This is a genomic window from [Bacillus] enclensis (assembly GCF_001456935.1).
GTDB lineage: Bacteria > Bacillota > Bacilli > Bacillales > Bacillaceae_B > Rossellomorea > Rossellomorea enclensis.
Map to the genome: position 1 here is coordinate 865,072 of NZ_KQ758483.1, position 57,424 is coordinate 922,495.

The following is a 57,424-nucleotide window of genomic DNA, read 5'->3' on the forward strand; positions in this document are numbered from 1 at the left end:
ACTTCACTTACAATCGATCCGAGATCGGATTTGAATTTTTGAAGCTGCTCTTTTTGTGTGTCAGAAGCAACTTCGAGTGCATTTTCGATTTGCTGATACGCTTCGTTCACTTCATTTCGAAGATGTGAAAGCTGGGAACCATAGCTTCCACCGTCCAGAACCAGTTCATTCACGGTATTCTGTACGTCAGTGAACCCCTGCTGGGCAGCTTGAAACGCTTGTTGTTTATCTTTATGATAAGGCATTTTCATTCTCTCCTTCAAATGTAAAATAGCCTTTATATTATAGGCATTTCAATGCCTTTTTATACATATGCATAAACCGGGGGACGTGTATCCATCCTAATTAAGAGGAGGGATGGACATGAACAAAAATGACAGCAAAGACATGAGAAAAAATGCACCTAAACAATCCGGCCAGCCAGAACCGTTGAGCGGATCCCATAAAGTAAAAAACCAAAACCATACGCGCCAAAAGCATAATAGCAACCACGATATGTAAGCAGTAAAAAAACTCTGCAAGGAATTTGCAGAGTTTTTTGTTTATTTATGTTAAGAACGGGTAATAAGGGAGGGAGTCCGGATGGAGTTCCCTGAGCCTGAATACATAGATTCAGTCCCGGAATTTATTGATTTGTTTTTCGCTTTTTATTGTTCTGCCGCTGCGCTTCCGTCAATGGCTCGTTAGAGTACTCTTCGTTGTAACCTGTACCTTTACCCTGTGCTTTAGCCGCGTTCATTCCATTAATAATGTGGTTTGCTTTGCGTTTGGCCAATCTAAACACCTCCTACAGTTAGGGTGCCACTAGAAAAGGGCAGCTATTAGAGGAAAACCCTAACATGTCCCAATGTTTTTTTGAAATAATTATTTTCTGCAGCCGACATCTTTTGACAATGACAATAAAGCTGTTACATCAGTCATTTGTTAGAAAATGAAAGGCGTTTAGTTTTTCAGATAAGTAAAACTTATCAAAAACAATAACTTTATTGTTATTTACTTATGTAATCGCTTGTATTAAGATTATTAATGTGAGAAAAGTTCGTTAGTTAAGAACGAAGACTTTTCGACTTAATGCGCATTTGTAGTTAGAGGGGGAATTAAAATGGCAAAGAACGATGTATTTAATGCACGATCTTCCTTCGAACTTGAAGGGAAACGTTATCATTATTATCGTTTAAAAGCACTTGAAGAAGCAGGCGTTTCAAACATTAACCGTTTACCATACAGTGTAAAGGTATTACTTGAATCGGTACTGCGCCAATTTGATGGACGTGTAATTAATAAAGATCATGTGGAAAACTTAGCAAACTGGGGAGCAGCAAGCAAGGATGCGGAGGTTCCATTCAAACCTTCCCGTGTTATCCTTCAAGACTTTACAGGAGTTCCTGCTGTCGTTGACTTGGCTTCATTGCGTAAAGCAATGGCTGACATTGGGGGAGATCCTCAGAAAATCAACCCTGAAATTCCGGTTGACCTTGTAATCGACCACTCTGTACAAGTTGATAAATACGGTACAGCAGACGCTTTGAAAGCAAACATGGATCTTGAATTCGAACGTAATGCCGAGCGTTACCAGTTCCTGAGCTGGGCTCAAAAAGCATTTGAAAATTATCGTGCCGTTCCACCGGCTACAGGTATCGTTCACCAGGTGAACTTAGAATTTCTTGCAAACGTAGTCCACGCTGTGGAAACAACAGAAGGCGACTTTGAAGCTTTCCCGGATACACTTGTCGGAACTGACTCCCATACAACCATGATCAACGGTATCGGTGTTCTTGGATGGGGTGTAGGCGGAATCGAAGCAGAAGCAGGCATGCTTGGACAGCCTTCATACTTCCCAATCCCTGAAGTAATCGGTGTTAAGTTCACCGGTGAGCTTCCAAACGGAGCAACGGCTACTGACTTGGCACTTAAAGTGACTCAAGTCCTTCGCCAAAAAGGTGTTGTAGGTAAGTTTGTTGAATACTTCGGTCCTGGGGTTGCCACTCTGCCACTGGCAGACCGTGCAACCATTGCCAACATGGCTCCTGAATATGGTGCAACTTGCGGATTCTTCCCGGTTGATGCAGAATCCCTCGATTACCTGCGCCTGACAGGCCGTGATGAAGAGCATATCAAAATGGTAGAAGAGTACCTTAAGAAAAACGAAATGTTCTTCACACCTGAAAAAGAAGAACCAACATACACTGACGTAGTCGAAATCGATCTTTCTGCTGTGGAAGCAAACTTGTCCGGACCAAAACGTCCACAGGATTTAATTCCACTTTCAGAAATGAAAGAAACTTTCCACAAATCAATCACAGCTAAAGAAGGCGTTCAAGGCTTTGGTCTGGATGCATCTGAAATCAACAAAACAGCTAAATACACAACGGAAGACGGTAAGGATGTAACGATGCCTACAGGAGCGATTGGAATTGCTGCAATCACTTCTTGTACCAATACATCAAATCCTTATGTCATGCTTGGAGCAGGTCTTGTAGCAAAGAAGGCTGTGGAACTTGGAATGAATGTTCCTGACTTTGTAAAGACATCATTGGCTCCTGGTTCAAAGGTTGTTACAGGTTATCTAAGAGATTCCGGATTGTTATCTTATATGGAACAAATCGGATTCAACCTTGTAGGTTACGGCTGTACGACATGTATCGGTAACTCCGGACCGCTGCGTCCTGAAATTGAAAAGGCAGTTTCTGATGCAGATCTTCTATTAACATCTGTGCTTTCAGGTAACCGTAACTTCGAAGGACGTATCCATCCATTAGTGAAAGCAAACTACCTTGCTTCACCGCCGCTTGTGGTTGCTTACGCGCTCGCAGGCACAGTCGATATCGACCTTCAAAATGATTCAATCGGTAAAGATAAAGACGGCAATGATGTTTTCTTCAAGGATATCTGGCCATCTCAGGATGAAGTGAAGGATGTCGTGAAAGCTACAGTGACACCTGAACTATTCCGCAGGGAATATGAGCATGTGTTCACTGAAAACGAACGCTGGAATGAAATCAAAACAAGCAATGAACCATTGTACAGCTTTGATGATAAATCTACGTACATCCAAAATCCTTCATTCTTCACAGGTCTTGCACCAACACCTGAAGACATCCAGGGCTTGAACGGTCTACGTGTTGTAGGAAAATTCGGTGACTCAGTAACAACTGACCACATTTCTCCTGCAGGTGCGATTGGTAAAGATACACCAGCCGGTAAATACCTGCGCGCGAATGGTGTTGAACCACGCGACTTCAACTCATACGGTTCCCGCCGCGGTAACCACGAAGTCATGATGCGCGGAACGTTTGCGAACATCCGTATCCGAAATCAAATCGCTCCTGGTACAGAAGGCGGATTCACTACGTACTGGCCAGAAGATGAAGTGATGCCGATTTATGATGCATGCATGAAGTATCAAGAAGACGGAACTGGACTGGTTGTCCTTGCAGGTAAAGATTACGGTATGGGATCTTCACGTGACTGGGCAGCAAAAGGTACGAACCTTCTTGGAATCAAGACTGTCATCGCTGAAAGCTATGAGCGTATTCACCGTTCAAACCTTGTGATGATGGGTGTCCTTCCACTTCAGTTCAAGAAAGGCGAAAGCGCTGAAACTCTAGGCCTGACTGGAAGAGAAACCATTTCTGTTAACATTACGAATGATGTTAAACCACGCGACATCTTAACTGTCACTGCTGTGGCCGAAGATGGAACGAAGACAGAATTCGAAGTTCTTGCACGCTTCGACTCAGAAGTAGAGGTTGACTACTACCGTCACGGTGGTATCCTTCAAATGGTTCTGCGCGGCAAGTTCCAATCATAATAAACAGATAGATGAGGCTGGGACGAAAGATGTTTTAGCCCAAATAAAACCCGAACTGATTTGCTGAGATTTCGTAAATTAGTTCGGGTTTTTAGATTATACATTTAGATATAAACTCATTCCAGCGGTTGATTGGAGTGAAAGACGAAGACTCCTGCGGGAAGAGTAGCTGATTAGAAAAGCGGAAGGGCTTTGGTCAGAGGCGGGTGGCATAAGCCGAATCGTCCACGAAGGCGTTCTTTGCCTTCTTGGCCGGTTTGGCTTATGACATGTGCCTCTAAGCCCTGTAGCTGGACAAGTCAGACCCCACAGGAGCGAAGTGACGAGGAGGCTCACGTGCTACCCGCGGAAAGCGAAGTCTTGCACGGAAATCAATAGCGTTGTTTGAAGCTCATTCTAAAATGTTCGTCTTAAGTTATTGGCTTTATAGTTTGAATAACCGAGTTCTAATCTAAAACCATTTAACACAAAGTTTCCTTCATAATTTACCCACTATTCACGACTAAACTGAGACAAGTCATCATATGCTAATATAAGCAACTAATCGGAAGAGGAGAGACGGACTTTTGAAATCTTTTTTTGGAGTATTGCTTATCGCATTATTGGTCTACACTTTTTATGTTGAAAATAAGTCCAGCCCTAATGTTATTTCCGAAGACCAGTTTGAACAGGCATCTGTCAATCAATCCTTCGACCAGCTGATTGATGTTGAAGAAAGTGAAGCAGCTGACAGCTCAGAACCAGCTGAACATTTTCCGGGACCTAATGCAGGGGATAAAGCCATTGACTTCAAACTAAAAAACTTATCGGGTGAAGAAGTGACACTGTCACAATTCAAAGGTAAAAAAGTGATCATCAACTTCTGGGCAACCTGGTGTCCCCCTTGTAAAGAAGAAATGCCGGTCATGGAGGACTTCTACCAGAAGAATCGTGATGAAATCGAGATCCTCGCCATCAATATTGATCCTCAGTATAACGTTAAGGAATATCAAAAATCATTGGGACTTTCCTTTCCTATCCTTCTTGATGAAGATGATAAGATCAATAAGGCCTATGATATTCTAACGGTTCCGACAACTTACGTAATCAATGAACAGGGTAATATCACCCATAAGCAAATCGGTGCAATCACAAGCCTGGAAGCCTTCAAGGCACTAATAAAATAAGGGAAGGGCTCTCTTTATGACCTTTGTTTAAAATATCTGAAATTTGGATATACTATTTGTACAAGTCGATAAAGAGAGTGAGGTTTTCCTTTATATGCGCAGACCAAGAAAGAAATCTTTTGCCGACCTGGTAAAAGAGAACAAAAAACAGCTGCTTCTAGATCAGGAAGCCATGAATGCAATTGAAGAAAGAATTGACGCACGATTTGAAATCAAGCGACCCCTGAATAAAGCCGAGTAATCATTTACGAGGCTTTATTTTTTATTTATACGGATAATAATATACTCCTGCCAATTATTACGCCTAACATTCCTCTCTAAAATGGAAATGATACTAGTAAGGGGGGAAGTACAATGAGCAATCCTAAAAGAAACAACAAGCATTTCAATCCAAATCATATCGGAACCCAATCGAGAGAAGCTGGTGGAAATAAAGGAAAGCAGATGCAAGATAAATCCGGAAAGCATGCACAGGTAATCCAGACAAAAGGTGAATAACATCACTTAGTTTGAAGAAAAATAATGAAGGGACCGACCCAGTTTGTGGTTTGTCTTCAAACAACTAAGGGGGAATTCAAGATGGCATGGAACAGTAAACCGAATCCGGATGATCGCAGTGACAACGTCGAGAAGCTTCAGGGAATGGTTCAGCATACGATTGAAAACATGGAAAAAGCAGAAGAATCCATGGCTTTCACTGACAGTGAAGAACAGCTTCAGTCTATCAAGGCCAAGAATGAACGCCGCCGCGAAAGTCTTGAGGCATTCCGAAGCGAAATCAAAGATGAAGCCGGTCAAAATAATAACCAGTAAACAATTCCCTGGTACAACGAGCGAATATGTTCCTATAAAAGGGCATATTCGCGTTTTTTCCATGCGGGTCAGCAGCAAGCGTATTTATACAATGACGGGCGCTACTGTGTTACTATTAGTAACATGATTGAAATAATTACAGAGGTGAGCACAGAGTGCATATTTCAGAAAACACAGTTCAAGTAAGGTATGCTGAAACTGATCAAATGGGTGTCGTTTACCATGCGAACTATCTCATCTGGATGGAACTAGGGAGAACCAAACTTATTGAAGATCTCGGATTTAATTATGCAGAGGTAGAAAAAGACGGGATCCTGTCTCCTGTCGTGGATCTTACTATAAGTTATAAGACACCGGTGAGATATGGTGAGAAAGCGCTTGTGAAAACATGGGTTGAAGAATATGACGGAATCAGAATTACATATGCATACGAAATCTATAATGAGGAAAATAAGCTGGCAGTCAGCGGGCAGTCAAAACATGTTTGCGTCAAGAAGGAAAGTTTCAGACCAATATCAATCCGCAGAATGTTTCCGGATTGGCATGAAGCTTATGAAAAGGCAAAAAAGCAGGCTGATCAGCAATAGAAGAAGAGAGGAAGTCAAATGGCGTTTGGGGTAAACAGGAGAGAACTGGACAAATGGAAAGAACAGGTCAGAAAGGGTGAAGTGGCATTCATCACACATTTCTGGGTGGACGAACGTTTCCCTGCAGTCAAATCCATTACGAAAGCAGGATGTGCGGATCTTGAGAAACTCTCTGAATGGGGTAAAAAGTATGGATTGAAAAAAGAATGGATCCATATACGGGGAGACGGCTTTCCACATTTTGATCTTATGGGCGATACTCAGCTCCATATCTTGAAAGAGGAAGGCCTGCATGATCAAATTAAACGTTTCATTGAAAAAAAAGAGGACTGATCCATTGATCAGTCCTCAGCACCAGTTTATTTTTTATATTCATAAAGTGGTTCTTCGAGTTCTTTATTGAAACCAACATGTAGATCGTGTCCATCAAAGTACCACAGATCCCTTTCTTCCACAAAAAACATGCGGTCTTCAACCTCGATGAGTTCACCAGCTTCTATAGGTTCTTCCTTCATGACGCCTAATGAGAAACTGTCATGCAAAGGGCTGGAACCTCCATAGCGTACATAAAAACGGACATATTCGCCTTCATTTACGAGCATTTCGTCCTTGAACCATTGGAGGGCATCTTGTGATATATGTATGTTCATAAGCAAAGGACTCCTTTCGCTACAATGATTTTCCAACGCGGCTCTCCTGGACAAACCGGAGACCGTCTTAATATTATGTACATAACAACACAGTAACATCAACTATTTCGCACAGAAGGAGTGAGGTTATTGAAAACTCAGGGAATTTTATATTATATCGGGGCCCTGATATTCGGGGGGCTTGGTGTATTGACCTTCTTACAGCTGGAAAAAGCGAGCTATAAGATAGAAGCAGGCACATTTATTATCATATCTGCGCTTCTTTATTATGGTATGGTCACACTTTATTATCGAAGCAGGAAAAACACATTCCTGACCGTTAATCTAGTCTTGGCCATCCTTGCATTAGGTGGAATCTTCTTCAATCATGTACTATTTGGAACACATTAAACGGATGGAGAAAAGAAGTTGGAACAAAACGAAAATCCAATGTCAAAAGACGAACATTTTAGAGTGAATTTTAAACAACGCTAATGATTTCCGTGCAAGACTACGCTTCCCGCAGGAGTCTTCTTCTTGCACTCCAATCAACCGCTGAATGAGCAAAACCCTTAAAAGTACAATGAACAATTGAAAACCCGAACTAATTTGCCTCATGTCAGGCAAATTAGTTCGGGTTTTACTTAGTAAAAAAACTTTTGACCCCGCTTAGTATAAACGGGGCATTTATACAGCTCTGCACAGATGCGATGATATTCAGATAATGATCCATCGCATTTCTTATTGCGCAACCCCATTCATCATATGAGATACCATCTCTTCTTCTGAGTATGTGATGAATCCATTTTTTTGAGCAAAATCAAGCGGATAAATACGATAATTATTATAATTGTTCTCAGCTACAAACGTAGGATGGAACTCGATTGATGGATAAGTAATAACTGTACCCGCTGGACTCTGTTGTTTTTCCACCTGTATCTCTGCCATGCCGCCGATGTCCTTGAAATCATCTTTTTGACCTGACAGGAAATTCCCGAGGGAGTAGATGACAACAGCGTCACGACCATCACTGGTCTTATATGTCTGAATAGGCTGCAGTACGTGTGGGTGATGACCGAAAATAATATCTGCACCGTTATCAGTCAAAACCTTTGCAAGTCTTTGTTGCTCGTCAGTAGGAAAACGTTGGTATTCATTTCCCCAGTGAAGGCTCATTACAACAAGATCCACGTCCATTTCCCTGGCTTTCTTGATTTCGGCAACCATTTTCTGTTCATCCAGAAGATTGACCAGGTAATCCTTTCCTTCGGGTACCGGGATTCCGTTCGTGCCATACGTATAGGAAAGCAGGGCAAACTTGATGCCATTCACATTGAATGTACGGATTCTTTTTTTATCTTCCGGGCTTTTAAAAGCTCCCACATACGGCATTGAAATCTTTTCGTAGTAATCGATTGCACTCAGAAGTCCTTTTTCCCCTTGATCCAGCGAGTGGTTATTTGCTGTGGTGACTGCGTCCACACCTGTATCCTGAAGCGATTTAACAATCTCTTTGGGACTGTTGAATAGAGGGTAGCTTGATAGGCCGATCTCACTTCCGCCCGGCGTGGATTCCTGATTGGCTATCAGGAAGTCGGGTTCTGCCAGCATCTCCTTAACGGGTGCAAACATCGGGGAAAAGTTATATCCGGACCCTGATTTTGCATCATTATATACTGTATTGTGGAGAAGGATGTCACCGATGGCAGCTATGCTGGCGGTGGATTTCATGGTCTTTCCTTCTGCCTGCACTTCCCGCGTCGCATGAAGAAGGGAAGTCTTGGCGGACTGCTTATCCGAATTCCAGCTTTTATATTGGTCAGTAATCAAGTATCCTATCACCATTACCAATGGAATCACGAGATATAAACCCATATAGTACATCTTTTTGTTCATGTTCTAACCCCTTTGTCCTTTTTCACATACACAACATTATTTTACAGGAAAAATATGAAAAGCGGAATCACTATTTATACCATTATTGCCTGATCAATAGCGGAGTAACCGTATTCTATTTATGTGCTTCGCCTGATGGCCATGCACGTCAAAACGATGATGAGAAGGTAAATAAAAAAGCGGCTGAAAGCCATTCATATTTTGAATGATTTTCAGCCGCTTGTTCCTTTTAAAGCCATTTGATTTTAGGTTCGGTTTTATTTTTGATGCGTACAATATTTGCCCGATGCCTGTAGATGACAAAGAAGGCAAGCACACCTACAACAATCATCAAGGGTATATCCCCGGTAAATAACGTATAAGTAAAAGCAATGATGGCAGCAATCATCGAAGATAAGGAAACGTATTTAGATACATATAATCCGAGAAAGAAGACAGCCAGTAAAATCAAGAACAACAGGGGATCGTACCCCAATAGGACGCCTCCGGACGTAGCGACGGCTTTTCCGCCCCGAAAGTTTGCGAAAAGCGGGTACATATGTCCGATTACCGCAAATATACCGGCCACCAGCATGAACATCTTTGGTTCAACACTGAAAAACAGCGGCAATAATGCTGCGACTGTCCCTTTCAGGATGTCCATGATGGTGACGATAAGCCCTGCTTTCACACCAAGTGTTCTGAAAGTGTTCGTACCGCCGAGATTTCCACTTCCATGTTCCCGTATATCTATTCCGTAGAACCTCTTTCCGATGATCAACCCTGAGGGGATGGAACCAAGCAGATAAGCTATAACAAGGATAAGGGCATAAAACATGATCACTGCTCCTTTTTTATGTATTGCGTTCTTTATTTTACCATGAAAACGGGAGAAAATCAGGCTTTTTTTTAGTACCTGTTCATAAAACTAGATAATATCATTAAAATCAGGTTGAATTTCCGGGAATTCCCTCTTGCGTGTGGTAAAATGAATACGCCATATGATAAAAGTTGGCGATTGAGCGAAACATTCAGTTGATGATGCATCAAGCTGACACTAGATGAACAGAAGGTGAATATTCAATGCATTTATTTTTATCAGCATTGCAATGGGTGGCTTTTATGATTGCAGGGTCAATTGCCGCTCCCATTGCAATAGCGGATTTATTTCAGCTGCCGCCGGCGGAGACAGCCGGCTTCATACAGCGCACTATTTTTGTGCTGGGTGCAGCAAGCCTCATCCAGGCTTTGATCGGGCATAAACTGCCAATCAATGAAGGGCCTGCTGGATTGTGGTGGGGTGTGTTTGCTATTTATGCAGGGTTCTCAGGAACCCTTTACAACAGCCAGCTGGAAGTACTGACTGTCCTGCAGGGCGGGATGATCGTCAGTGGAATCATTTTCTTCATTCTGAGTGCGTCCGGCCTGCTAAAAAAACTGACCACACTATTTACTCCGACCATCACATTCGTCTATTTGATGCTGCTGATTTTACAGCTGAGCGGGTCGTTTGTGAAAGGGATGTTCGGAATCAGCGGGGAATCGGAAACACTGCAGCCGGTCGTGCTGCTTGGAAGTGTGCTGACAATCCTGATTGCACTTTATTTTTCAAGCCATAAGATTAATTGGATTCAACAGTATTCCATCATCCTCGCCCTTATTGCGGGCTGGATCATTTTTGCTGCGATGGGGCTTGGCGGTCATGTAACGGTTTCGGATTCTTGGTTCTCCCTGCCTCAGATTTTCGCTTTTGGCGCACCAGCCTTTGATACTGGTGTTATTGTCACGGCTGTTTTCATCACCTTCCTGCTTACGACAAATATGATTGCCTCTATCAGGGTCATGGAGGAAGTGATGAGATCAAAAGACGAACCTGTATATGAACGCTATACTGCAAGCGGGTTTGCATCCGGTATCAATCAGATTATGGGGGGGTTATTTTCTGCAATCGGTTCTGTTCCGATATCCGGATCGGCAGGCTTCGTGACTGCCACCAAAATGTACCGCATATTACCGTTCATAGCGGGAAGTGCCCTGATCGTCATCATCTCTCTCGTTCCAAAAGTGATGAATGTGTTTGCGAGTCTGCCTGCTCCCGTAGGATATGCTGTCACGACTGTCATCTTTATCAAGATGGTGGGGCTTGCGCTCGGTGAATATCAAAAAGAAACAAATATGGAGCGTACGCATTTTGTTGCAGGTATTTCCCTGATTGTGGGTGTCGGAGCGATGTTCGTGCCCGCCGATGCTTTCACGGATGTACCAGTCGCAGCAGCTTCACTGCTCAATAACGGATTGATTCTTGGTACCGTAACTGGAATCATAGTAGAGCAGACGGTTAAGACAAAATCTGATAAATCCATGAAAAGCGAGTAAACTATTTGTTTACTTGCTTTTTTTCGTATAGCATGGTTGTGTGGAAGAATTTTCTTATAAGGATTCCGACATGTTTACCCAGTTAATATTGGGGGTATTCTTAATATGTTTAGACTAGATTCAGGCAGGTGGTTACATGATTGAGTTCAAGAATGTCAGGAAAGTGTATGAAGACGGGACAGAAGCGATAAAGGGAATTGACTTGCTTATCCCCGAAGGAAAACTTGTCGCGTTGATTGGGCCAAGCGGATGCGGTAAAACGACCACGATGAAAATGATCAATAAGCTGATTGGACTGACAAGCGGTACGATTACAATCAACGGACGGGACATATCGGAAGAGGATGAAGTGGAACTGAGAAGGAATATAGGTTATGTCATTCAGCGCATCGGCCTCCTCCCGCATATGACGATCGAAGAGAATATCAGCCTGATTCCCCGATTGAAGGGCTGGAAGAAGGAAAAGTATGAAAACCGGGTGGACGAGTTGATGAATCTGGTTGGGCTCGAACCCGAAACCTACCGGAAGAGATATCCCCTGGAGTTGAGCGGCGGCCAGCAGCAGCGTGTCGGTGTCATACGCGCACTTGCGGCAGAACCTCCTATTATCCTGATGGATGAACCTTTCAGTGCACTCGATCCGATCAGCAGGGAGCAGCTGCAGGACGAACTGAAGCATATCCAAAATTCTATACATAAGACCATTGTATTTGTCACGCATGATATCGATGAAGCGCTTAAAATCGCTGATGACATCGCCGTCATGAGAGACGGGAGAATCGAACAGATTGCTTCACCCGGCGAATTGGTTTCTTCCCCCGCAAATGAATTCGTACGTTCCTTTATCGGGGAACACCGGCTGGATGAAGGCAAAAAAGAAATGTCCGTTTTGGATATCATGAGTGAAGATCCGATTATTCTGGAATATGATGAATCTGAATTCGAAAGCATCCCGCATGATGCCACGGTAGCTGAAGCTGCGGCTCTCTATGTTTCAAAGGAACCTCCTATTCTGGTCGTAACAAAAGAGGGGCGGCGCATCGGAAGTGTATCCAGAAGCAATATCCTGGAAGCGGTCGCTTCAAAACAAAGAAGGGAGGCACAGTCACAATGATTCATGCCCTTTCGCTATCATTCATCACTACGATTACAAACCGCTCTGATGCCATCATGACGGGGTTGGTAGAGCATCTATATCTTTCATTCGTATCGATTTTCATCGCGATTGTCATCTCATTGCCGCTTGGGATTTATATTTCACGAAAAAAGAATATTGCAGAATTCTATATTGGGATCACCGCTGTCTTTCAAACCATACCGAGTCTTGCTTTATTCGGGTTCCTGATCCCGCTTCTCGGTACAGGGAGCACAACGGCTATCATCGCCCTCACTGTATACGCCCTGCTTCCGATATTAAGGAACACATTCACCGGCATTGCAGGAGTGGATGAAGGGGTCATAGAAGCAGGAAAAGGAATGGGAATGACGAACTCTCAGCTTTTATTCAAGGTTGAACTGCCTCTTGCCCTGCCTTTTATCATGGCCGGTATCAGGACCGCAACCGTGTTGACAGTAGGTGTCGCAACGCTTGCAACATTTGTCGGGGCAGGAGGACTGGGTGACCTGATTTACCGAGGGCTTTCCACCTGGAATAATTCCCTTGTACTTGCAGGAGCGGTCCCGGCTGCATTATTGGCATTATTTTTTGATTTTCTGTTAAGACTCTTAGAAAAGGCAACGACACCAAAAGGCTTGAAAGCCCGTAAATAAAAAAATGAAAAGGAGCATACATATGAAAAAAATATTTTCGCCTATCATCATTCTGCTGGCTGCATCCTTATTGATTGCAGGCTGTGGAAACAACGGCGGCAAAGACACGATTACTGTTTCGGGGAAAATGTGGACTGAACAATTTATTCTTACCCAGATCATGGCTGAGTTACTTAAGGAAAAAACAGACCTTGATGTTAAGGTTGACGAAGGGTTGGGAGAGGTTTCGATCCTCACACCCGCTTTGGAGAAAGGCGATATTGATGTGTATGTTGAATACACAGGAACGGGACTGGAAGCTGTGCTCAAAGAACAGGCAGCTGAAGGAGCTTCAGGAGACGAGATTCTCGAACAAGTAAGAAAAGGGTATGAGAAGAAATTTGATGTGACCTGGTTAAAACCCCTTGGATTTGAAAATACCTATACACTTGCTTACACAGAAGATCAGGATTTTGATGCCAAGACATTCTCTGACCTTGTTCCTCTTTCCAAAGATCTCAGCTTTGGAGCACCGCATCAATTCTATGAACGCGAAGGAGATGGGTATGACGCTTTCTCTAAAGCATACGGCTTTGAATTCAAAGCGAAAGAAAGCTACGATCCAAACATCATGTATGAAGCCGTTAAAAATGGTGATGTCGATATCATTCCTGCATTTACCACCGATGGAAGAATCGAAAGGTACAATCTGAAGTCAACAGAAGATGATAAAGGATTCTTCCCTCCATATGATGCTGCTCCGATCATCAGACAGGAAGTACTGAAAGAGCACCCTGAAGTGGAAGATGTCCTGAATGAACTGGCAGGCAAGATATCTGAAAAAGATATGAGCGAGATGAATGCCAAGGTGGACATCGATAAGAAAGAACCAAAAGATGTCGCCAGGGAATTCCTCATTTCGAAAGGCTTAATAAAAGAATAATCAAAGATAAAGTGAATCCAATCCAGGATTCACTTTATCTTTGAAAGACTTATTCGTAAAATTTTGAAAAAATAAAGGATATTATGCTATAAAAAGAGAATAGGACTTTAGAACGCTTACAAGGATATTCAAAAGGACGGTGCATTTTCATGATCGAAAATCCAACACGTGAAGAAATCGGACAGATTCTAAAACGATCCAAGCGGATAGCAGTCGTGGGACTGAGCGACAATCCCGAACGAACTTCTCACTCGGTATCAAAAGCCATGCAGGATCAGGGCTACGAGATCATACCGGTCAACCCGGTCATCAACTCGGCTCTTGGAGTTAAAGCAGTCGCTTCGTTAGAGGAAATTGAAGGCCCTGTTGATATTGTCAATATTTTCAGGCGATCGGAATTTCTGCCTGACCTCGCACGTGAATTTGATAAGATAGATGCAAAAATATTCTGGGCACAGCTGGGTGTCATGAACGAAGAAGCTTACTCTTTCCTTAAAGAACGAGGCTACACGGTCATTATGGACCGATGCATAAAGGTTGAACATGCTTTAACCAAATAGTTCTATCCGGGTGCAAGCGGCGTCTACCGCTTGCTTTTTTTCGGACCGCATTGATGTCTTGAATTCACACTCTTTTTTAAGTGAATAGCGGGGAAAAAGTATACTTTGACTCAGGGCCTATTCATAAAATTAATTTGCGAAAATGAAATAAAGCGCTACAATATAGCATAGTGGTTTACTTGAAATGATGAAAAACAGGTAAACGAACAAGTGTTCTTGTGTTATGATAATAAGAGAACATAAAATCCCGTATACGTTTTTATATACGGGCAGAGAAGTTTGAAAGGGGAATGTTCGTGGCCAACAAGACACAGCCCATGGCTTATAATGATGATGCAATTCAGGTTTTAGAAGGCTTGGAAGCCGTTCGCAAAAGACCTGGGATGTACATTGGCTCTACTGATACAAGAGGGCTGCATCATTTAGTATATGAAATTGTAGATAATGCAGTAGATGAAGCTTTAGCGGGCTTCGGAAATGAAATCATCGTCACCATACATAAAGATAACAGTATTTCCGTACAGGACAGGGGACGGGGGATGCCAACCGGCATGCACAAAATGGGTAAGCCCACACCTGAAATCATCCTTACGGTCCTTCATGCCGGCGGTAAGTTCGGTCAGGGAGGATATAAGACAAGCGGCGGTCTGCACGGGGTAGGTGCCTCAGTTGTTAATGCGCTTTCCGAGTGGCTTGTCGTTACGATTGAAAGAGACGGGATTAAGTATGAACAGCGTTTTGAAAACGGAGGGAAACCGGCAACGACTCTTGAAAGGATCGGCAATACAAAAAAAGCGGGTACACTTATCCACTTTAAACCAGATCCCCGTATATTCAGCACCACTACTTATAATTACGACACTTTGTGTGAACGTTTAAGAGAATCAGCTTTCCTGCTGAAAGGCTTGAAAATTGAAATCAAAGATGAGCGTCATGACCAAAAAGAAGTGTTTCATTATGAGAGCGGCATACAGGCATTCGTACAATACTTAAATGAAGAAAAGGACTCCCTTCACAAAGTTGCTTTTTTTGAAGGCTCTAACCATAACATAGAAGTAGAATTTTCTTTTCAGTTCAACGACGGTTTTTCTGAGAATATCCTCTCATTTGTTAATAATGTACGAACTAAAGACGGCGGTACCCATGAAGCCGGAGCCAAGACAGCAATGACCAGGGTGTTCAATGAATATGCACGTAAGACGGGCATCCTTAAAGATCGTGATAAAAACCTTGAAGGGACAGATATCAGAGAAGGTCTCGCAGCCATCGTATCGGTGCGGATACCGGAAGAACTGCTTCAATTCGAGGGTCAGACAAAAGGAAAGCTTGGTACCAGTGAAGCCCGTTCAGCGGTGGACTCCGTCGTTTCAGAACATCTGCTTTATTTTCTTGAAGAAAACCCGGATACAAGCTCGCTTCTGATCAAGAAATCGATCAAAGCAGCCCAGGCACGGGAAGCAGCGAGAAAAGCACGGGAAGATGCACGGAACGGTAAGAAACGAAAAAGGTCGGAAACCGTTCTATCTGGCAAGCTGACCCCTGCCCAATCGAGAAACCCTCAGCGAAATGAATTGTACCTTGTCGAAGGTGATTCTGCAGGGGGATCTGCCAAACAGGGACGTGACCGTAAGTTCCAGGCTATTCTGCCTCTCCGCGGTAAAGTCATCAATACTGAAAAGGCGAAATTGCAGGATATCTTCAAGAATGAAGAGATCAATACCATCATCCATGCCATCGGAGGCGGAGTCGGACCTGAGTTCAACGTGGATGACATTAATTATGATAAAATTGTCATCATGACTGATGCGGATACCGACGGAGCACATATCCAAGTCCTGCTTCTGACATTCTTCTACCGTTATATGAAGCCGCTTGTTGAAGCAGGTAAAATCTATATTGCCCTGCCGCCGCTTTATAAGGTAAGCAAAGGAACAGGGAAGAAAGAGAAAATAGAATATGCCTGGACAGATGAAGAGCTTCAAGGTGCCATGAAGAAAATCGGGAAAGGGTATATGATCCAAAGATACAAAGGTCTTGGTGAAATGAATGCAGATCAATTATGGGAGACGACCATGGATCCCGAGACGCGCGCTTTGATCAGAGTACGGATCGATGATGCTGCACGTGCTGAACGCCGTGTGACCACATTGATGGGGGACAAAGTGGAGCCGCGCCGTAAGTGGATTGAAAGCAATGTGGCTTTCGGATTGGAAGAAGACGGCAGCATTCTGGAAAATGAGAACATTACAGTCCAGGAGGAGGGGTAATATATGACAACAGTGGAAAGATATCAAGATTTGCCTCTCGAAGAGGTGCTGGGCGACCGATTCGGACGATACAGTAAATACATCATTCAAGAACGTGCGCTGCCTGACGCAAGGGACGGACTTAAGCCGGTACAGCGAAGAATTCTTTATGCCATGTATGTGGACGGAAACACGCAGGAAAAAGGGTTCCGTAAATCTGCCAAAACTGTCGGTAATGTAATCGGTAACTACCATCCCCACGGTGATACATCCGTATACGACGCGATGGTAAGGATGAGTCAGGATTGGAAAGTACGTAACTTCCTTGTAGAAATGCACGGCAACAATGGGAGTATAGATGGAGACCCCCCTGCTGCGATGCGTTACACAGAAGCCCGGCTTTCAGCAATCTCGATGGAACTGCTCCGGGATATCGATAAGGATACGGTTGAATTCATCCCTAACTTCGATGATACGTCAAGTGAACCGACAGTCCTGCCATCCCGGTTCCCTAATCTCCTGGTTAATGGTTCGACGGGGATATCTGCAGGTTATGCAACGGATATCCCGCCCCATCATTTAGGTGAAGTGATCGATGCAGCGATTATGAGAATCGAGAAGCCTCAATGTACGGTCGATGATTTAATGACCGTCATGAAAGGACCTGATTTCCCTACCGGGGGAATCATCCAGGGTGTGGATGGTATCAAAAAGGCATACGAAACAGGAAAAGGGAAAATCGTTGTCCGAGGGAAAGCTGAAGTGGAAAATATCCGCGGAAGCAAGCAGCAGATCGTCATCACAGAAATCCCTTATGAAATCAATAAAGCGAACCTTGTCAAAAAGATGGATGAATTCAGAGTAGACCGGAAAGTCGAAGGGATCGCAGAGGTACGCGATGAGACAGACAGGGAAGGATTGCGGATTGTCATCGAATTGAAGAAGGATGCGGATTCGAGCGGCGTACTGAATTATCTTTATAAAAACAGCGACCTTCAAATTTCTTACAACTTCAATATGGTGGCCATCCATAACCGCCGTCCGAAGCTCATGGGGATCGAAGGGATGCTGGATGCCTATATCACCCACCAAAAAGAAGTGGTTACAAATCGCACCAAGTATGACTTGAAGAAAGCCAGCGACCGTCAGCACATTGTAGAAGGCTTGATGAAGGCATTATCGATCCTTGATGAAGTGATCGCGACCATTCGTGCTTCCAAGGATAAAAAAGATGCAAAAAACAATTTGATAGACAAGTACGGTTTCACAGAAGCCCAATCTGAAGCAATCGTCAGCCTGCAATTATACCGCCTGACAAACACCGATATCACTGCTCTTCGCAGTGAAGCGGAAGAATTGGATAAATTGATTGCTGAATTGACGTCTATCCTCGAAAGCGAAAACAAGTTATTGAGTGTCATTAAAAAAGAGTTAAAAGCGATCAAGAAACAATTTGCAGATGCAAGAAGGACTAAGATCGAAGATAAAATCGAAGAACTTAAGATCAATCTTGAAGTATTGATTGCAAGTGAAGACGTCATGGTGACGGTTACTCAGGATGGTTACATTAAACGCACGAGTCTTCGTTCTTACAGTGCTTCAAACGGGCAGGACCTCGCCATGAAGGAAACGGACAGGCTGCTCGCCCAATATGAAATGAACACGACCGATGTCCTCCTTGTGTTTACCAACAAGGGGAATTATATTTACTGCCCTGTACATGAACTGCCTGATATACGCTGGAAAGACCTTGGGCAGCATGTAGGCAACATCGTGCCGATCGACCGCGATGAACAGGTATTAAAGGCCATTCCGGTCAAGGATTTCACAGAAGAACAATATCTTCTTTTCATCACCAAGAACGGAATGACGAAGAAGACCGAGCTTGCACAATATAAAGCGCAGAGATATTCACGACCTCTTGTGGCCATCAACCTGAAAAGTGGCGATACACTGGTTGATGTTCATCTCACAGACGGCAAGCATGACCTCTTCCTTGCCACCAGTCAGAGCTACGGATTGTGGTTCACCGAAGAAGAGGTAAGTGTCGTCGGTCCGAGAGCTGCAGGAGTCAAAGGGATCAACCTTAAAGAAGGGGACTTTGTAGTCTCAGGCAAGATTGTGACCGCTCGGGATAAGGAGTTTGTCTTCCTTGTCACACACCGAGGGGCAGTGAAAAAGATGAAACTGTCGGAATTCGAAAGAACTAGCCGTGCTAAACGCGGCGTCATCATGCTCCGTGAGCTTAAATCAAACCCTCATAGAGTGGCTTCGATTGAGATTGTAAATGATACACATGAAGTAGAACTCATCAGCTCAAAAGGCAGGACGGAATATGTCAGGATAAGAGACCTCCGTGCAAACGACCGTTACTCAAATGGTTCATTTGTTATGGATGAGTCGGAAAGCGGAGCTGTGGTCCGCAGCATCTTAACTACGATGGAAGATAAATAAATAATAGGCAGACGACTAAGAACTTTTTCTTGGCCGCCTGCTTTTTTATTAGATTTTCTGAAGCTCTCACCTCACAGGATCAATTTTGTATAAAAATAAGGATACATGCCGAAATGGGCAAGGTTTCTTAAGCTTCCCAAGCGGATTATTTATATTTTTACATCAAAATCTCATTAATATTTGATTGGAAATTGTTTATTTGGTAGATTAAAAAAGTGTCACTGTGGGTAAACATACATAGGTTCAATCGTTTACATTTTATTACAACTAGAAGGGGGAAATATGTATGGAGTTATTTAATTCAATACTGGGAACTCTGAATGATTTTATGTGGGGGTATATCCTGATCGCCGGCCTTGTAGGCCTTGGTCTTTATTTTTCCTTGCGTACTAAGTTTGTGCAATTCCGTTATATAGCCGAGATGGGACGGCTGCTTACGGATAAAACAACCATTTCAGCAAAAGGGAAGAGAGGGATTTCCTCTTTCCAGGCATTCACCATCAGTACTGCTTCCCGTGTAGGTACCGGGAATCTTGCCGGAGTAGCAACTGCTATTGCGGGGGGAGGCCCCGGAGCGGTTTTCTGGATGTGGCTTATTGCATTGCTAGGCGGTGCAACCAGCTTCATTGAAAGTACTCTTGCTCAAATCTATAAAGTGAATGACGGGAAAGACGGTTTTCGCGGAGGACCTGCCTATTACATGGAAAAAGGCCTGAATGCACGCTGGATGGGAATCCTTTTCGCCATCATCATCACTTTTTGTTTTGGTCTTGTATTCAACTCAGTTCAATCGAATACCATCTCCCTCGCTATGGAAGGAGCCTACTCCTTTGATCGTTTAACGACCGGGATCATCCTGGCTGTACTGACAGCAGTCATCATCTTTGGAGGGATCAAGCGAATTGCAAGCGTCACGCAGATTTTGGTTCCAATCATGGCAATCCTTTATATCATACTTGCGCTCTATATCCTGATTACCAATATCACTTTGCTCCCTGATATGTTCGCCATCATTTTTGAAAGTGCGTTCGGACTTAGGGAAGTGGTAAGCGGCGGAGTCGGAGCTGCCATCATGATGGGAATCAAGCGAGGACTATTCTCGAATGAAGCGGGTATGGGTAGTGCACCGAATGCTGCAGCCTCTGCCGGGGTGACGCACCCTGTCAAACAAGGATTGATCCAGACATTGGGTGTATTTACGGACACGCTTATCATCTGTACCGCGACTGCGTTCATGATCATCCTTTCCGACCAGTACACGACTGGGATCGACGGAATACAGCTCACACAGGCTGCCCTCAGCTTCCATGTGGGTGATTGGGCAGATACGTTCGTTGCAGTTGCCATTTTCCTATTTGCCTTCAGTTCAGTAATCGGTAACTACTATTATGGTGAAACAAATATCGAATTCATCAAGTACAGTCCTGTGGCTCTATTTATCTATCGATTGGCAGTAATCGGAATGGTCATTTTCGGAGCTGTAGTGAAGCTTGATGTGGTATGGGGACTGGCAGACCTGTTCATGGGTCTCATGGCGGTCATCAACCTGATAGCCATTACTCTGCTGACAAAGATCGCATTGGCAGCCCTGAAGGACTATCGTGCCCAGAAGAAAGAGGGAAAAGATCCGGTATTCTATTCCAATTCCATTAAAGGATTGAAGGGTATTGAATGCTGGGACGAAAAACCCGGAACGGAATCAAGAGATCGATAATTTTAAAAAACCAACTCTCTCATGAGTTGGTTTTTTTACATACTTTTTCCTAATCTGGTCAAGATAATAGAGAATTATCTTACTGAGGAGAGGACACTATGCGTAAAGAATTATTGTTTGCTTTTGGTGCATTTTTCATTTTGTCCCTGCATGCAATCGCCGGAAACTTTTCAGATGATGCAAATGAACAACCAAAGGAAGCTGAATTGACAATCCATACTTACTCAAAAGATATAACTGGAGACGGAAAAAAAGATAAGATCAATCTGATGGCCATTCCTTTTTCGCCTGATGCCTTATTCCTGAAAGAGGTGTGGGCAGAGATTACTACATCAAATGGAAGTAAGATACGGATCGACTATGATGGCGGATACGAGCCGAAAATGGAGTTCATGGATCTGAACCATGATGGAATCAAAGATATGCTGTACTCTGCAGCAACAGGAGGGAGCGGTGGACTATATGACATGGATCTGCATACTCTTGCAGGGAACAAGTTAATTGACCTCGGATTGCCCCAAGGACCTGTCATTCAGGGACAATTTCAAGACGGCTATAAGGCAGTTGTTACATTCCCAGAAACCAATCAATCCTATACGATTGATTTAAGCAGCCGTAAAGAAGATTATGAACGGCTTGGCATCTATACGGATGGAAAATTGAATGAACCGATGGAACTGATGGTACTGCCCGCTGCGTTTTATAAACCTGCCAAAATAGAAGGAAAACAGGGGAAGGGGTTAAAAGGCTATCAGCAAATCAGCGGTGCTTATAAAGCTGATGGAATCGGCACAGCCGTTTCCAGCTGGTACTATGAGAATGATAAATGGAATCTCATTGGGATGAAATGGGATGCTGATCAAGTGCAGACACAGAAAATGGGCGATTGACATACACTATTACAGGCCAAATTCTGAAGGAGGCTTATATATGAGTGAATTCAATCCTGAGAAGTTGTCTGTAACCTATTTGCCGCCGGCATCGATCTTTTTTCCCATTGATAATAGAAGATATACATTGACTCATTCTGACATTACCGGGGATCTTTACTTAAGTATCGGATGTCATTATGATTCCACTAAAATAAATACACAAATGAGGGATGAAGTGCTTGCTGAATGGCGCCGGGACGGTGGTCAATATACTCTTTGCGGAAGGGTGTACGTAAGCGGGGGAGAATTTGATGAAAAGCTTTCACAGGTGAGATTCATGATTTTCAAGAAGGAACTTCCCCTGGCACTAAGTGCAATCGTGAATGGTGATGAGGGATTCTTCACCTACTACCCTTGGCTTCTTGATGCACCTGTGTATATTCATTTCGAGTCTGTTTTTGAACAGTTCAATCAAGTGATTTATTTCGGTACTCCCAGACAATATTTATTAAAACTGAATCCAGCATAAAGAGCGGCTGCTCTTTATGCTTTTTTAGTATAGCAGCAATTAGTTGAAACCATTTTCAACCTAATTCGTAATAAGAATAAAGAGGAGGGAGATACATGCGGTTTTACTCCAAAAAAGGGAAAGTGTTGTTTCCTATACTTATTGTTGTATTAATACTGATGGTGGCATCTTCACTGGCTTCCGTCATGGATTTGGAGTTCCTTCAGAGAATACCCGGTGCTGACAGTGGGAATGGTCAGGGTTCTCTGTTTGTAACCGTGCCAATAATGGCGCTGATCATCTGGCTGATTGCAGCGACTTATTATGAAATAAGCGGGGAAGAGCTGAAAATTGCTGCAGGTCCGATTCGCTATACGATACACATTCATACAATCCGGTCGATTGAGGCTTCAAAAAATCCGATTTCAAGCCCGGCATTATCACTGGATCGGCTGAGGATAGACTATAATCAGAGCAATGTTGTATATATTTCACCAAAGGATAAAAAGGAATTTACAGATGAGTTATTGAAAATCAATCCGAATATCAGGGTTCATCTGGAGAAAAAGTAGTTGTTATTATGTAAACTTATATCAATATGGATGATGAAGCAGGTATTGGGAAACGAACCAGCAGATTCAACCGTATTGATATTTTTTTTGAGTTTTATTTGATTGATGAATTGACGGGAAGAAAATTTCAAATCGACGGTTAAAATGAATACGCAGCGGAACGAATAATTTTTTTGTGATTAATAATTCAATAAAAAAGAAAAAAGCAAATTAAAGACAAAACTGACTAACGGATAATAACCATAGAATTACAGAATTTTTTAGTTTTGTCTCAATATTAATAGTATACTTTTGATATGAGACTATTTTGGATATTTTTGTTTAGGTTCCTAGAATTGATATTATGTTAACCTATTAAAAATTTCACATCTCTTATATAACCAATAAAACCAGCCGTGTCCCTCTTTCTTCACGACTGGTTTTATAATCATATATAATGAATTTTATTTACAGCTTGTCTAAATTCAGTATCTTCCTTAAGCCATTTATGGTAAGTACTAATACTAATTTTCAATTCTTCACAGATACTTTCGTTAGATATATTTGATTTTCTTAATTCTATAAACTGATGCTTTCTTTTCATGATTGCTTCTTTTGTTCTTTTTAGGGAGCGCTCAGGAATCTGATTAATATCCTTTATCGGCTCTAATTCAAATTCTTCATGTTTTCTAGCAATATAAAGCTCTTTATTTTCATACACCCAGCGTTTAAAGATTTGTATTGATCTTCTTCCTGTTATAAACAATCTCCAATGTTTTCTATATTTTTTTATATAGGGGCTTAGCTTCAAAGCTTCTAGTTTTATTTTTAATTCTTCCTGAAACAACAAAGAACTCCCAACAAAGGACACAACTCTCTGTTTATAATTTACACATCCGTCGCCATCAAAATATCCCCTGACGAAGTGACTTAGATATTTGTCTGGTATAGTGGGAAATGTAAGAGTATGTGATTTCTCAGAAGACATTCCGTGCAAATTGATTAAGTCTTCTTTCATGATTTTACTTCCGATGTTGAGTAAATACACTCCGGTGGAATCATTTTGGGTCAAAGGTTGGTTAGATCCTAATTCATTGCGTATTTGCTCCAGGATGGCTTTGTCTTTCTGTGAAAATGTAACCAGTTGTGTTCGACTGGAAATATGGCCATCCGCTGCAAAAAACCCCAGAATATAAGCCATATTATTCGACCAGGTATTAAAATAATGTTCATTCACTGTGTATTTCCGATTCCAGCTGCCTTTCGCTCTCCTTTTTACATTATTTTTGCGCAGCACTTGGTTTACATAACGCGGTGAAACATTGGCCATCTCTGCTATCTTCACTGTCCTCATGCCTTCTTCGTATAATTTCACGATCTCAAGAGCTTCTAAAGTGCATTTATTCTTTGCCATTCCCAACACCACCTTATTCATCGTTAAATCTATTATACGAACAAATGTTCCCAAACGCAATTTTGGGCACTTTTTAAAGAATTTACTTAATAAGCAAGCAAAATAAAGTATAAAACATGCAGTTTCTATTATATGAAATTTAACAAATCAGCACTCAAGACCACGAAATAATGAGGTGATACTCTTTATCTGGCCTTTCTAGCACTTGATAACAGAGCAAGACTAGGACTCTCGCGGGAAAAGCGAGTTAGGTGGGCCACCGCAGCCTTGCCGAGACTCACGGGTCACCCACGGAAAGTGAAGTCTTGCACGAAAATCAACTGCTGGTATGTAACTGGAAACACATTGTCATAAATTGCTATCAAATATTAGTTTAAGTACACCTTCAATCGGTTAATGATAAAACATGAAAACAAATTAAAGAAAAGAGGTAGATTTCAATGGATGAAAAAAATAAAGATCAAGTTAAAGGAAAACGCAAGCAAACGGAAGGTGATTTAAAGAAAACCTTTGGTAAGCTTACAATGAACGATGAGAAGATCGCCGAGGGTGAACGAACAAAAGATAAAGGTAAGTTCCAGGAAAAAGTCGGCGATGTAAAAGAAACCTTCAAAAAGAACTGGTAACACATCAAATAAAGTAAAGCAGGCGTGTCTCCTAAATCACATTGGAGACACGCCTGCTTTTAGGTTAATAAGTAATCATTCAGGCATTTTCCAACCTTCATGATTAACCCGCTCCCTTCTGAGCTATCCTTCAGTTCATCAATTAATACCGCAGCATACACCGTTTTTTGGTTATACCGGATAATGGCACTGTCGTGTTCGACTCCGGGAAGCTCACCCGTTTTATTCGCCGTAAATACCCTATTACGGTCTATACTTCCGGGGAGCTTCTGGTAAAATTGCTGATTTTGCAGAATCCGGATCATTGACTCCCTGCTGCTCAATTGAAACAGAACCTCGTTTTCCATAGCTTTTAAGCATTTTACTGCATCGGTTGCAGAGATATGGTTATCGACCCCCGATTCCAATGCTTCAAAATCCATCAGCCTCCGATTTAATTTTGTTTGCTCGAGACCGAGCAATCTGCACATTCCATTGATGGAATCCATCCCCATCCGATCGATAAGCAGATTGGATGCCGTATTGTCAGAAACAATGATCATTAAGGTCAAGAGGTCATGAACCGTCACCTTAGTATGAGGTGATAAATGACTGAGCACCCCGGCCCCTCCCACTTTATCCTCCTGAGTTACGGGAATGACCTCCTCAGGGTCCAGCTTCCTTTCCTGGATCTGTCGGAACCCTTCCAGTAATATCGGGAGTTTGATTAAGCTTGCCGCAGAATATGGAACGTCTGAATGCAACTGTATGGTATGTGCAGGCAGTTCGATGTTTAAACTGATTCTGCCCTCCACACCTTCAACCAGTTCATGTATCTGTCGTTCCAGGAACTTATCTTTCTCTTTCATCCTATCCATTACTTCGTTGCAGCCACTTCATCGGTATCTTTCCGGATTGTCTTATTATACAGATGACATGCTACAAAATGATCTTTCTCCGCCTCATGCCATTTAGGCACGGTTGTCGCACAGGCATCCATGGCTGCAGGGCATCGGGTGCGGAATACACAGCCGCTCGGCGGATTCATGGCGCTTGGGATTTCCCCTTTCAGGATCATTCTCTCACGCTCATCCTCTACATCGGGATCTGGTATGGGTATGGCCGACAACAAGGCCTGCGAATAAGGATGAAGAGGTTTTTTATATAAATCACTGCTCTCGGTCAGCTCAACGATATGCCCGAGATACATGACACCAATCCGGTTGCTGATATGCTTGACCATTGAAAGATCATGGGCAATAAACAGGAAGGTCAGCCCCTTTTCTTTCTGAAGCTTTTTAAGCAGATTGACGATCTGGGCCTGCACGGATACATCCAATGCTGAAATCGGCTCATCGGCAATGATGAATTCCGGGTTAAGTGCAAGGGCGCGCGCGATACCGATCCGCTGCCGCTGACCGCCGCTGAATTCGTGCGGATAGCGGTTTGCGTGATCACGGTTCAGTCCGACGTCTTCAAGCAGTTGATAAATTCTTTCTAGCTGTTCTATTTTATCTTTATATAGCCCGTGTGCTTCCATCGGTTCTGCTATGATTTCACGGACAGTCGACCTGGGATTCAGCGAGGCATACGGATCCTGGAAGATCATCTGCATTTTGCTGTAAAACGAACGTTTTTCTTTATCAGTCTGCGTATGGACGTTTTTTCCGCTGTAAGAGACTTCTCCTTCTGTTGCATCATAAAGTCCGATGATCGTCCGGCCTGTAGTGGATTTACCACATCCTGATTCACCGACCAGACCGAATGTTTCGCCCTTATAAATATCGAATGACACATCATCGACTGCCTTCAGCACCTTGCCTTTTTCAAGGGAAAAGTATTTTTTCAGATTTCTGACTTCCAATATCTTATCTTTTTTCATGAAGCATCACCCGTATCCTGCCAGTAGCGTCTTGCTGCACAAAGCTCTTTTTCATAATACGTCCCTTCAATCGTAATGATTTCAATCGTCTTTCCGGTATTCGGGGAGTGGATCATCTTGCCGTCTCCGTAGTAAATCGCGACATGATGGATGATGCCTTTCCCTTGTTCATATGCAAAAAACAGAAGGTCCCCCGGTTTTAATTCATCCAGAGGTACTTCCTTCCCTTCTTTTGCCTGGTCCCCGGCATCCCGCGGAATCACATACCCGTTTGCTTTACACATTGAATAACTGAATCCTGAACAGTCAAATCCATAACTGCTCATTCCTCCCCATAAATAAGGGAGATCAAGGAATGCTTCCCCTGAACGCACGATATCAAGACCGTTCCCTTTTTGTTCACTGACTGATGCCGAGGAAATATATACATCCTCCCTCTTCACGTATCGAGTCCCAAGCGGGGTGGACACTGCCAGCCGGTCACCTTCTTCTTTTTCGATAGAAAGAGAGGTGAGGAAACTTAATTCGATTTCTTTTTTATCAATTTGAGTTAAAAGATCCGTGAATTTTGTCTTTACAATGGCAAAGGATTTTCCTTCGTGCATATCGGTGCTTTCGCCGAGCTGGACGGAAGGGACCCAGCCGGGATAGCCGCGCTTATCCTTGGGTGACGCCTGGTCAGGGACAATGACGTGTGACCATCCTTCCCTTTCTTCAAGGACCAGCACATCCTGACCGAATAAGACCTGCGACTGGATCCGGTTTTCATCACAGAGGGCAAGCCTGGTTTCATGTGTTAACGAATCCAGCCATTTCTCAATATATACAGGATTTGTTAATGCTGGCGCATCGAGGTCCCTTGCCGAATCCGGTGATGTCCAGACCGTTGCCACCCCTGCTTTGACTGCTGCTTTTTCTCTCATATGTATTCCTCCTATTGCATCAATGTATTTGAACTGCTTTGACACCGAGTCCCGGAGAGTCCGGGAATGTGATGGTTTTCCCGTTGTATTGAATTCCGCCTGCAATGATGTCGGTTGACAGCATCAGCGGGGCATCGAAATCAAATCGTGTGATATTCTTCTTGCTTGCTGCAAAATGGGCGGCAGCTGTAATGCCGAGGCGGGTTTCAATCATACTGCCTACCATGCATTCCACTCCGCATACTTCCGCAAGATTGTTGATCTTCTGAGCCTGATAGATTCCCCCGGCCTTCATCAATTTAATATTGATAAGGTCTGCACTCCTGGTTTTAAGGACCTGGAAAGCCTGCTGCGGTGTAAATACACTCTCATCAGCCATGATGGGCGTCTCCACATTATCTGTGACCTTCTTCAGCCCTTCAATGTCATGGGCGGGAACAGGCTGCTCCACCAGTTCAATAGTTAAATTCAAATCTTCCATCTTCCGGATTGCCCGGACGGCCGCTTTTGCTTCCCAGCCCTGGTTTGCATCGAGCCTGATTTTCACGGAGTCCCCAATTACCTGCCGGATAGCCTGGATTCGTTTGATGTCTGTTTCGATTTCATCTTTACCGACTTTGATCTTCAGGACATCGAACCCCCTCATGCTGTACAGCAGGGCATCTTCAGCCATTTCTGAAGGACTGTTCACACTGACGGTATAATCTGTTTCAAGTTTGTTCCGGTATCCGCCCAGGTATTGATAGAGCGGAAGTCTGCTATATTGTGCCAGACAATCATAAATGGCCATATCCACAGCCGCTTTTGCACTGGTGTTACCTACGAGAAGCTTATGCATCTCCTGAAATATAGATTCATGGTTTAGTAGGGATTTTCCAACCAATGCAGGTTTCAGAACATGCAGTACGGCAGATTCGATGCTCTCGAGGCTGTCTCCTGTTATCACAAGTGTAGGAGGTGCTTCCCCCCAGCCGTTTATCCCATTATCACAAATGATATTGACCACGACGGCTTCAGCGGTATGAACCGTCCGGAGAGCCGTCTTGAATGGGGTGTGCAATGGTACTGCTGCACGAAAGGTTTCAATCTGTACTATTTTCATCAGGCTTCATCCTTTTCCTTTATGCCGCTTTCGACAATGAATGATTTGCTGGATGTATCGATCTTTCCATATGAGCCGACAGGAACGGCAAGACTTGGAGAAGAATGACCTATATAGAATCCTTTAAGAGCCGGCTTACCTGCTTTCCTGATATACTCATCGAATAATTGATCCAGCGTAAGGGATTCCTTTCTCTTATCGGGTTCACAGTTTTTAAAATCACCGATGATGATTCCCTCAGCATCCCTGAATTTACCGGCCATCTTCAGCTGGTTTAGCATCCGGTCAACTTTGTAGGGTTCTTCATCAAGATCTTCGATGAAAAGGATTTTTCCTCTGGTGTCCACTTCATATTCCGTCCCCAATGTACTCACCAATAAGGTCAGGTTTCCCCCTGTGACCGGTCCGCCTGCCTTCCCTTCCACAATCACTTCCACGGGGGACAACGTTGGTGAGAACTCCACAGGTTTACTCTCAAACAACTGCCTGAATGTTTCCTTGGTCTTTTCATGTACCTCCTTCAACCCGACATCCGAGCTCAGCATCGGTCCATGGAACGTCACCAGTCCTGTGTTCTGGTGGATAGCAGTATGCAGGAACGTAATATCACTGTAACCCCAGAAAATCTTCGGGTTCCCGGCAATCAATTCATAATCCAGTTTTGAGGCGATCCTTCCTGTACCAAATCCGCCGCAGGCACAAAAGACGGCTTTTATTTCAGGATCACGGAACATCGTATGTATATCTTCAACTCTTTCTTCGTCTGTCCCTGCCAAATAGCCATATGTTTTGTGGAGAGATGAACCTAGTTTCACCTTCAGGCCGAGACCTTCCAAAAAGGAAAGAGCTTTACCGAGCGATTCCTGCTTCGGCGGGCTTGCCGGCGCCACCACTCCAACCGTATCTCCCCGTTTAAGTTTCCGGGCTCTTATCACCATTTTTTTCACTCCTTCAGTAGAAAAAGAGGGAGAGACTCTTTTGAAGAATCTTCTCCGCTCCTTTTGAATCATCTTATTTTTTGTCTGCCCATTTCAATTCCATGTATCCTACAGGATGACGGACAATCCCTGATACATCTTCGTTTTGCAAGTATACATAGTTATAGAAGTGAATAGGGATGATCGGCATATCTTCCATCAGGATCTTCTCTGCCTTATACATCAGTTCAAAGCGTTTCGCTTCATCTGCTTCATTCTTTGCCTGCTTGATCAGATTGTCGTACTCTTCATTACTCCAGGCTGTACGGTTCATCGAATGACCTGTCTGGAAGTTTTCAAGGAAGTTGATTGGATCACCGTAATCGGCCAGGAAAGAGCTTCGGGATAATTGGAACTTCCCTGCTTTTTGCTCATCCTGGAACACATTCCATTCCATATTCGCCAGTTTCACATCGACATCCAGGTTCTCCTTGAACATTTGCTGAAGTGCCTCAGCGATTTTCTGATGGGTATCACTTGTGCTGTAAGTCAGTGTCACTTCAGGAAGTTTGTCGTACCCCTCTTCTTCCATCCCTTTCTCAAGCAGTGCTTTTGCTTCTTCGACATTGGTTTTCACAAGGTCTCCGCTCGTTTCACGGAAGTCGTTGCCGGATGGATCTTTAAACCCGCTTGAAACAAAGCCATAAGCAGGCTTTTCTTTATTTTTTGTTACAAAATCAACCATTTGCTGCTGATCGACAGCCATCGCGAATGCTTTTCGGATGTTTTTGTTTTGGAAAGGTTCCTTATCCAGGTTGAAACGGTAGAAATAGGTTCCTGCCTGATCTTCTACATTCACTTTCCCTTCTTCGAACAGCTGTTTACTTAAGTCGGCCGGTACGTCTGCCGTATCAAGTTCACCGGTTTTATATAATTGATAATCGGTATTTGAATCATTGACCATCGCCCAGTTCACTTTATCAAGCTTCACGGAGTCAGCATCCCAATACTGGTCATTCTTTTCCATTACAAAGTGGCTGTCATGCTCCCATTCAGTCAGCTTGAATGGACCGTTTGCAACGAACGTATCCGCTTCTGCGAACCATTCAGGGTTGTCTGTTGCAACCTTTTCATTGATCGGGAAGAATGCAGGATTCGAGATGACACTTAAAAAATAAGCCTGTGGACTTGTGAGAGTCACCTCGAATGTCTTATCATCCACTGCCTTTACTTTCACATCGTCTGCCGGTCCTTCTCCATTATTGAAAGCCTCGCCGCCTTCGATGAAATAGCCAAGGAATGCAGCAGGAGACCCGGTTTCAGGGTTTAGTAATCTCTTCCATGCAAACACGAAATCTCCGGCGGTTACATCATCACCGTTTGACCATTTGGCGTCTTCACGGAGATGGAAGGTGTACACTTTCCCATCTTCAGACACATCCCATTTTTCTGCCATCGCCCCTTCAGGCTCGTGATCGGCATTTAAACGGGTCAGCCCTTCCATCAAGTTGTTAAGGGCAGTCCAGGAATACGAATCAAATCCGATTGGAGGGTCAAATGAAGTCGGCTCGGCACCGTTATTCAAATACAACACCTTTTCACTGCTGTCTTTCCCATCTTTGCTGTCCGATTCTTTGCCTGCATCCTTTGTTGCTGTACAGGCTGCCAGTACAAATAATAGTAACCCTGTCAGAAAAATTGACAAAATCTTTCTCATGTTCTTCCCCCTCTTTGTTTTTTCTATCATTCTATCAGCGTATGTTATAACTGATAGTTGAAAGCATCGCTTTTGCACGTGGATCCTGCAGCCAGCAATCAACATGGTGGTCCCCTGAAAGTTCCGTCTTAGCCGGATAAACCCGGTCACATACTTCCATCGCGTAATCACAGCGGGCTGAGAATGGACAACCTGCCGGCGGTGAGAATAAATCCGGCGGGGAACCCGCTATCGGTATAAGTTCAGCTCCATCAAGGTCGAGTCTCGGCACCGATTTCAACAGGCCCTTTGTATAAGGGTGCTGAGGATGATAGAAGATTTCCCTTCTCGTTCCTTCCTCGACAATTTTCCCGGCATACATGACAGCGATCCTGTCTGCCACCTGGGCAACGACTCCCAGGTCATGTGTGATCAAAATGATGGAGACACCTGTTTTACGCTGGACTTCTTTAAAAAGTTCAAGGATCTGCGCTTGGATCGTTACATCGAGTGCGGTTGTCGGTTCATCGGCTATCAAAACATCCGGCTGGCATACGAGGGCCATCGCAATCACGATCCGCTGCCTCATCCCGCCGCTGAATTGATGTGGATACTGCTTCAGGCGTTCCTCTGGATGAGGGATGCCAACAAGATTGAGCATGTCAACCGCTTTTTCGGAGGCCCCTTTTTTAGAAATGCTCTCATGCTGCATAATCCCTTCCATGATTTGCTCCCCTATGGTGAGTGTCGGGTTCAGGGCCGTCATCGGATCCTGAAAGATCATCGAGATATCTTTCCCCCTGACACTTCTCATTTCCTTTTCCGACAGGTGGAGCAGGTCCCTGCCATTAAATGAAATGGAACCTTGTGTGATTCTGCCCGGTGGATCCGGGATCAGTCTCATGATGCTCTGTGAGGTTACACTCTTCCCGCACCCGGATTCACCGACGATGGCAAGCGTTTCTCCTTTATTCAAATGAAAGTTCACGCCGCGGACCGCTTTGACCTCCCCTCCATAGGTAGTGAATGATACATGAAGGTCTTGAACGGCCAGTACTCTGTTTTTCATCGTTGTTTACCTCCTCAGCTTTGGATCTAGAGCATCCTGGAGCCCGTCACCCAGGACATTGAACGAAAACATCGTCAATGAAATGAACAGTGCCGGGAAGAAGAGACGCCACCAGTAGCCTGATAGAATCGTAGATAATCCGTCATTTGCCATGACGCCCCAGCTTGCATACGGCGCCTGGATCCCAAGACCGAGAAAGCTTAGGAATGCTTCGGCGAAAATGGCGCTCGGCACCGTCAGGGTCATCTGTACGATGATCGGTCCCATTGTGTTGGGAAGCAGGTTCTTGCGGATGATCCTTGCTGTTTTCGTGCCGAACGTTTTCGATGCCAGGATGAACTCGTAGTTCTTGATTTGGAGCACCTGCCCCCTGACGATCCTGGCCATTCCGATCCATCCGGTGACCGTCAAAGCTACGATGATGGTGGACAGCCCCGGTCCCATGACGACCATCAATAGAATCACTACAAGTAAGTATGGGAGACCATACAGGATTTCGACGATGCGCATCATCACGTTATCCGTCTTCCCGCCTTTGTATCCAGCGATGCCACCGTAGATGATACCGATGACAAAATCAATCAATGCGGCCATAAAACCTACAAATAAAGAAATGCGGGCCCCGTACCAGGTCCGGGTGAATACATCCCGTCCTAAATCATCCGTCCCGAACCAATGCTCCCCGGAAGGAGGCAGGTTCTGGCTCGCGAGCGTCTGCTTCGTGACGTCATGGGGTGAGATGATGGGTCCGATGACGGCCATTGTAATCAATAGGGTCAAGAACACGAAACCGAGCATGGCAAGTTTATTCTTAAGGAGCCGGTGCCAGGCATCCTGCCAGTAGGAAAGGCTGGGACGTACGACGGCTTCTGCTTCCCCCTTATTTTTTTCTTTTGGGATGAACCATTTGTCCAATGATTCATCTGTTAAGTTGGTACCTTGTTGTTGAGGAGCACCCATTATTTCGCCTCCTTCTTATGCAGCTTGATGCGCGGATCCAAAAAGCCGTACGCAAGATCGACCAGGAACAGCATGACAATCAGGAATGCACTGTAGAATACCGTCGTTCCCATGATGACAGGGTAATCACGCTGATTGATGCTCTCTACGAAATATTTGCCCATCCCGGGGATTGCAAAGATCTGTTCGATGACGAATGTACCTGTCAGAATGCCTGCAGCAAGTGTACCGAGGACGGTCACAACAGGAAGCAGCGCATTGCGCAGCGCATGCTTGACGACAATTTTAAATGGTGACAATCCTTTTGCTCTTGCGGTCCGTATATAATCCTGAGTCAAGACTTCAAGCATGCTCGAACGGGTCAGCCGGGCGATGATCGCCATGGGGCCGGTAGCAAGCGCCAGTGTCGGCAGGATCATATGTTTCCAGCTGGTCCATGTGGCAACCGGAAGGATCTCCCAGTTAACAGCGACCTGCTGGATCAACAACGTTGCCATGACGAAGTTCGGAATCGAAATACCAAGTACCGCAAATGTCATGGCCATATAATCAATCATGCGGTTGTGACGAAGCGCAGCCAGTATTCCGAGGATGATCCCTGAGAGCACCGCTATTACAAGCGTGATCATACCCAGTTCAAAAGAGATCGGGAACCCCCTCCCCAGCAGATCGTTCACGGTTTGTGAGGGCTGGGTGATTGATGGACCGAAATCCAATGTAACAAGTGATTTTAGATAGAGTCCGTATTGAACAAGTATAGGTTCGTCAAGATGATAGTGCGCTTCCAGGTTTTTCTGTACCATTTCACTGGTGTTCCTTTCTTCATTGAAAGGGGAACCCGGAATGGCATGCATCAGGAAAAAGGTAAGTGTGACAATCAGCCACAATGTAATGCCCATGGCAATAAGCCGTTTAACCAAATATGTACCCATTCATTTTCACACTTTCTAACAGAATGTCGTTTTCATCGCCAGTTCGGTCATGACCACCATCGCGCGATAAGCTTCCAAAATGTCCTTTGCCTTAAAGCGGACGATCGTCGTGCCGGGATCGTGAACGGTTCCGGGCATCATACTTGCCCATTCTGCCTGTCCATAATTGGCAAATTCGATTTTGAGTTCAGGATGATCAGGAGGGATGAGCGGTTTGACTTTTTGACGATTTTGCAATGCTTGTTCCGTTTTTATCATTAACAGCTCTTGTGATTTTGACGGTGTCAGACTCTTTGCAACTGAGCGGGAGATCGTCTCCTTAACAATGGCAGTCGTCACATTCGGTATGAGTTCCTCCGCTTCCAGTGCGGCCTGATCATCACCGGCAACCAGCAGGACAGGGACACCGAAGTACCCGGCCACATAAGCATTGAAACCCATTTCTCCAACGGCTTTATCGTTTATGTACATATGCCTGACACCGAAAATCATAGAGTGGGACATGACTCCCTTCATGGATGCCCTTGCATGATACCCAACAAAAAAAGCACCTTGGAACGTTTCATCCAGCCCTTGGACCATCGAATATGGCTTTACTCCTCCGGATATCAACTTCGCTTCAGGGTGCAGCTTTTCAATTAACAGATTGTTCATTTGAGAATGGCTGTCATTGACTAAAACCTCACTGCATCCGCTGTCAAAAGCGGCATGAATGACAGCATTGGCTTCTTCTGTCATGATGGCTCTTCCTCGTTCGTAATTATGTTTAGATGAATCCACTTGTGTATGGTCAACCAGTCCTGTGATTCCCTCCATATCCACCGAGACGTATACGTTCATATTGTTCTCACCTCCTTTATAGGAAAAATTGTTTAAATTTTCTTAATATTATAGATTTTATTTCAGAATATTTCAATAACATTTCAGTCAAAAAGGAATATATTCCTAGTTTTTACACCTGGAGGAAACACCTTTTTTCCCAGCAAATAAAAAACCCAGAGCATGATGACCCATGCTCCGGGTTTCAGTTTTCATGATGCTTTTTGCTCTTTTAACACAAGAGGTTGCTGCTTTTTTCTCGCCGCGTTAAAAAATACATTTAAAAAGATTGCTGTCAGGCTTCCAGCCACGATACCATTATCCGTCAGGATCCGGATGCTTGATGGCATCTGGCTGAATAGCTCAGGTACTGCTGTCACCCCGAGCCCCATTCCGACTGAACATGCAATGATCAAGAGGTTTTCCTGAGAGGAAAAGTCCACTTGGCTGAGCATCTTGATGCCATAGGCGATGACCATTCCGAACATTGCCACCATCGCCCCTCCGAGAACCGGTGCAGGGATGATGGTCGTCATCGCGCCTATTTTGGGTACAAGTCCGAGGACGACAAGAAAGGCACCGGTTAAATAGATGATGTGGTTCTTCTTGACACCCGATAATTGAAGCAGCCCTACATTTTGTGAATAGGTGGTGTAAGGAAAGGCATTGAAGAGGCCGCCGAGGACGATGGCCAGCCCCTCGGCCCGGTACCCCCTTGCCAGATCCTTTTCTTCCACGTCTTTTTTACAAATATCAGCCAGGGCAAAGTAAACTCCTGTCGATTCTACAAGACTTACCATCGCGACCAATATCATCGTCAAAATCGCTGAAAGTTCAAAAGTCGGAAGACCGAAATAAAAAGGCTGTGCCATATGGAACCAGGAGGCATTCCCTACTTCACTGACATCGACCATCCCCATGAAAGAAGCAGCCGCGGTTCCTATGATCAATCCTGCAAGAATGGAGATCGAGCGAATGAACCCTGTGAAAAACTTGTAAAGAACAAGGATGATCAGTAAAGTGCCAAATGCCAGCGACAGATTTGTCAGTGACCCGTAATTACTGCTTCCTTCACCGCCGGCCATATTATTCATGGCAACCGGGATGAGTGTGATCCCGATAATCGTGACAACCGATCCCGTGACAACAGGCGGGAAAAATCGGACCAGTTTGCCGAAGTACTTACTGATTATAATGACGAATACACCCGAAACAAGAATGGATCCATAGATGGCTGAAATGCCGTACTGACCGCCGATTGCAATCATCGGACCGACGGCTGTGAAGGTACAGCCGAGGACTACCGGAAGGCCGATGCCGAAAAATCTATTTTTCCAAACTTGAAGAATCGTTGCTATTCCACACATGAAAATATCAATTGAAACGAGATAGGTCAGCTCTTCACCTGATAAGCCCAAAGCGCCTCCGACAATCAGGGGTACAATGACCGCTCCCGCATACATGGCAAGGACGTGCTGGATTCCGAGTGATACATTTTTCATGAATGAGCCGCCTCCTCTGCTTTACTTTGTTTAAATGAAATAATCCCATCTTCGAGTGATTCTATTTCTGCCAGAGATTCTACGCGGAAGCCTTTCTCCCTCAACAGCCTTCCACCATCCTGGAAGGACTTCTCAATGACAATCCCGATTCCTGCAATGTTGGCACCGGCCTTTTCTGCAAGTTCGACCAGTCCAAGAGCAGCTTGTCCGTTTGCCAAAAAGTCATCGATGATAAGGATATTGTCACCGCCGTGTATGTATTTGCCCGATACAGAGATCGTATTTTCTTCCTGTTTTGTGAAGGAATAAACCTTCGCTGTGACGAGATCTTCCGACTGTGTCAGCGATCTGCGTTTGCGTGCGAAGACCATCGGCACCCCAAGAGTCAATGCAGCCATTAATCCAGGGGCGATGCCGGATGATTCAATGGTCAATACTTTTGTTATGGCTTGATCTTTGAACCTTTTTGCAAATTCTTTTCCGACCGCGTCCATCAAGACGGGATCCACCCCATGGTTTAAAAACGAGTCAACCTTCAGGACATGATTTGATAATACGGCACCTTCTTCAATCATTTTCTTTTTCAATAATTCCATTTCGATCTGCTCCCTTCGGATCATAACTGGCATAATAAAAAAAACAAAAAACCTGAAGACCATAGACACTCAGAAAATGAGTGAACAATGACCTTCAGGTATACGTAAAAGGTAAAGAAAGCAAACAGAATATGCATGCAGTCCATCGCTCACCCATAGTCGGATGCTTTACGGTCATCCGGTAGAAACTTGCAGGCCATATCCCCGCGATTATATGAGTGAATGTGTATTTGATTACCGTTAGTATAAAGGTAATCAAATAAGTTGTAAAGCCGAAAAACAAACATTTTTTATTCTTTTTATATTTTCGTTCGTGTTTTTATATGATTATTTGATTGCACACCGATTCGGCCCGATCTCCATTTCCCGTTGCTTTTCGTTATCCGGGGCGATCTTCCCCATATTGGTTTCCCTGATTTCCTGGTATGCATTCGGCTGAGGCGGGAGGTTTTCACTGACCGCTTTCCTGAACTCTCCTTCGTCTCGAATATTCAGCCCGTGATTTTTTTGATACAACACTCCCAGTTTCTCAGAGAAACTGCCATCACCGTTCAATTCATTGATCGTCATGAAATGGGCAGGGAGCACGATCAAATTTTTATCCAATGACGCATACTTTTCATATAAAGTATCCCGGAGATGATCTGCCCAGTCACCTGCTTTTCCGGCGAGATCCGGCCTTCCGATTGAATCGATGAACAAAATGTCACCAGTCAGTAAATAAGCTTCATCGATAATCAAAGAGGTGCTGCCGATCGTGTGGCCGGGTGAATACACAGGATGTATGGTAATAACGGAATCCCCAATACCGATGTCTTTCCCTTCTTCGAGAGCCGTGAACTCGAATGTCACCTCCCCGGCATCCTTTGGAGGAAGATAATACTGGGCTCCCGCTGACTCAGCCAGCTTCCTGCCTCCTGAAATATGATCTGCATGAAGATGGGTATCAATCAGCGCTTTTATCTTAACCCCTTTTTCCTGTGCAAAGTTTTCGAAGACCTGAGTCATCCTGGTTGCATCGACTACTGCCGCTTCTCCATTAGATTCAATAAAATAGGAGAGGCAGCCTTTTCCGATTCTGACAAATTGATAAATTGAGCCTCCTCCATTAAGTTCACCGATTTTCACAGGCTCTAAATGTTCACTCCACGCCTGCATGCCTCCTTCAATTGAATACACTTGATCATATCCATATTCTGCAATCTTCTCGGCGGCTTTCTTCGAGGAATTTCCTTTTGAACAGATGACATAAATCGGCTCATCTTTTGGCAGGTGTTCAACGATGGGATCAATCCCATCCGTTAACTCGCTAAAAGGTGTATTGAAGACCTCGATTGATTTCCCCTCCACTTTCCAATCATCAAAATCCCCTGTTTTTCGGACATCCAGTATGAATGCTCTTTCATTGCGCATGACTTTTTTTGCGATTTCTTTTACTGAGATTGTTTCTACTGACAAGATTGAGACCTCCAAACTTATTATTCAATCACTAGTGACTGAAAAACGACATTTAAAAAAGGAATGCATACACAATGTAGCATTCCCCGGATTCATCTCAATATTTAAATAAATCTTCCTGCAAATTATTCTTCAGCAATATCAGCATTCTGATATAAGCCAGTATCCAATTCTCCAGTCGCCTTACTTGTAATGACCCCTGCAGTCATCGCTCCGCTGACATTTACGGCAGTCCTGCCCATATCAATCAGTGGTTCGATGGAGATCAGGAGACCAGCGAGAGCAATAGGAAGGTCCATCGCTGACAACACGAGAATGGCGGCAAAAGTGGCTCCTCCTCCCACTCCGGCTACCCCGAATGAGGAAATGGCAACAATTAAGATAAGCGTCAATATGAAAGAAGGGGTCAATGGATCTATCCCTACAGTAGGAGCAATCATGACGGCAAGCATGGCAGGATATACACCGGCACACCCGTTTTGACCGATTGACAGACCGAACGAACCGGAGAAATTGGCGATTCCTTCAGAAACACCAAGCTTCTTCGTCTGGGTATGAATATTCAATGGCAGCGTCCCCGCACTGGATCTGGATGTGAATGCAAAAGTAAGGACAGGCAATACTTTCTTTACATACGTCAGTGGATTAAGACCCGAAAGCGTCAACATGAGCAAATGAATGGCGAACATAACAAGAAGAGCAACATAGGAGGCAACCACAAATTCACCCAGTTTTGCTATAGCATCGAAGTCACTGAGGGCGATAGTCTTCGCCATAATGGCCAGCACACCGTATGGAGTCAACCGCAGCACCAAAGTAACGACTCTCATGACAACGGCATAAATGGAATCTACGATTTTTTTGAAACTGGCTGCGGCCTCCGGTTCTTTTCTCTGGACCCCAAGATAGGCAACTCCTATAAAAGCGGCAAAAATGACGATGGCAATCGTGGATGTTGCACGCTGGCCGGTGAAGTCATAAAATGGATTCGCCGGAAGGAGTTCGAGAATTTTCTGTGGATAACCCTGACCTTCCATGGCAGCTGCACGTTCCTCCAGTTGCATCCCTCTGGCAGCCTCCGCATCACCCTGTTCGATTTGAATGGCTTCAAGATCAAATGCAGCGGTGGTTGCAATTCCAACAGCAGCTGCAACGGCAGTGGTCCCAACGAGAAGACCAAGTATCAATACGGAAATCCTGCCGAGGTTATGCGATTGTTTCAATTTTGTAAAAGCGGAAATGATTGAAACGAAAACCAGCGGCATCACGATCATTTGCAGTAGTTTGATATAGCCGCTGCCGATAATATTGTACCAATCGATCGACTGAGTCAGATTTTCATCAGCGGGATCATATAACCATTGCAGGGCGAAGCCGAATAAAATCCCCAGACCGAGGGCTGTAAAGACCCTTTTCGAAAATGAAACCTTCTTTTTTTGTAAATAAAATAAAACACCAATAAGAACGATAAACATCAGAAGATTCAACAATACGATCCACACATCCATGATAAAACCTCCTTTTCAATGATGTTAAACCTTGCTGCCTAAAGGCTTATTACAGTTTATGATGCGTTTAAAAAAGATATGATGAAGGCCCGTCCCCCTTTATCAAGGAAGACGGGCCTTATCAAATCAGTTTAAGTATCTATGATAAAGCGACTTTGCTTCGGTTATATCTTTCGTTCCGTGGATGAGTGTCCGGCCGTCCCTGAACAGAACAATACGGTGCTTTCCGGTTTGACAGGCAAGGAGATATTGATTTCTGTCTACTCTGTCCATATGTCTTTGCAGCTGTGATGCCATGTGCTCCAAATCAACATCCACCATTTTGGAAGGACGGATCTGCACGGCGTCCCTGCCGCATAAAACCGCTGTTTTCAGCTGGTTATCGTATTGAAGATAAGGATAACGGGGATCTGCACCGCAAGTGGGACAGCCCCGTTTCTTCAATCTTTGCACATCTAAGGAGCTGTACTCATTTTTCCACAAATCAAATGATATAAGTGTTTGTCGTACCGCACTTATATCACCAGCCAAAATCTTCAATGCCTCGGAGACTTGAAAGGAAACAACCAGCGAAACTGCAGGAGAAATAATACCTGCAGTGTCACACGTCATACTCGATGATGGGATGTCTTCCATAAGGCAATTGAGACAGAGGCTCCTTCCTGGCAGGAATGTACAGGTAATCCCATAACTTCCTGCACATCCCCCGTAGATCCAAGGGATCTTCTTCTGAAAGGAGATATCGTTGATCATCAGCCTGATATCGAAATTATCCGTGGCGTCAATGATAAGGTCAGTATTTTCCGTAAGACGCCGTAAGTCATTGGGACCCACATCCATAATATGCGCCTCAACTTCGACGTCTGAGTTGATCTTCATTAGATGTTTCATTGCTGCCGCGGCTTTTGGCATGCTGTCCACTGCATCACTCTCCGTGTATAGCTGCTGCCTTTGGAGATTACTCCATTCCACATAATCTCGGTCGGCGATCGTTATTTTGCCGACGCCTGCACGGACCAGCGCTTCTGCACAACCGGTGCCAAGTGCCCCGGCACCTATAACCAGAACATTCTTGGAGGAAATGCTCAACTGCCCCTTATCTCCAATTGGCGCAAATAACGTTTGTCTTGAATATCGTTCACTTCTCACCCGACGATTCCCTCCATCGGACTGCTTGCTGATGCATATAGCTTTTTGGTCATCCTGCCTGCATCGTATCCCATCCTGCCTGCCTTGACAGCAAGCTTCATCGCTTCAGCCATTTTAACCGGGTCTTTTGCAGAGGAAACAGCTGTATTCAATAGGATTCCATCCGCACCGAGCTCCATCGCATATGCAGCATCCGCCGGAGAACCAATCCCTGCATCGACAATGACAGGGACGTTTGACTGCTCGATGATAAAGCGCAGGTTGACCGGATTCAGTATTCCTTGTCCAGAACCGATCGGGGAAGCTCCAGGCATAATGGCGTGCGCTCCCGCTTCCTCCAGTCTTCTTGCAAGCACGACATCATCAGAGATATATGGAAGGACAGTGAATCCTTCTTTAACAAGTTCTTCTGTGGCTAGTATTGTTTCGACTGGATCGGGAAGGAGGGTCTTGGCGCACCCTATCACCTCAACCTTTACCATGTCACACAAACCTGAAGCCCGTGCCAGTTTTGCATGCCTTACCGCTTCCTTGGCGGTTTTCGCTCCCGCTGTATTAGGGAGAAGGGAATACTTAGAAAGATCCAGCCGTTCAAGCAGGTTGGGCTGGTGCTCTTCGAATATATTCATTCGCCGAACAGTGAATGTAAGGATTTCTGTTTCTGACTCGTCCACTGCTTTTTGCTGGGTTTCAAAATCAGGATATTTACCTGTACCAAGGAGCAACCTTGACTGAAATTCATAGTTTCCTATCTTTAACATCTCATCCGCCTCCTACAAAATGTACGAATTCAATAGAATCCATTTCATTAATCATTGTCGTGTCATACTGTTTTTTGTCTTTGATCTCTCCATTCAGTTCAACGATGAGTATACGGTCACTTAATGAAAAGTGATTGATCAAATCTGCGATGGACGACAGGTCAGCGGGGAGCTGGACATACTGCCCATTCATTTTCACTCTCATTTATTTCAACATCCTTTCATGATGGAATCCGAAAATGGGATCAATCTCTATGCTGTCGATTAAATCTGCCATTAATATTCCAGTAAGGGGTGCGAGCAGAATGCCGTTTCTGTAATGTCCGGTTGCAACAGCAAGACATTCCCGCCCCGGAAGCCTGCCTATGTAAGGCAGAAAGCGGTCCGTTTTCGGCCTTACACCCGCCCAGGATTTCTCCAATCTGGCAAATGCAAGATCAGGGAGCAAATCGATGGCTTTTCCCAATAGATGATGAATCCCTCCGGCTGAAACTTTCGAATCAAAAGTATGCGGATGTTCGGTTGCCCCGACCAAATAGTGATTCCCCCGTTTTGGGACAATGTAGCATTCTTTTGTGAAGATTGTCCTTTCCACCAGCTGTTTACAAGCACTAACTGAAACGCACTCACCTTTAACTGGTAATCCGCATATTTCAAACCCGGCACCTCTCAGTATCTTGCTGCTCCAAGCTCCCCCTGCGACGATCACTTCCTGGGAATGATACGTTTCATGTAAAGTCTTCACTCCGATGCATCTGTTCCTTTCCATGAGAAAGCTTATAACTGGTGTGTATTCCTGTATGTATGCACCGAGTTTCACGGCTGATTTTGCAAGAGCCCGGGTAAGTTTGCCTGCAGAAACATTTCCGTCCCTGTATGCATACAAGCCACCGTGATGATTCCCTTTTGATAACTTTGGTTCTAATCTTGCCACGTCTTCTTCCGACAGCCACTCAACATCTGTACTTAGCTGCAAGATTTTCATCATTTGGCCTTTTTCAATTTCTGAACAGGCAGGTTTGATCATCCCATTATGTGAAAGTTCTATGTCTATTCCGCTTATTTCCTTTAACTCTCGTGACAGCTCCGTGAACATATCCCTGCTTCTTAAAGCAGCGTTCAATAAATTTTGGTCACCAATGAATTCACTATGCACCCCCAGCATACCTGCTGCTGCAGATGATGCTTCACCTCCTATTTTGTTCTTCTCAATAAGGAGTACTTTTTTCTTTCTTTTGCTCAGCTGGTAGGCGATTGAACATCCAATTACACCAGCGCCCACAATAATGACATCATAGGACTTACTCAAAAACCCCCGCCTCCTTCCAGATTCATCCGATATTCGTATGCGGTGCTTTCCGGGTCTTCGGCCAGGAAAATACCGGACAAGACCGCTATGCCTGCCGCACCCGTGCAGATGATATCCTTTGTGTTTCCCGGTTTGATGCCGCCGATTGCAATGACAGGAAGGTCCACTGCATCCACTACCGCTTTAAGGTTCTTTGTTCCCATTCCATCCTTTCCCTTTTTAGAAGGGGTGCTGAATACGTTTCCATATACAAGGTAATCCGCTCCCTCAACTTGGAGGGAGACCGCTTCATACACTGAATGAACAGACCTCCCTGCCTTCAAGTCGGGGAAGCTCCTTTTCACATCCGAGACTCTTAAGCTATGACAGCCAAGATGAGCACCGCGGATCCCCATTATAGAAGCCACATCCACTCTGTCATTGATGATGATTTTTTCAGGAGGAAGGCCTCCCTCTATCAATAATGTGACAGCCTCTGCCAATTCCCTTGCTGTCCAGGTTTTTTCCCTGATGTGGAGAAAATCAATATAAGATCTGACGGCCAATGAAATACTGATCATTTCATTCATCTCTTGCTGACCTGTTGTTATAACATGTAACTGTCTCTTCATACGACCGCCCCCTATCCTTGATAACGTACATCCCCGGCCGGGAAGACCGGAAATACTGCCGCCGCTTGCCAGCCGAACACCAGCATGGCGGAGATCATTACAATAAAAAATACATCATATTTTGAAAAATCTGTTTGGTAAAAGTACGTCCTTTTACCGCTTCCATTAAATCGCTTAGCCTCCATTGCCACTGCAATCCGATGTGCTCTCCTTATGCTTTGGGCAAGCAGCGGCAGCGCCGAGGACCGAAATGTGAAAAGCAATCCAGCTATGCCTTTTTTCCGGTTAAGACCCCTTACATTCATAGCCCGGCGGATTGTCAAGAATTCCTCTGCTAAAATGGGGATTATTCTGAATCCAGCCATAAAACTGTAAGCGTATTTAGGTTTCAGCCTAAGCTGCTGCATCAAAGAATAGAAGAGCATCACCGGCCTGGTTGATAACGTAAATAGCAATCCAAGCAACCCAAAAAGTAATGCCCTGAAACCAATATGAAGGCCCCGGTAAAAGCTTTCCTCTGAAATTTCGATAAGTCCCCACTTCAGCCAAATCACGTCTCCCTTACCAAATAAGATCATGGAAGAGGCAGTAGAAACGAACATCAGGATAAAAGGCAGAAACAGCAGGAATTTGACTTTCCATGTAAGTCCAGAGCAAAACCAGAACAGCAAAAAAGAAAATACCGTTAAATAGAAAAGGATATTTAATTGATGGATCATCAAACTCAGGAGGAACAGGAGAACCAGGATGATGAGTTTGAAACTTGGGTTGACCCCGTGCATCCAAGTCTTATTGTGCAGGATGTCTTGCTTCACATTGATCCCTCCTTTGCTGCGGTTGATATAGAGCAAGCTTCATCCTTAATCAATTCCCCCTTCTCAATCGTCCATACTCTATCCGACACGGCCTTTGCCACTTCGATGTCGTGAGTGACCATAAGGATGGTGGAACCTTGATGCTGCAGCTCTTTCAGCATATGCAGTAATTGAAACGTATTCACTGCATCCTGACCGAAAGTAGGTTCATCCAGAAGAATGACATCCTGGCTGATCAGAATGGAAGCCGCGACACTCAATCGTCTCTTTTGCCCCATGGATAACTGAAACGGATGCAAATGGCTGCATTCTTTCAAATTGAACCGTTCCAGCATCTCCCCTGTCCTTTGATCCAGCTCAGCCCCGCTGATTTTTTTCAGCTTGAGGCTGAAGGCGATTTCGTCATATGCGGTATTTGCAACAAATTGAAATTCGGGATTCTGAAAAACAAATGAACAATGTTCAAGTATATTCTCTTTGGTTTTATTAAGGCCAAATAACTCGTATCTTCCAGTTGTTTTGATGAATTGCATCAGTCCATGGAGAAAGGTTGATTTTCCGGCTCCGTTTCTTCCAAGGATAGAAATCCATTGACCTCTGTTGGCAGAAGCATGTTCAACCGTTATTTTTGGAGTCTTATTCAGATATCCTTTAAAATGCTCTATTTCTAACGCTGTTTCATCCGAAAAGATATGCCTTTTCCTCTTGAATGATCTTAAGTAGTCTTTACGTGCGCCCGGATACCAGACGCCATCCTTCTTGATGGTCTCGAAATGTTCTGTAAGGACTTTTTCTGTCTTTCCATCTGCAATCACTTCTCCAAACTTGTTGAAGAGGATGATCCGGTCGACCAATTCGACAACCTGATCCAGCTTATGTTCAACGATGACCACCGTTTTTTCCTTACTGATCCTTTTGATTGTGTTCCAAATTTCCTTTGTTCCTTCCTGATCCACTAAAGCGGTCGGTTCATCCAAAAAAAGTGTATCCGGCTCCATCGCAAGGACCGCAGCGATGGCCAGCCTTTGCTTCATCCCTCCAGACAGATCAGAAATCTTGATATGGGGGTTCTGAAAGTTCAAACCCACTTTTTGAAGCAGTTCCTGAATGATTTCATCCATATTTTCTCTCGGTACATTCAGATTTTCAAGGACGAATGCCATCTCCTCGTCCACATAAGGCATGCAAAACTGCGCGTCCGGATCTTGGAACACATAACCCCAGGAGGAAGGATATGAAATGGATGATACTTTCATCGGCACTTCATACGAATGGGGGATCAGCCCCGCACATACGTTAAGAAGCGTTGATTTTCCGCATCCGGAAGGACCGAGGAGAAGGACCTTCTCCCCCTGACCGATCGAAAGTGATAAATCTTTAAACAGTAATTGCTTTTCTCCCTGAAACTTCAACCTTAATTTCTTGATCTCCACTGCGACTCACACCTATCTGTCAAGAGCTTCGTAATCTTCTTTTTCTGCAGGTCTCACAAGGCTTGTCACACCCGTTCGTTCCAGGGCCTTCACAAGATAGAAAGCCCCCATTCCAGATATCAATATCGAACCAAGTAATCTTGCCCCCAGGAATAAAAGCAGATTCCATACAGCCAGATCTCCTATATAGCCTTTGTAACTATCCATTAAGATCGATCCAAATGCTGACATCACAGCAGCGAGACTAATTATGAACAGGCTGTTTCGTTTATACTTAGTAACAAAGAATACCGCCTCAGCAAATAACCCCTGCACAACCCCGAAAAGGAGGACCTCAAGTCCCCATTCCGATCCCATTAGAAATTCACCGGATGAAGCCGCAATCTCGGCGAGCAGGGCGACGCCAGGCTTACGGATGATCAAGAATGCAACCGTTGCTGCCATGAACCACATCCCATAGATGAGTTGATCTGCGTGCAGGCCAAATGGCTTTATCATGTTGTATAAAGGGCCCCAGACTTTGTAAATAATACCGAATCCGATCGAGATGACAACCGTGACCAAAATGTCCGTCAATTTCAGCTTTGCCATTTACTTCACCTGCTTTCCTGTATTTTTCATGAGGTGGTATTCAAATGGCCATTCTTCCATGGAGTAGGCCATTTCCCAGAATTGGAGCTCATATATACTGCTGATCATAAACAGCTCTTTCATCAAAGCTTTTTCTTCCTCAGATGCTTTTTCAGCCAGCTGATCCAACCGATTGATTTGCTCTTTCACCAGCTCTCCGAACCATTCACCGCCATAAGCTGAAATCCATTCCTTATAAATCGGTTCATCAGGAGTAAACATGTTAAGGCGCTCCCCGACTTCATGGTAAAGCCAATAACAGGGCAGGATTGCAGCGAGAATTTCTTTTAGCCCTCCGAATTGTGCTGCCCTGTACATATGGGAAGTATAAGCGTAGGCGGTCGGAGAAGGCTTGAATCGTTTCTTTTCCTCCTCTGTAATACCAAGTTGAACAGAGAATGTTTCATGCAGGGATAATTCTGCTTCATTCGTTCCCTGTGCGTGAGCTGCCATTCTTGATGTCGTATGTAAATCTGGGGCTTTGGCAGCTCCCAATGATTGGACCCTTGAAAAGTGAGATAAATAATACGCATCCTGCAGGATGTAGTAACGGAAGTTGTCGAGCGGCAGCGTACCGTCCCCGATCCCTCTTACAAACGGGTGATTAAAGCTCGCCTCCCAGACCTCATCGACTTCTTTCCTTAATTCATTTGAAAATGTCATCATAGACTCTCCTTTTCCACGACGACCCATCTCAGGGAAAAATAAAAAGCCACTTTCCATACGCAAAAAGCGAACAGAAAGTGGCTTGAAAAGGCATCACACCAAAATAATATGTAACCTTCAAACACCACTTCCCTACGCTGGTCTCAACCAGATCAGGTTCAAAGGGTCTTAAAGTCACACTTTAATCTCAGCCTTCATGAAAGGCACCCCTAGTGGATCGTCATATGAAATTTTGAATTCGATGTTATCGTAACATGAATATATTTCTTGTCAATCTTTTTTTACTTGAACCAGCCTTTTTCTTTGGAATGTGTAATGGCTTCAATGCGATTTTTCACTTCGAGCTTATCAAGGATGGTGGAAATGTAGTTACGTACCGTTCCTGTCTTCAATTGGAGTTCATCGGCGATTTCTTTTGTGTTTTTTCCATCTGCCACCAATTCCAGCACCTCTTTCTCCCGGTCAGTCAAAGGATTCTCTTCACTGTACATATCATCCATCAATTCAGGGGCATACATTCTTTTCCCCTGCATGACAAGTCGAATGGAGGTTGCCAGCTCTTCACTGGGGCTGTCCTTCAATAAATAGCCTTTAACCCCGGCTTTGATTGCCCGCTGAAAGTAACCGGAACGGGCAAATGTCGTCAGAATGATGACTTTGCATTCTTCCCCTTTTAATTCTTCCGCTGCTTCAAGCCCTGTTTTCTCGGGCATTTCAATATCCATCATACATATATCAGGCTTCAGTCGGCGGACGAGGGAAATCGCTTCTTCCCCATTGCTCGCCTTCCCCACTACTTCAAGGTCATCTTCCAAATCAAGCAATGATCCCAAAGCGCCGAGCATCATGCGCTGATCTTCTGCGATTACGATGCGAATCATCTTAATCCCTCCCTATCTGCTTGATTACTTTTGGCACTCTCATGATCAGTATCGTGCCTTTATCGGAAATGATATCGAGCGTCCCGTTTACAAAGTCCAGACGCTCCTCCATCCCTCTTAATCCGCAGCCTCTCGACAAGTCTTTATCCTTGCTGAGACCGATGCCATTGTCTTTTACCTTTATCGTCAGTTCATTGTCATGATCTTCGATGGTTATTTCACATAAATCCGCCTTGCTGTGTTTCACGACGTTTGTGACGGCTTCTTTCAGGCACATGCTCAATATATTTTCAAGAAAGAGTGAAGTGGCTGGTATAGGGGTTTCTTCATCTATGATCAATTCAATATCTGCCGCTTTAAGGATCTGTTTGATTCTGACCATTTCATCTTCCAGACGAATCCCGCGCATTTGTGAGACCATCGTCCTAACCTCAGAAAGTGCTGTCCTCGCTGTTTGCTGCACATCTTTCAACTCTTCTTTTGCCTGTTCGGGATCTTTGTGAATCAGTTTCCGAGCCAAGTCACTTTTTAAACCTATGAGGGACAGCTTTTGCCCTAACGTATCATGCAGATCCCTTGCTATCCGCTGTCTTTCCTCTTGTTTGACAAGTTCTGATATCCGTTTATTCGCATCTTCCAACTTTTCTTCAAGCCAACCTTGTTTGTTGCGATTGTATATGTTGAAAGGAAGCAGGATTACACTGATCCAGATAATCAGGATGAACGGAATTTGGGAAAGAAAGAGAGCTGCCTGTTCAACGAATTTATAGTTGATCGATGCAGTTGTAAGTACAAGGTGAATAACATACAGCGTCAAGAAAGCGATTCGATTTTTTATATTCCCGTTATAGTAAGCTATGTAAAATGCAAAATAAATAAAATTAAACTGAATGGTCATCGTGATGGAAATGGCAATTAATAAAGATGTCCACACATATACCGGCCAATTTTTTGATAGGAAAGCAAGCCGTAAGAAAATAAAGAATAATATCGTCAGTGTTATGCCGACTATGATTTCAATTGAAGAAGATGATTGAAAGATAAAGTAAAAAGGGAGAATGCTTATGATACTCCAAATATAAGGTGAAATACCTGAGCTCTTTTGAATTTTAATCAATTTATCCGGAAGCTGCACGATCAATACCCCGTTCGTATGAATGTTTGTTGTTATCTTACCATATCCGACATTGAAGTGATAAATGAAGAGCGTATACAATTGGGATGTATATGCTCTTCAACATGACTTTTAGTATTTGCGGTTTTGGATGGCGATTTGTTTTAACATCAGTTCATGGGATTTTTTGATGATATCTGTAAGAACGTCGCCTTTGTATATTCTGCCAATCTTCGCTTTTTCCTGGTAATATTCAACAATTTCGTCCAATTGTTGAGCTGTTTCTTTGTCGACCCTGACGTTAAGCTGGATTCTATCATTGGTGCTCATAAAGTGTTTAACCCTCCAAAAAACGATGTGCTATCAATTGATAGCATCATTATAGCATACTCTTTCATTATGATACATCCTATTCCGACAATGTTTTCAGCAGTTTGATGTATTAAATCTTTTTTTGCATAAAAAAACATCTTATCCAGAAAAGATAAGATGTTTACAGTCAATTGGTCACAGCTTCTTTGCAATATTGCAGAAGTTGGGCTTCTTCATCTTCTTCCAATTCAAAATCGAGAATGGATTCAGAGTCTCTTTCAATGATTTGATATTGTGCAATACGTGACTCATCTCCGTCTTGAACAAAGATGGCTTTTATATATAACCCGGACTCTGAATACATTTCATCGTCTTCAGGGACTTCAATCGCCAGCATCATTTCATGGCGGCTGCCGCTTAAGATACCTGTTGGATCTTTAAGTTCTTCCATAGTATGGCCAGTAATGATCATTAAAAAATATCTTCCTTTCACTTCGCATATCCCTCAATTATACACTGGATCATAGTAAAAGAAAACCATGATGTCCCACTCATCTTTTTTAATAGGATTTGCTCCTGTCCTTCGATATAATGATAGTCGACAGTATCTTTAAGGAGCGACTAAAATGAACAATAAAGAACTTGAAGACAAGATCATTTCAAACTATCAGAAAGACGAAAACATGATGATTCTTGTGTTTGCGCAGTGGTGCGTAAATAATGACCTTAACCCTGCAGACCTCTATAAAAAGGCCTATCCTGAACAAGCGGCAAACCCTGCACTTAAGCAGGGAATCGACCTGACTGTGCCGAAGGAGGAATCCGAAGAAATCGCCGACTCGACCCTGTTGGGCGTACTCTCCTTATTTGGCAATACAGACCTTGCCATTGTGGTATCAGAGGAAATGGCAAGGGTAAGGGATCAGAAGAGATAATTCATCAGCTGCACCTCGAAAAGTGATCGGGGTGCTTACTTTTTTCCTGAAACTTTTTCAAGCAGTCCAGAAAGATACGAATATACCTCTTCAACCGCTTCCTTCAACGTCATATTACTATGATAAGAAGGAAGATCATTAATGGAAAGATTCACATCCCACAAGCCGTCTTCTCCGTTAAAAAGAAGATTATATCCCTTCTTCCCATGCAGCGTACTTTCGAAGAAGGAGACGATCTCTTCTCTGTACTTCTTTTGCAACTTCAACCCGAACATGGCATCGTAATGGCCGAACAGGTCATCAAGTTCCATTGACAGTCCGTCAATCTTAATCTTATCGAACTCATCTGACTCAATGAAAATGTATTCATTTTCATTAGATTTCAGGTACTCCAAAGCCTCCTCCAAAAATGAAGAAGATACCTGTCTTATCAATTCATCGGTCTCTTTATTACATAATTCGACTTTAAGTGTGTCAAATTTCAATTTGTCATTTCCCATACATATTCCTCGCTTCATTCAGTTAATTAATTGTCTCGTCCAACTCCAAGTATACAGGACAATGATCGCTGCCCAATATTGTACAATGAATGTCTGCATCTTTAATACTAACAGACATTCGCTCTGACATAATAAAATAATCGATGCGCCATCCAATGTTCCTTTCCCTGACCTTGCTCATATAGCTCCACCATGTATAGGATTCATCTTTGTCAGGATATAAATACCTGAATGTATCGACAAAACCTGATTCAAGAAACAGAGTCATCTTACCTCGCTCCACATCCGTGAACCCGGAATTACCACGGTTTGCGCGGTCATTCTTAAGATCTATCTCTTTATGCGCGACATTCAGATCCCCGCAGAGGATCACCGGCTTTGTCCGATCAAGTTCCATCAGATAATCCCGGAGCGTATCTTCCCATTGCAGTCTTTCATCCAGTCTCGACAAATCTCTTTTTGAATTTGGCGTGTATACATTTACAAGATAGAAGCGTTCAAACTCACAGGTGATGATCCTGCCCTCAGGCTCAGTTTCCCCCTCCTGTAAACTATATGATACTGAGAGGGGCTTCTTTTTAGTGAAAACAGCCGTTCCCGAGTATCCTTTCCGTTCAGCGTAATTCCAGTATTGTTCATACCCCGGCAGCTCCAGGTCGATTTGCCCCTCCTGGAGTTTCGTTTCCTGGATACAGAAAATATCTGCATTGACTTCCTTAAAGTAATCCAGGAATCCTTTTTTTACACAGGCTCTTATTCCATTTACATTCCACGAAACTAATTTCATTGTAGTTTGAAAATCTCCTTTTTCTATTCATTTCTCTGCTGTTATCGTAACATAACAGGCTATAAATCTATTATTATTCTAAAATAATATAGAGTAAATTGTTTATTATTTTAGAATAATATCGATATTTTCTCGATATACAATGCTTGGTGTAAGGAATGAGCGAAGTGATTTAGACTTCTCAACTTCTTTGATCCCATTTTTGATTTCCGGACAAAACTTTACTTTCCTCGGGCTCCCGTTATCCACCTTCTTCATATTCAGGGAAAGAACTGTCCAGCTGCTGGGCTTAGAGGCACATGACTTAAGCCACACGCATCTCTTAAAAGCTCTTCCGCATTTCTAATAGGTGTCTGCGTTTCGCACTCCAATCAACCGCTGGAACAGGTAATGAAAAAGGATACGTTTACGCATTATCAACCTGATTTAGCAAAACACCATACTCACTTTTTAACAAATAAAAAACCGGACTACTTTGCATCTTGGGAAGCAATGTAGTCCGGTTTTTTATAGACTTACGTTTCTCATTAGTTTTTTGGTTTTGTTGGACGGGCTGCCGGCTTTTTGTTGGACTTAGCACGTTGGTTAGTGACTTTTTTTCGTTCTTTATTCTCTTTTATCGATGGTCTTGCTGTTTCACGCGAGGCCTTTTCCGATTTTTTATTTCCCGGCCGTTTTCCGTAAAATCCTTCTTTTTCAGCATTTTGCTCTTTGCTGCTTGTCTTTGTCGAATTGTTTCGGTTTGATGAAGGTCTTTTTCCTTTATTTTTTTTCTTTTTGGATGTTGAGTTTTCTTTATCTTTAAGGGAGATGGTGTTCCCTAAATTTTGTTTTTGAATTCTCGACTGTAAATCACTTTCAATTTTATCGAGTAACGGCCTGTCTTCTGAAGTATAGAGAGTATAGGATAAACCTTCTGCTCCAGCTCTTCCTGTCCTGCCTATCCGGTGGGTATATGTTTCGGTATTTTCAGGAATATCATAGTTGAAGACATGGGTAACCCCTTCGATATCCAGTCCACGGGAAGCTACATCGGTTGCGACCAGGAAAGGTATTTCCCCTTTTCTGAACGCTTCCATCACTTCTTCACGTTTATCCTGAGGAATATCACCATGAAGTTCGCCCGCTTGAGTTCCGTTTGATTTAAGAACTTGATAAAGTTTCGAGACCCTTCTTTTGGTCCGGCAGAATATTACTGCCTTTTTCGGATTGAATGCATCCACTAATTGAAGAATCGTTTCCTGTTTTGCTTTATCCACCGTGAAGATGGCAAATTGATTAATTGAAGAAGGAGCGGCTTTTTCTTCGATCTCGATAGTTTTTGGCTCTTTCATATATTTAAGGGCCAATTTTTTGACAGGTGCCGGCATGGTGGCTGAAAACAGCATCATCTGCCTTGAACGAGGTGTTGATTTTATGATTTCCTCTACTTTATTCAAAAAACCGATCTGGAGCATTTGATCTGCTTCATCCAACACAAAAAATCGTACATGCGAAAGGTCCAGATTCCCACGTTTGATTTGATCCAATACCCGGCCCGGCGTACCGACAAGATAAGCCGGATTTTTTTGAAGCTCTTCTAGTTCCTGCTCATGACTTTGACCGCCGTACATTGCTAAGATGTCCGTATTCTTTTGTTTCTTTGTCAGTTGTTTTAAAACATCCGCAACTTGTATGGTCAATTCTCTGGTCGGAGTGACAATGATACCCTGGATGTGGCTGCCGCCCTTTTTACTTTTTTCAAGTATCGGCAAGGCAAATGCATATGTTTTTCCAGAACCGGTTTGGGCTTTTGCCATGACATCCCGGCCTTTCATTACTTCCGGAATGACTTCCCTCTGAATGGGTGTCGGTTTCACAATGCCCATCTTCGACAGTGTTTTATCCATTTCTTCTGAAATCCCTAAGGATCTAAATATATTCAAGTACAGTTCCTACTTTCTTTTGCTAGTAATCGTTCGCTTATTAATATTGAAGGTTTCAGTGTTAAAAATCAATAGGATAAAAAAAGAAGAAGCCTCATTTGACTCCTTCTTTAGAAAAGCTTATTCAATAATAAGATGACTCCTGCCAGGAGCCACAGCCACAAGCCCGGTCATATAGGCGGTATATATCGTTTGCGGCTTTTCTTTGAAGATTTGCTTCATGTCCCATTTCCACAATTCGATTTCTTCCAGTTCATATTCTCCATCCTTACTTTAAGATACTAAAAATGAACAAACAAATCCGCTGAATTACTTTCATTCAGCACCCACTTGATGGGAACCTGCTCGGCAGGGTAGATAAGATCCAATTTTTCATGATGGTCAGCATCCACTATATAAAATCGCACTCCGGCTTCCGCTGCCAGCTCAACCAGCTCGTTGATTGTCGGTGCATTGAATGCATCGAGTGCCTGTGATAAATATTCAATTCCTTTCGATGGCTTAGGGACAAAGTTGTTTGTCAAAATGTTGACACCCTTCCTTGAGAATGCCAATATAACATCTGCACCAGAGGAGGCTGCACCTACTGCGATATTCAGCGGAGGATAAACAGACTCCAATTCATCATGAAGTGCGAGTACTACAACTTTTCTTTCAGGCATACCGGATTGCCCCCCTTCAATAGCTTAATACTGCATCAGCTCCATAAGCAATCTCAAGAAACGTGACGACACCAGCCAATTCAACACCATCGACTAATTCTAATCCATCTGCCACAAGAATGTTCAATTGGCAGCCGTAGAGTCCGATCCCTAAGGAATGTGCCTGTTGAAGCAATTTCTCCATATCCACTCCATGGGACCTCTCCAGTTTCTGCGTGTACCGTTTATCCAATACATATGCTCCATCCAAATCGAAGAAAATCATTACCTCATCGCCGCTTTTCTTTCGCTCGATACCCTCTTTGATCACATAGGGAGCATTAGAACTTAAAGTGACAAAATAGACCCATCTCTTCATAAGGTACCACTTCTTCCAATGGATTCTGTTTAAAACAGTTTTTAAAAGAGAGCTATTGGAAAACCCAATAGCTCTTCTTATACTGAATTTTCAATTAGAATGTTAATGTAACATCTGCATCTTTGGCAAATTCTAAGAATGTGACGGCTCCGCCTACTTCTATTCCGTCTACAAAAGCTTCTTTATCCAGTCCCATGACGTCCATAGTCATTTGACAACCAATAAATCGAACACCCATTTCTTTCGCCATTTCTACAAGCTCAGGAATGGCCGGTACATTTGCTTTAGTGAACCCTTCTTGGAAATGTTCTTTACCTTCAGGCATCGGCAGCTGTTGATGGGCTTCTTTATGAATTAAATTTAACCCTTCGAATGTGAAGAAAATAGCTACCTCCTGATCTGTTGCAGCTGCTGCCGTTGCAATGTTATAAACCTTATACGCATCAAATAATCCACCATTACTAGCGATGATTGCTACTTTTTTACTCATATCATAATTCCTCCTGTTAGTTAAATTTAATACCTAATAGGGTATAAATGCACTCAAAAAAATTTATTTGACTTCGCCTTCCCAGGCCATCATTCCACCAGTCATATTTATAACTTTAAACCCTTGATTTTCAAGGATCTGAGCAGCTCGTCCACTTCGTCCGCCCGAACGGCAGACCATGATATATTCCTTGGACTTATCCAGTTCATCCATCCGTGATTCAATCGATCCAAGTGGGATATGCTTGGCGTCAGGGATCATACCAGCTGCTACTTCATCATCCTCCCGGACATCGATTATATTAGGTTCATCATTTTTTAGTAATTCCTGTACTTCTTTTGTTGATAATTCTTTCATAAGTAAATTCCTCCTGTAGAAAGATTCATAATTTGTTCTTGAGTTAATAATATACCTATGTGGGTATATTGTCAATGCTATTGCACAGAAAAAAATCACGCAGTCTTTCTCGCGTGATCTACACTTTCTTATATCGAATCAACAATGGATTTCATCTCATTAAATATTTCTTCTTTAAGTCGATCAACTTCGTTGAAATCCATCGCATCTACATAAATGGCCTCCAGATTCTCCCTCAAGGCCTTCGCTTCACTCAAATACGAGATTGCCTCTTTCATTTTATCTTTATACCCCTTTGTGGTCCTGGCAATTCCCTCGGCGAACTTCTCATCGGTGCCAGGAGTGATGCAGCGTTCGTACATATCGACGATTTCGTCGCTATCGCGGTCAGGGAAATATTCATGAGGGGCAGTACTGTCGAATATGGCTATTCCCTGTTCGCGGATGATGACCATATCCAGACTGTTCGGGTCAAAGCCGCAATGGTAGATTTCGACATCAAACCCTTTTTCCTCACCTGCCGCCGCGATTTTCTTTAACATAGTCGATTTCCCTGAGCCGGCACGCCCCTTGATGAAATAACGTTTCTCCACATCCTGGGTCAGGTTTTGGATATAATCGACAGCTCCATCGGGCGTAGCCGCACCAAGGAACCGGTGTACCACTTTCGCTCCCTTTTTAAGAAAGTTGTCTCCATAAAATAAATTGATCAGCTCCTGAGTTAACTCATTGGCTCGGTTAAAGTCCATATTGGAAATATAAATTTCTTCAATGTCATCATGGGCTGCCAATGCTTGAGCAAAAGTATGATATGCCGTCTGGAATTTATCAGAAATTAGATCATTCAACTCCAGAATTTCTTTTTTATGTTCTTTCAATACATTCGAATCCCAAGCTGTACCGAGATTGACATACTCTTCAATTACTCCCGGTGCCTTCGGTTCGATTATATGGGGTGCTGTCCCATCTACAATCCCGACTCCCCACTGAGGCAGGATCACTCCGTCAATCGATTGATTATCTGATGCACAATGCAAATATTCAACGTCGATTTCCCTTTCTTCGAATCTTTGCCCAATATCCTTCATTAACGAAGATTTACCCGTTCCTGGCCCGCCCTTCAATATAAACAACCGATTCATTCCATCCAGGACCGAATCATACAGACTGTAAAATCCTTTCGCTGTATTGCCTCCTGCATAATAATGCCGTACACTCCCTGACATAAAACCACCCTTTCCATTTCATCTACTATTACATATGTCAAAAAGAAAAAATGGGTGAATAACACAGAAAAGCGGAGGCGGCTTGGTCAGAGGCGACAAGCATAAGATGAATGGGCCTTGAAGGCGTTTTTTGCCTTCATGGTCCATTTAGCTTATGACCTCGAGCCTCTAGCCGCCGGAGCTGGACAAAAAGAAAAGCGGAAGGGCTTCGCTCAGAGGCGGGTGGCATAAGCCGAACCGGACGGGAAGGCGTTCTTTGCCTTCAT

The 57,424-nt window shown here is 43.8% G+C and carries 63 protein-coding genes and 2 riboswitches (1 of these 65 cut by a window edge); of the genes, 22 read left to right on the top strand and 41 right to left on the bottom strand.

Annotated elements, in window-relative coordinates; all coding sequences use genetic code 11:
- Positions 1-245, bottom strand: the 5' portion of a protein-coding gene (locus AS034_RS11945; protein ID WP_032088518.1) for a hypothetical protein. 16 nt of this gene lie to the left of the window's left edge; 245 of the gene's 261 nt are visible here — the first part of the coding sequence; its start codon is at positions 243-245; the stop codon falls past the left edge of the window.
- Between the two features lie 118 nt (positions 246-363).
- On the opposite strand from AS034_RS11945, the gene AS034_RS11950 reads away from it, so the two are divergent.
- Complete coding sequence (locus AS034_RS11950) at positions 364-501, top strand: small acid-soluble spore protein P (RefSeq protein WP_032088517.1); 138 nt, start codon at positions 364-366, stop codon at positions 499-501.
- A 124-nt stretch (positions 502-625) separates the two neighbouring features.
- On the opposite strand, the gene sspO is transcribed toward AS034_RS11950, so the two are convergent.
- Positions 626-775 carry a small acid-soluble spore protein O gene (sspO, locus tag AS034_RS11955; RefSeq protein ID WP_058298606.1) on the bottom strand — a complete coding sequence of 50 codons (150 nt, stop codon included), beginning with the start codon at positions 773-775 and terminating at the stop codon, positions 626-628.
- Positions 776-1,102: 327 nt separating this feature from the next.
- Between sspO and acnA the strand changes: the two genes are divergently transcribed.
- The 7 genes from acnA to AS034_RS11985 all read left to right on the top strand — a co-directional run bounded on the left by acnA (position 1,103) and on the right by AS034_RS11985 (position 6,710).
- Positions 1,103-3,811 (top strand): aconitate hydratase AcnA, encoded by a 2,709-nt coding sequence (gene acnA / locus AS034_RS11960; RefSeq protein ID WP_058298607.1) that lies wholly within the window; start codon positions 1,103-1,105, stop codon positions 3,809-3,811.
- Between the two features lie 566 nt (positions 3,812-4,377).
- Positions 4,378-4,977: a peroxiredoxin family protein gene (locus tag AS034_RS11965; RefSeq protein WP_231938043.1), complete on the top strand. Its 600-nt coding sequence runs from the start codon at positions 4,378-4,380 to the stop codon at positions 4,975-4,977.
- 94 nt (positions 4,978-5,071) lie between these two features.
- Positions 5,072-5,218: an FbpB family small basic protein gene (locus tag AS034_RS22360; RefSeq protein WP_071617582.1), complete on the top strand. Its 147-nt coding sequence runs from the start codon at positions 5,072-5,074 to the stop codon at positions 5,216-5,218.
- Positions 5,219-5,331: 113 nt separating this feature from the next.
- The gene (locus tag AS034_RS11970) at positions 5,332-5,475 is read left to right on the top strand and encodes an acid-soluble spore protein N (protein ID WP_032088514.1); all 144 of its coding nucleotides are present in this window, start codon (positions 5,332-5,334) and stop codon (positions 5,473-5,475) included.
- Positions 5,476-5,556: 81 nt separating this feature from the next.
- Complete coding sequence (gene tlp, locus AS034_RS11975) at positions 5,557-5,790, top strand: small acid-soluble spore protein Tlp (RefSeq protein ID WP_032088513.1); 234 nt, start codon at positions 5,557-5,559, stop codon at positions 5,788-5,790.
- Positions 5,791-5,945: 155 nt separating this feature from the next.
- On the top strand, positions 5,946-6,377 hold the full coding sequence (locus AS034_RS11980; protein ID WP_032088512.1) for an acyl-CoA thioesterase: 432 nt from the start codon (positions 5,946-5,948) through the stop codon (positions 6,375-6,377).
- Between the two features lie 18 nt (positions 6,378-6,395).
- Complete coding sequence (locus AS034_RS11985) at positions 6,396-6,710, top strand: hypothetical protein (RefSeq protein ID WP_058298608.1); 315 nt, start codon at positions 6,396-6,398, stop codon at positions 6,708-6,710.
- A gap of 26 nt (positions 6,711-6,736) precedes the next feature.
- Here the strand turns inward: AS034_RS11985 and AS034_RS11990 are convergent, their stop codons facing one another.
- Entirely contained in the window at positions 6,737-7,027 is a 291-nt protein-coding gene (locus tag AS034_RS11990; protein WP_032088510.1) for a HesB/YadR/YfhF family protein, read from the bottom strand.
- Positions 7,028-7,156: 129 nt separating this feature from the next.
- Here AS034_RS11990 and AS034_RS11995 point away from each other — a divergent pair, with 129 nt between their 5' ends.
- A complete protein-coding gene (locus AS034_RS11995) occupies positions 7,157-7,417 on the top strand; it encodes a hypothetical protein (protein WP_058298609.1) in 261 nt (86 codons plus the stop codon).
- Between the two features lie 330 nt (positions 7,418-7,747).
- Here the strand turns inward: AS034_RS11995 and AS034_RS12000 are convergent, their stop codons facing one another.
- Together AS034_RS12000 and plsY are read right to left on the bottom strand one after the other, a co-directional pair.
- The gene (locus AS034_RS12000) at positions 7,748-8,902 is read right to left on the bottom strand and encodes a CapA family protein (protein WP_052011600.1); all 1,155 of its coding nucleotides are present in this window, start codon (positions 8,900-8,902) and stop codon (positions 7,748-7,750) included.
- A gap of 229 nt (positions 8,903-9,131) precedes the next feature.
- Positions 9,132-9,719 (bottom strand): glycerol-3-phosphate 1-O-acyltransferase PlsY, encoded by a 588-nt coding sequence (gene plsY / locus AS034_RS12005; RefSeq protein ID WP_032088508.1) that lies wholly within the window; start codon positions 9,717-9,719, stop codon positions 9,132-9,134.
- 245 nt (positions 9,720-9,964) lie between these two features.
- Between plsY and AS034_RS12010 the strand changes: the two genes are divergently transcribed.
- The 11 genes from AS034_RS12010 (at position 9,965) to AS034_RS12060 (ending at position 22,875) form a co-directional block, all read left to right on the top strand.
- Positions 9,965-11,257, top strand: coding sequence for a purine/pyrimidine permease (locus AS034_RS12010; RefSeq protein ID WP_058298610.1), 1,293 nt, complete (start codon positions 9,965-9,967; stop codon positions 11,255-11,257).
- Between the two features lie 136 nt (positions 11,258-11,393).
- On the top strand, positions 11,394-12,371 hold the full coding sequence (locus AS034_RS12015) for an ABC transporter ATP-binding protein (RefSeq protein WP_058298611.1): 978 nt from the start codon (positions 11,394-11,396) through the stop codon (positions 12,369-12,371).
- Positions 12,368-13,027, top strand: coding sequence for an ABC transporter permease (locus AS034_RS12020; RefSeq protein ID WP_032088505.1), 660 nt, complete (start codon positions 12,368-12,370; stop codon positions 13,025-13,027). Before AS034_RS12015 ends, AS034_RS12020 begins: the two co-directional genes overlap by 4 nt.
- A gap of 22 nt (positions 13,028-13,049) precedes the next feature.
- Entirely contained in the window at positions 13,050-13,949 is a 900-nt protein-coding gene (locus AS034_RS12025) for an ABC transporter substrate-binding protein (RefSeq protein WP_058298612.1), read from the top strand.
- Positions 13,950-14,098: 149 nt separating this feature from the next.
- A complete protein-coding gene (locus tag AS034_RS12030; RefSeq protein ID WP_058298613.1) occupies positions 14,099-14,509 on the top strand; it encodes a CoA-binding protein in 411 nt (136 codons plus the stop codon).
- A gap of 317 nt (positions 14,510-14,826) precedes the next feature.
- On the top strand, positions 14,827-16,776 hold the full coding sequence (gene parE / locus AS034_RS12035) for a DNA topoisomerase IV subunit B (RefSeq protein ID WP_098151233.1): 1,950 nt from the start codon (positions 14,827-14,829) through the stop codon (positions 16,774-16,776).
- 3 nt (positions 16,777-16,779) lie between these two features.
- Positions 16,780-19,209 carry a DNA topoisomerase IV subunit A gene (parC, locus tag AS034_RS12040; protein WP_032088501.1) on the top strand — a complete coding sequence of 810 codons (2,430 nt, stop codon included), beginning with the start codon at positions 16,780-16,782 and terminating at the stop codon, positions 19,207-19,209.
- Between the two features lie 286 nt (positions 19,210-19,495).
- Positions 19,496-20,923, top strand: a complete 1,428-nt coding sequence (locus AS034_RS12045) for an alanine/glycine:cation symporter family protein (protein WP_058298614.1) — start codon at positions 19,496-19,498, stop codon at positions 20,921-20,923.
- A 98-nt stretch (positions 20,924-21,021) separates the two neighbouring features.
- Complete coding sequence (locus tag AS034_RS12050) at positions 21,022-21,813, top strand: hypothetical protein (protein WP_058298615.1); 792 nt, start codon at positions 21,022-21,024, stop codon at positions 21,811-21,813.
- A 40-nt stretch (positions 21,814-21,853) separates the two neighbouring features.
- Positions 21,854-22,324 carry a staygreen family protein gene (locus tag AS034_RS12055; RefSeq protein ID WP_058298616.1) on the top strand — a complete coding sequence of 157 codons (471 nt, stop codon included), beginning with the start codon at positions 21,854-21,856 and terminating at the stop codon, positions 22,322-22,324.
- 95 nt (positions 22,325-22,419) lie between these two features.
- Positions 22,420-22,875: a PH domain-containing protein gene (locus AS034_RS12060; RefSeq protein WP_058298617.1), complete on the top strand. Its 456-nt coding sequence runs from the start codon at positions 22,420-22,422 to the stop codon at positions 22,873-22,875.
- 427 nt (positions 22,876-23,302) lie between these two features.
- Here AS034_RS12060 and AS034_RS12065 read toward each other — a convergent pair whose 3' ends face one another.
- A complete protein-coding gene (locus AS034_RS12065) occupies positions 23,303-24,268 on the bottom strand; it encodes a helix-turn-helix domain-containing protein (protein ID WP_058298618.1) in 966 nt (321 codons plus the stop codon).
- Positions 24,269-24,708: 440 nt separating this feature from the next.
- On the opposite strand from AS034_RS12065, the gene AS034_RS12070 reads away from it, so the two are divergent.
- Positions 24,709-24,894 (top strand): CsbD family protein, encoded by a 186-nt coding sequence (locus AS034_RS12070; protein WP_032088496.1) that lies wholly within the window; start codon positions 24,709-24,711, stop codon positions 24,892-24,894.
- A gap of 59 nt (positions 24,895-24,953) precedes the next feature.
- Here AS034_RS12070 and AS034_RS12075 read toward each other — a convergent pair whose 3' ends face one another.
- The 27 genes from AS034_RS12075 to AS034_RS12205 all read right to left on the bottom strand — a co-directional run bounded on the left by AS034_RS12075 (position 24,954) and on the right by AS034_RS12205 (position 50,411).
- Entirely contained in the window at positions 24,954-25,751 is a 798-nt protein-coding gene (locus AS034_RS12075; RefSeq protein ID WP_082641677.1) for a serine hydrolase, read from the bottom strand.
- Positions 25,751-26,755 (bottom strand): ABC transporter ATP-binding protein, encoded by a 1,005-nt coding sequence (locus AS034_RS12080; RefSeq protein WP_058298619.1) that lies wholly within the window; start codon positions 26,753-26,755, stop codon positions 25,751-25,753. Before AS034_RS12080 ends, AS034_RS12075 begins: the two co-directional genes overlap by 1 nt.
- Positions 26,752-27,678, bottom strand: coding sequence for a C40 family peptidase (locus AS034_RS12085; protein ID WP_176716093.1), 927 nt, complete (start codon positions 27,676-27,678; stop codon positions 26,752-26,754). The genes AS034_RS12080 and AS034_RS12085 overlap by 4 nt, the downstream gene beginning before the upstream one ends.
- A 19-nt stretch (positions 27,679-27,697) precedes the next feature.
- Positions 27,698-28,780: a dipeptide epimerase gene (locus tag AS034_RS12090; protein WP_058298620.1), complete on the bottom strand. Its 1,083-nt coding sequence runs from the start codon at positions 28,778-28,780 to the stop codon at positions 27,698-27,700.
- Positions 28,780-29,718 carry a S66 peptidase family protein gene (locus AS034_RS12095; protein WP_058298621.1) on the bottom strand — a complete coding sequence of 313 codons (939 nt, stop codon included), beginning with the start codon at positions 29,716-29,718 and terminating at the stop codon, positions 28,780-28,782. Before AS034_RS12095 ends, AS034_RS12090 begins: the two co-directional genes overlap by 1 nt.
- 73 nt (positions 29,719-29,791) lie before the next feature.
- Positions 29,792-31,414, bottom strand: a complete 1,623-nt coding sequence (locus AS034_RS12100) for a peptide ABC transporter substrate-binding protein (RefSeq protein ID WP_058298622.1) — start codon at positions 31,412-31,414, stop codon at positions 29,792-29,794.
- Positions 31,415-31,448: 34 nt separating this feature from the next.
- Complete coding sequence (locus tag AS034_RS12105) at positions 31,449-32,462, bottom strand: ABC transporter ATP-binding protein (RefSeq protein ID WP_032088491.1); 1,014 nt, start codon at positions 32,460-32,462, stop codon at positions 31,449-31,451.
- A gap of 6 nt (positions 32,463-32,468) precedes the next feature.
- Positions 32,469-33,422, bottom strand: a complete 954-nt coding sequence (locus AS034_RS12110) for an ABC transporter permease (protein WP_032088490.1) — start codon at positions 33,420-33,422, stop codon at positions 32,469-32,471.
- On the bottom strand, positions 33,422-34,354 hold the full coding sequence (locus AS034_RS12115) for an ABC transporter permease (protein ID WP_058298623.1): 933 nt from the start codon (positions 34,352-34,354) through the stop codon (positions 33,422-33,424). Before AS034_RS12115 ends, AS034_RS12110 begins: the two co-directional genes overlap by 1 nt.
- A 15-nt stretch (positions 34,355-34,369) precedes the next feature.
- On the bottom strand, positions 34,370-35,194 hold the full coding sequence (locus AS034_RS12120; RefSeq protein WP_058298624.1) for a M55 family metallopeptidase: 825 nt from the start codon (positions 35,192-35,194) through the stop codon (positions 34,370-34,372).
- A 191-nt stretch (positions 35,195-35,385) separates the two neighbouring features.
- Positions 35,386-36,675 carry a nucleobase:cation symporter-2 family protein gene (locus AS034_RS12125; protein WP_058298625.1) on the bottom strand — a complete coding sequence of 430 codons (1,290 nt, stop codon included), beginning with the start codon at positions 36,673-36,675 and terminating at the stop codon, positions 35,386-35,388.
- A complete protein-coding gene (locus AS034_RS12130) occupies positions 36,672-37,271 on the bottom strand; it encodes a xanthine phosphoribosyltransferase (protein ID WP_058298626.1) in 600 nt (199 codons plus the stop codon). Before AS034_RS12130 ends, AS034_RS12125 begins: the two co-directional genes overlap by 4 nt.
- 136 nt (positions 37,272-37,407) lie before the next feature.
- A riboswitch (purine riboswitch) is annotated at positions 37,408-37,509 on the bottom strand.
- Between the two features lie 89 nt (positions 37,510-37,598).
- Positions 37,599-38,729 (bottom strand): MBL fold metallo-hydrolase, encoded by a 1,131-nt coding sequence (locus AS034_RS12135; RefSeq protein ID WP_058298627.1) that lies wholly within the window; start codon positions 38,727-38,729, stop codon positions 37,599-37,601.
- Positions 38,730-38,854: 125 nt separating this feature from the next.
- Entirely contained in the window at positions 38,855-40,204 is a 1,350-nt protein-coding gene (locus AS034_RS12140; RefSeq protein WP_419184985.1) for an L-cystine transporter, read from the bottom strand.
- A 159-nt stretch (positions 40,205-40,363) separates the two neighbouring features.
- Positions 40,364-41,386, bottom strand: a complete 1,023-nt coding sequence (locus tag AS034_RS12145) for a ThiF family adenylyltransferase (protein ID WP_058298629.1) — start codon at positions 41,384-41,386, stop codon at positions 40,364-40,366.
- Complete coding sequence (locus AS034_RS12150) at positions 41,383-42,147, bottom strand: thiazole synthase (protein WP_058298630.1); 765 nt, start codon at positions 42,145-42,147, stop codon at positions 41,383-41,385. Before AS034_RS12150 ends, AS034_RS12145 begins: the two co-directional genes overlap by 4 nt.
- A 1-nt stretch (position 42,148) precedes the next feature.
- Complete coding sequence (thiS, locus tag AS034_RS12155) at positions 42,149-42,352, bottom strand: sulfur carrier protein ThiS (RefSeq protein WP_032088481.1); 204 nt, start codon at positions 42,350-42,352, stop codon at positions 42,149-42,151.
- Complete coding sequence (gene thiO, locus AS034_RS12160) at positions 42,353-43,456, bottom strand: glycine oxidase ThiO (protein ID WP_058298631.1); 1,104 nt, start codon at positions 43,454-43,456, stop codon at positions 42,353-42,355. It abuts the gene before it with no gap.
- On the bottom strand, positions 43,453-44,067 hold the full coding sequence (locus AS034_RS12165) for a thiamine phosphate synthase (protein ID WP_058298632.1): 615 nt from the start codon (positions 44,065-44,067) through the stop codon (positions 43,453-43,455). The genes thiO and AS034_RS12165 overlap by 4 nt, the downstream gene beginning before the upstream one ends.
- A gap of 11 nt (positions 44,068-44,078) precedes the next feature.
- A complete protein-coding gene (locus AS034_RS12170) occupies positions 44,079-44,882 on the bottom strand; it encodes an energy-coupling factor transporter transmembrane component T family protein (RefSeq protein ID WP_032088478.1) in 804 nt (267 codons plus the stop codon).
- Positions 44,879-46,315 carry an ABC transporter ATP-binding protein gene (locus AS034_RS12175; RefSeq protein ID WP_058298633.1) on the bottom strand — a complete coding sequence of 479 codons (1,437 nt, stop codon included), beginning with the start codon at positions 46,313-46,315 and terminating at the stop codon, positions 44,879-44,881. The genes AS034_RS12170 and AS034_RS12175 overlap by 4 nt, the downstream gene beginning before the upstream one ends.
- 12 nt (positions 46,316-46,327) lie before the next feature.
- Complete coding sequence (locus AS034_RS12180; protein WP_032088476.1) at positions 46,328-46,906, bottom strand: ECF transporter S component; 579 nt, start codon at positions 46,904-46,906, stop codon at positions 46,328-46,330.
- On the bottom strand, positions 46,907-47,608 hold the full coding sequence (gene tenA / locus AS034_RS12185; protein ID WP_058298634.1) for a thiaminase II: 702 nt from the start codon (positions 47,606-47,608) through the stop codon (positions 46,907-46,909).
- A gap of 115 nt (positions 47,609-47,723) precedes the next feature.
- Positions 47,724-47,832, bottom strand: a riboswitch (TPP riboswitch).
- A 60-nt stretch (positions 47,833-47,892) separates the two neighbouring features.
- Positions 47,893-48,492, bottom strand: a complete 600-nt coding sequence (locus tag AS034_RS12190) for a response regulator transcription factor (RefSeq protein ID WP_058298635.1) — start codon at positions 48,490-48,492, stop codon at positions 47,893-47,895.
- A 1-nt stretch (position 48,493) separates the two neighbouring features.
- Positions 48,494-49,609 carry a sensor histidine kinase gene (locus tag AS034_RS12195; RefSeq protein ID WP_032088576.1) on the bottom strand — a complete coding sequence of 372 codons (1,116 nt, stop codon included), beginning with the start codon at positions 49,607-49,609 and terminating at the stop codon, positions 48,494-48,496.
- 129 nt (positions 49,610-49,738) lie between these two features.
- Positions 49,739-49,936 carry a hypothetical protein gene (locus AS034_RS12200; protein WP_032088473.1) on the bottom strand — a complete coding sequence of 66 codons (198 nt, stop codon included), beginning with the start codon at positions 49,934-49,936 and terminating at the stop codon, positions 49,739-49,741.
- Positions 49,937-50,105: 169 nt separating this feature from the next.
- The gene (locus tag AS034_RS12205; RefSeq protein ID WP_321174896.1) at positions 50,106-50,411 is read right to left on the bottom strand and encodes a DUF6509 family protein; all 306 of its coding nucleotides are present in this window, start codon (positions 50,409-50,411) and stop codon (positions 50,106-50,108) included.
- 133 nt (positions 50,412-50,544) lie between these two features.
- On the opposite strand from AS034_RS12205, the gene AS034_RS12210 reads away from it, so the two are divergent.
- Positions 50,545-50,853, top strand: coding sequence for a hypothetical protein (locus tag AS034_RS12210; protein WP_032088471.1), 309 nt, complete (start codon positions 50,545-50,547; stop codon positions 50,851-50,853).
- 35 nt (positions 50,854-50,888) lie between these two features.
- Here AS034_RS12210 and AS034_RS12215 read toward each other — a convergent pair whose 3' ends face one another.
- The 8 genes from AS034_RS12215 to AS034_RS12250 all read right to left on the bottom strand — a co-directional run bounded on the left by AS034_RS12215 (position 50,889) and on the right by AS034_RS12250 (position 57,158).
- Complete coding sequence (locus AS034_RS12215; protein WP_058298636.1) at positions 50,889-51,353, bottom strand: hypothetical protein; 465 nt, start codon at positions 51,351-51,353, stop codon at positions 50,889-50,891.
- Positions 51,354-51,375: 22 nt separating this feature from the next.
- A complete protein-coding gene (locus AS034_RS12220; protein WP_032088469.1) occupies positions 51,376-52,140 on the bottom strand; it encodes an exodeoxyribonuclease III in 765 nt (254 codons plus the stop codon).
- Between the two features lie 527 nt (positions 52,141-52,667).
- Positions 52,668-54,029, bottom strand: a complete 1,362-nt coding sequence (locus tag AS034_RS12225) for a DEAD/DEAH box helicase (RefSeq protein WP_074440009.1) — start codon at positions 54,027-54,029, stop codon at positions 52,668-52,670.
- 317 nt (positions 54,030-54,346) lie between these two features.
- Positions 54,347-54,727: a peroxiredoxin family protein gene (locus AS034_RS12230; protein ID WP_032088468.1), complete on the bottom strand. Its 381-nt coding sequence runs from the start codon at positions 54,725-54,727 to the stop codon at positions 54,347-54,349.
- A 16-nt stretch (positions 54,728-54,743) separates the two neighbouring features.
- Positions 54,744-55,085 (bottom strand): DsrE/DsrF/DrsH-like family protein, encoded by a 342-nt coding sequence (locus tag AS034_RS12235; protein ID WP_032088467.1) that lies wholly within the window; start codon positions 55,083-55,085, stop codon positions 54,744-54,746.
- Between the two features lie 94 nt (positions 55,086-55,179).
- Positions 55,180-55,575 (bottom strand): DsrE/DsrF/DrsH-like family protein, encoded by a 396-nt coding sequence (locus AS034_RS12240; RefSeq protein ID WP_032088466.1) that lies wholly within the window; start codon positions 55,573-55,575, stop codon positions 55,180-55,182.
- 63 nt (positions 55,576-55,638) lie between these two features.
- Positions 55,639-55,932, bottom strand: a complete 294-nt coding sequence (locus AS034_RS12245) for a rhodanese-like domain-containing protein (protein WP_058298638.1) — start codon at positions 55,930-55,932, stop codon at positions 55,639-55,641.
- A gap of 128 nt (positions 55,933-56,060) precedes the next feature.
- On the bottom strand, positions 56,061-57,158 hold the full coding sequence (locus AS034_RS12250; RefSeq protein WP_058298639.1) for a PRK06851 family protein: 1,098 nt from the start codon (positions 57,156-57,158) through the stop codon (positions 56,061-56,063).
- Between the last annotated feature and the right edge of the window lie 266 nt (positions 57,159-57,424).

What these genes read in the sequence shown, in the direction of transcription:
- AS034_RS12075 (WP_082641677.1), bottom strand. Translation starts at nt 25,751, where the DNA reads ATGGATAGGATGAAAGAGAAAGATAAGTTCCTGGAACGACAGATACAT.
- AS034_RS12060 (WP_058298617.1), top strand. Translation starts at nt 22,420, where the DNA reads ATGCGGTTTTACTCCAAAAAAGGGAAAGTGTTGTTTCCTATACTTATT.
- AS034_RS12010 (WP_058298610.1), top strand. Translation starts at nt 9,965, where the DNA reads ATGCATTTATTTTTATCAGCATTGCAATGGGTGGCTTTTATGATTGCA.
- AS034_RS12030 (WP_058298613.1), top strand. Translation starts at nt 14,099, where the DNA reads ATGATCGAAAATCCAACACGTGAAGAAATCGGACAGATTCTAAAACGA.
- AS034_RS12225 (WP_074440009.1), bottom strand. Translation starts at nt 54,029, where the DNA reads ATGGATAAAACACTGTCGAAGATGGGCATTGTGAAACCGACACCCATT.
- parC (WP_032088501.1), top strand. Translation starts at nt 16,780, where the DNA reads ATGACAACAGTGGAAAGATATCAAGATTTGCCTCTCGAAGAGGTGCTG.
- AS034_RS12090 (WP_058298620.1), bottom strand. Translation starts at nt 28,780, where the DNA reads ATGAAAATAGTACAGATTGAAACCTTTCGTGCAGCAGTACCATTGCAC.
- tlp (WP_032088513.1), top strand. Translation starts at nt 5,557, where the DNA reads ATGGCATGGAACAGTAAACCGAATCCGGATGATCGCAGTGACAACGTC.
- AS034_RS12220 (WP_032088469.1), bottom strand. Translation starts at nt 52,140, where the DNA reads ATGAAATTAGTTTCGTGGAATGTAAATGGAATAAGAGCCTGTGTAAAA.
- AS034_RS12105 (WP_032088491.1), bottom strand. Translation starts at nt 32,462, where the DNA reads ATGAAAAACAGAGTACTGGCCGTTCAAGACCTTCATGTATCATTCACT.
- AS034_RS12020 (WP_032088505.1), top strand. Translation starts at nt 12,368, where the DNA reads ATGATTCATGCCCTTTCGCTATCATTCATCACTACGATTACAAACCGC.
- AS034_RS11985 (WP_058298608.1), top strand. Translation starts at nt 6,396, where the DNA reads ATGGCGTTTGGGGTAAACAGGAGAGAACTGGACAAATGGAAAGAACAG.
- AS034_RS11970 (WP_032088514.1), top strand. Translation starts at nt 5,332, where the DNA reads ATGAGCAATCCTAAAAGAAACAACAAGCATTTCAATCCAAATCATATC.
- AS034_RS12015 (WP_058298611.1), top strand. Translation starts at nt 11,394, where the DNA reads ATGATTGAGTTCAAGAATGTCAGGAAAGTGTATGAAGACGGGACAGAA.
- AS034_RS12110 (WP_032088490.1), bottom strand. Translation starts at nt 33,422, where the DNA reads ATGGGTGCTCCTCAACAACAAGGTACCAACTTAACAGATGAATCATTG.
- tenA (WP_058298634.1), bottom strand. Translation starts at nt 47,608, where the DNA reads ATGACATTTTCAAATGAATTAAGGAAAGAAGTCGATGAGGTCTGGGAG.
- AS034_RS12250 (WP_058298639.1), bottom strand. Translation starts at nt 57,158, where the DNA reads ATGTCAGGGAGTGTACGGCATTATTATGCAGGAGGCAATACAGCGAAA.
- AS034_RS12045 (WP_058298614.1), top strand. Translation starts at nt 19,496, where the DNA reads ATGGAGTTATTTAATTCAATACTGGGAACTCTGAATGATTTTATGTGG.
- AS034_RS12200 (WP_032088473.1), bottom strand. Translation starts at nt 49,936, where the DNA reads ATGAGCACCAATGATAGAATCCAGCTTAACGTCAGGGTCGACAAAGAA.
- AS034_RS12230 (WP_032088468.1), bottom strand. Translation starts at nt 54,727, where the DNA reads ATGCCTGAAAGAAAAGTTGTAGTACTCGCACTTCATGATGAATTGGAG.
- AS034_RS22360 (WP_071617582.1), top strand. Translation starts at nt 5,072, where the DNA reads ATGCGCAGACCAAGAAAGAAATCTTTTGCCGACCTGGTAAAAGAGAAC.
- AS034_RS12245 (WP_058298638.1), bottom strand. Translation starts at nt 55,932, where the DNA reads ATGAAAGAATTATCAACAAAAGAAGTACAGGAATTACTAAAAAATGAT.
- AS034_RS12095 (WP_058298621.1), bottom strand. Translation starts at nt 29,718, where the DNA reads ATGGTGATAAGAGCCCGGAAACTTAAACGGGGAGATACGGTTGGAGTG.
- AS034_RS12150 (WP_058298630.1), bottom strand. Translation starts at nt 42,147, where the DNA reads ATGTTAAAGATAGGAAACTATGAATTTCAGTCAAGGTTGCTCCTTGGT.
- AS034_RS12100 (WP_058298622.1), bottom strand. Translation starts at nt 31,414, where the DNA reads ATGAGAAAGATTTTGTCAATTTTTCTGACAGGGTTACTATTATTTGTA.
- AS034_RS12085 (WP_176716093.1), bottom strand. Translation starts at nt 27,678, where the DNA reads ATGAGAGAAAAAGCAGCAGTCAAAGCAGGGGTGGCAACGGTCTGGACA.
- AS034_RS12210 (WP_032088471.1), top strand. Translation starts at nt 50,545, where the DNA reads ATGAACAATAAAGAACTTGAAGACAAGATCATTTCAAACTATCAGAAA.
- AS034_RS12240 (WP_032088466.1), bottom strand. Translation starts at nt 55,575, where the DNA reads ATGAGTAAAAAAGTAGCAATCATCGCTAGTAATGGTGGATTATTTGAT.
- acnA (WP_058298607.1), top strand. Translation starts at nt 1,103, where the DNA reads ATGGCAAAGAACGATGTATTTAATGCACGATCTTCCTTCGAACTTGAA.
- AS034_RS11950 (WP_032088517.1), top strand. Translation starts at nt 364, where the DNA reads ATGAACAAAAATGACAGCAAAGACATGAGAAAAAATGCACCTAAACAA.
- AS034_RS12000 (WP_052011600.1), bottom strand. Translation starts at nt 8,902, where the DNA reads ATGAACAAAAAGATGTACTATATGGGTTTATATCTCGTGATTCCATTG.
- AS034_RS12055 (WP_058298616.1), top strand. Translation starts at nt 21,854, where the DNA reads ATGAGTGAATTCAATCCTGAGAAGTTGTCTGTAACCTATTTGCCGCCG.
- AS034_RS11990 (WP_032088510.1), bottom strand. Translation starts at nt 7,027, where the DNA reads ATGAACATACATATATCACAAGATGCCCTCCAATGGTTCAAGGACGAA.
- AS034_RS12215 (WP_058298636.1), bottom strand. Translation starts at nt 51,353, where the DNA reads ATGGGAAATGACAAATTGAAATTTGACACACTTAAAGTCGAATTATGT.
- AS034_RS12080 (WP_058298619.1), bottom strand. Translation starts at nt 26,755, where the DNA reads ATGAAAAAAGATAAGATATTGGAAGTCAGAAATCTGAAAAAATACTTT.
- thiS (WP_032088481.1), bottom strand. Translation starts at nt 42,352, where the DNA reads ATGAGAGTGAAAATGAATGGGCAGTATGTCCAGCTCCCCGCTGACCTG.
- AS034_RS12190 (WP_058298635.1), bottom strand. Translation starts at nt 48,492, where the DNA reads ATGATTCGCATCGTAATCGCAGAAGATCAGCGCATGATGCTCGGCGCT.
- AS034_RS12180 (WP_032088476.1), bottom strand. Translation starts at nt 46,906, where the DNA reads ATGGCAAAGCTGAAATTGACGGACATTTTGGTCACGGTTGTCATCTCG.
- AS034_RS12120 (WP_058298624.1), bottom strand. Translation starts at nt 35,194, where the DNA reads ATGAACGTATACGTCTCGGTGGATATGGAGGGAATCACAGGACTGGTT.
- AS034_RS12130 (WP_058298626.1), bottom strand. Translation starts at nt 37,271, where the DNA reads ATGGAATTATTGAAAAAGAAAATGATTGAAGAAGGTGCCGTATTATCA.
- AS034_RS12025 (WP_058298612.1), top strand. Translation starts at nt 13,050, where the DNA reads ATGAAAAAAATATTTTCGCCTATCATCATTCTGCTGGCTGCATCCTTA.
- AS034_RS12115 (WP_058298623.1), bottom strand. Translation starts at nt 34,354, where the DNA reads ATGGGTACATATTTGGTTAAACGGCTTATTGCCATGGGCATTACATTG.
- parE (WP_098151233.1), top strand. Translation starts at nt 14,827, where the DNA reads ATGGCTTATAATGATGATGCAATTCAGGTTTTAGAAGGCTTGGAAGCC.
- plsY (WP_032088508.1), bottom strand. Translation starts at nt 9,719, where the DNA reads ATGTTTTATGCCCTTATCCTTGTTATAGCTTATCTGCTTGGTTCCATC.
- AS034_RS12235 (WP_032088467.1), bottom strand. Translation starts at nt 55,085, where the DNA reads ATGAAGAGATGGGTCTATTTTGTCACTTTAAGTTCTAATGCTCCCTAT.
- AS034_RS12140 (WP_419184985.1), bottom strand. Translation starts at nt 40,204, where the DNA reads ATGTTTATCGTTCTTATTGGTGTTTTATTTTATTTACAAAAAAAGAAG.
- AS034_RS12165 (WP_058298632.1), bottom strand. Translation starts at nt 44,067, where the DNA reads ATGAAGAGACAGTTACATGTTATAACAACAGGTCAGCAAGAGATGAAT.
- AS034_RS12070 (WP_032088496.1), top strand. Translation starts at nt 24,709, where the DNA reads ATGGATGAAAAAAATAAAGATCAAGTTAAAGGAAAACGCAAGCAAACG.
- AS034_RS12065 (WP_058298618.1), bottom strand. Translation starts at nt 24,268, where the DNA reads ATGGCAAAGAATAAATGCACTTTAGAAGCTCTTGAGATCGTGAAATTA.
- AS034_RS12125 (WP_058298625.1), bottom strand. Translation starts at nt 36,675, where the DNA reads ATGAAAAATGTATCACTCGGAATCCAGCACGTCCTTGCCATGTATGCG.
- AS034_RS12050 (WP_058298615.1), top strand. Translation starts at nt 21,022, where the DNA reads ATGCGTAAAGAATTATTGTTTGCTTTTGGTGCATTTTTCATTTTGTCC.